The sequence below is a fragment of the Massilia aquatica genome, from assembly GCF_011682045.1.
GTDB classification, from domain to species: domain Bacteria; phylum Pseudomonadota; class Gammaproteobacteria; order Burkholderiales; family Burkholderiaceae_D; genus Telluria_A; species Telluria_A aquatica.
Window position 1 is genome coordinate 1 of record NZ_VVIW01000033.1, and the last position, 55,935, is coordinate 55,935.

Below are 55,935 nucleotides of genomic sequence, written 5' to 3' on the forward strand. Positions count from 1 at the left end.
TAGGAGGATGGACCGGCTATGCCAGCGAAGCAAAACCGGGACCGATCACCATGCTGCATGGGCTACAGCGCTTCGACAGCATGGTGCACGGCTGGAAACTTGCAAAAATGTGGGCATAGCATAGCGCGAAGGCGGGGACGACGGCTAAAAGGACGTAGGGTCAAGGATGCACTACCTGGCCGCAGCTTACAAACCGAGGCTTTTCTTCTGCAAGGCGATAATGTCCGCAATCCCGGCCTGCGCCAGATCGAGCAAACGGTTCATCCCCGCGCGATCAAACGCGGCGCCTTCGGCCGTGCCCTGCACTTCGATAAAGTGCCCGGCTTCGGTCATCACCACGTTCATATCCGTGTCGCAGCCCGAATCTTCGACATAGTCAAGGTCCAGCACCGGCATGCCCTTGTACACGCCGACCGAAATCGCCGCCACGAAGCTCTTCACCGGCACCTTAGGAATCGCCCCGCTGGCCGCCAGTTTACTGAACGCGTCATACGCGGCCACCATGGCGCCGGTGATCGACGCCGTGCGCGTGCCGCCATCGGCCTGGATCACATCGCAATCGAGGTTCAGGGTACGTTCCCCGAACGCTTCCAGGTCGAACGCGGCGCGCAGCGAGCGGCCGATCAGGCGCTGGATCTCTTGCGTGCGGCCACTCTGCTTGCCGCGTGCCGCTTCCCGGTCCATGCGCGTGTGGGTCGAACGCGGCAGCATGCCGTATTCGGCCGTCAGCCAGCCCTGCCCTTTGCCCTTCAAAAAGCCCGGCACCTTCTCTTCGATGCTGGCCGTGCAAATGACCTTGGTGTCGCCGCACTCGATCAGGACCGATCCTTCGGCATGCTTGGTGTACTGGCGCGTCAGGACGATGTCGCGCAGCTGGTCGACGGCGCGGCCGCTCGGACGTGATTCAAATGTCATGTATTACCTTACTTGAGTACTTGGGATGATTTTTCAATGGCGTCGCGGATCTCGGCAATCGCCTTTTCGATTTCGTCGTCGTTGAAGGCGTCGATTTCGAGCGGCTGTTCCGGCTCCGGGGCGCTCAGGATGGTGGTGCTGACCAGGTTCTCGGGCAGCATCATGGTCGAAATGACCGCCGCGCTGCCGTCGGTGTTCACGCCCGCCGTTTCCACTTCGGGCGAGCCTTGCCACATGATCGCCAGCGCGGTCGTGTTGTCGCAGGTGTCGCCGCCAATGGTGATCGCGGTGCTGATCATGTCGGGAATGGCGCGCACGATGGTCTGGGTCGAGAGGCGATGGACAATCTCTTCGTCCGGCAGCATCGACCACAAACCGTCGGAGCACAGCATGACCACGTCGCCCGTCAACAGGCTGACCTGGCGCGAGACTTCGATCTTCGGCAGCGAACTGGCGCCGATGCAGTTATACAGCTTGTTGCGGTCCGGATGGGTTGCGCGTTCGGCCGGATCGGCCAGGCCCTGGGCGATCAGGTGCTCGATGTGCGAGTGGTCGCGCGTGCGGCCCAGAATCTGCCCGCGGCGCAGCCAGTACAGGCGCGAGTCGCCGCAGTGGGCCCAGATCGCGGTGTTGTGCTGGATCAGGCAGGCCACCACCGTGGTACGCGGCGTGTCGGGCATGTTGTTGGCGATGCGGTAGCGATGGATTTCATCGTGCGCTTCGAGGAACGCCTCTTCAAGAAAACGCTCCGGCTTGCGTACATACGGCGTGGCGTGCTGCTGGAACATGCTCGACATGGTTTGCAAGGTGATGGCGGCGGCCATTTCGCCACGCAGGTGGCCACCCATGCCGTCCGCCAGGACCAGCAGCAGCGCGTCGCGCGTGAAGCTGTATCCCATCCGGTCCTGGTTGACCTTGCGGCCGCCGAGCTGGCTTTCCTGATAAACGGAAAATTGCATAATAGTCTTTCTGGATCAGGTTTTTTTATCGTTGATTTTTTTGCGGCCGAAACTACCCAGGCGGTCGACCAGGCCGCGTACCTGGCCGCCGATCTTCTCGAGCCCGCGCGGCGCTTCCGGCTTCTTGGGCGGCGGCAGCGCCAGTTCCTTTTGCAGCGCGAACAGGCTTTGCGGACGCGCCAGCGGGTCCATGTCGAGGCAGTTCTTGACCATGCTGATCAAGGCCGGCGAAAAGCTGCCTTCGAGCTTGGCGTAATAGCCCGGCATCTTGTCTTCGGTCTTGCGCTGGTCGGCCGGCTGCGGCGGCGCGCCGGCCATGCAGGCGAAGATGGTCGCGCCGATGCTGTAAATATCCGACCACGGTCCCAACGCCGCCGTCTTCGAGTACAGGTCCGGCGGGGCGAAGCCCGGGGTGTACATCGGCGTGAGCTTGGGAATGTCGGCGTTGATGGTCTGGCGCGCGGCGCCGAAGTCGAGCAGGATCGGCGAGCCGTCGGTGCGCAGGTAGATGTTGGCCGGTTTCAGGTCCAGGTGCAGCAGCTTGTTGGCGTGCACTTCGCGCAGGCCGCCGCACACGCCCAGGAAAATCTGGCGGATGAAGGCTTCCGACAGGCGGCTGCCCTTGCTGCCGAGGCGGGCGATGTGTTCCTGCAGCGAGTGACCCGATTCGTACCCCATCACCATGTACACGGTGTCGTTGGCGCGGAAAAAGTTCAGCACCCGCACCACGTTCGGGTGGGAAATCAGCGCAAGCGCCCTGCCCTCCTCGAAAAAGCACTTCAGGCCGATGCGGAACACGGGCAGGTTGGGCGGCGAAATCACCGGCACCAGCTCGCCAGGTTGCCGCAAAGCGAGGGAGCTCGGCAGGTACTCTTTGATGGCGACCGCGTTCCCCTCGGCGTCATAAGCGAGATATACAATACTGAACCCACCGGACGCAATTTTCTTTACAATGCGATATCCGGCAATTTCAAGTCCATCGGGCAGGGGGGCGTTATTTTGTGCAGCCATCAGAGTGTGTTCCTTGCTTAACACGGCGATTGTGTGGATAAATCACGGCTTTGTAAAGAAAAGATAAAAATACCGGGGACTCCATTGAGCATTTCTAGCATGACAGGTTACGCGGTGGCCACCAGCGAAGGCGCGGCGGGCACCCTTACAATTGAAATCAAGAGCGTTAATTCGCGCTTTCTGGACCTGCAGTTCCGCATCAACGACGAGTTGCGCGCGCTTGAACCGGACCTGCGCGCCGCGATCATGGCCGCCATCACGCGTGGCAAGGTCGAGGCTCGCCTCTCTTTCGGGCGCAAGGTCGCCGGTGGCTCGCAGGCGCTCAACGCGGCCATGCTGGCCGATCTGGCGCGTCTGCAGAACGAAGTGACCAAGCATTTTGTGTCGGCGCCGTTGATGACGGTGGCCGAGCTGCTGCGTTGGCCCGGCGTGGTCGAGGAAGCCCAGGTTGGCCAGGAATCGCTGCAGGCCGACGTGGCCGCGCTGACCGCCACCACCGTGGCGGCCTTCGTCGACAGCCGCCGGCGCGAAGGCGCGGCGCTCGAAGCGATGCTGGTCTCGCGCATCGATGCGATGGATGTCATCGTCAAGCGCATCACGCCGCTCATTCCGCAGGTGATCTCGCAGTTCCAGCAAAAGGCGGTCGAGCGCATGCAGGATGCATTGGGCCTGGCCGGGCACGGCACGCCATCCACGCTCACGCGCCAGGAAGCGTTCGAACGGATCCGCCAGGAAGTGACCCTGTACGGGATCCGGATCGATGTATCGGAAGAATTGTCGCGCTTGTCGGCGCACCTGACCGAGACGCGCCATATCCTCAAAAAGGGCGGGCAGGTCGGCAAACGGCTCGACTTCATGATGCAGGAACTGAACCGCGAAGCCAATACCCTGGGCGCCAAGGCATCGGTCAAGGAACTGGCCGATGCGTCGATGGAATTGAAGCTCCTGATCGAGCAGATGCGCGAGCAGGTGCAGAACCTGGAGTAGCCCGGCGCGCCGCTTCTCTTAGCTTTGTTCCAGCTTGCGCAAGGTCAGGGAAGCGAGCGCGGCAAGCGCACTCAGCGCCGCCGTGGCGAGAAAGGCGGCGTGATAGCCCTGCAGTTGCGCCAGAGCAAGAACATCCGCCGAGTTTCTGGCCACCGTATGCGCCAGCGTCGACAGGCCGGCGATGCCGAGCGCGGCGCCAAGCTGGCGTGCGGTATTGAACAGTCCTGACGCCAGGCCGGCTTCCTTCGGCGGCACAGCGGCCAGCGCCGTATGGGTTGCCGTCATCAGCATCAGCCCCAGTCCCAGGCCGATCAGCAGTGTAGGCCCGAGCACATCGGCGACGTAATTGGCGTCGAGCGGCAGCCTGGCCAGCCAGGTCAGGCCGGCGGCGCTGATCATGCCCCCGAAAAAGGGCAAACCCCGCACGCCGCAATCCATCAAGGGCCGCGACACGATCGCCGCGATCGCCAGCGTGATCCCCATCGGCAGCAGCGCCAGGCCCGTGTCGAGCGCGTTATAGCCAGCAATCTGCTGCAGCACGATCGACAGGAAAAAGGTCGACGCGGTCAGGGAAGCGCCCAGGCCAAGCACCACGATATTCCCCATGCGCACGCTCGGCAATCTGAAGATATCGAGGCGGATCAGCGGGTGCGCCGTCCTGGCCTGGATGACTACAAAAGCGGCCAGCAACAGCGCCGCCGTAAGCAGTATGCCCTGCACGGTACGGGAATCCCAGCCCAGATTGACCGCTTGCGAGATCCCCAGGATCAGGGCGCCCATTCCCAGCGTAATGCTGATGGCGCCCCACACGTCGAGCTTGGGCCGCTGCGTGCCGGCCCTGGCCGGCTGCATGCACAAGGCCACGCCGGCGATCAGGGCGAGACCGATCGGAACGTTTACGAACATCACCCAGCGCCACCCCATCCCCGCCGTCAATACGCCGCCGATCACGACACCGATGGCCGACGCAATCGCGCTCGACGCCGCCCACAGCGAGATCGCCTTGGCCTTCGCCGGGCCGGTTGGATAGACCGCGACGATCACGGCCAGGGTGGAGGTCGCCAGAGCCGAGGCGCCAAAGCCCTGTACCGCGCGCGCCACCAGCAAGGTGGTGCCACTGGTCGCCAGGCCGCCCACCAGGCTGGCCAGGGTAAAGATGGCCAGACCCGATTGCAGGACGCGCTTGCGGCCGTACAGGTCGCTGGCACGCGCCGCCAGCAGCATGAAGCCGCCGAGGCTGAGCAGATAGGCGTCGACCACCCATTGCAATTGCAGCCTGGAGAGATGCAAATCGGCCTGCATCGACGGCAAAGCCACGTTCACGATGGCGCCGTCCATGACCACCATGAAGGAGGCAACGCACGCAATGAAGACGGCGACCCACAGCGGAATGTGGGGATGAATCAGGGAAGGTGCTGCGACAGCAGACACCGGAGCGGACGCACTCATGAACAACTCCTGTTGGGCTTGGTTGAGAAATAGGGAGGACACCATGTCCTGTCACAGGCAACAGTATTGGACAGCAGCCGCAGACACTGATAACGTTGTTTGGACAAAATATAATGAGATCCGGCCATGTCAGTTTCAGATGAACAAACCACCGCTCCTGCCAATATCAGCGAGCGCTGCGACGGACCCGCGCTGGTCGCGATCCGGGGCGAGGACAAGGCCGGCAATGAATTCCGTCTCGGCACGCGCGAATACGATTGGCATACCCATGTGCGAGGACAGGTGTTTTGCGTGGAAAGCGGCCTGGTACACATGCGCACCGTCCATGGTTCCTGGTTGTCGCCGCCGAATCGGGCCGGCTGGATACCGCCCGGTGAGGCGCACAAGGTCAGCGTCAACGGCGCGATGAGCGGATGGAGTTTGTTGATCACACCCGAAGCGGCCCGCGAACTGCCCAGGCATCCCTGCGTGATCGGCATCAGCGAACTGATGCGTGCGCTGGTGCGGCGTGCGGTCTCCTGGTCCGCCCAACACACGCTGGAAGCGGAACAGGAGCGCGTGATCGCGGTATTGCTCGACGAGATGCGGCATGCCCCGCATGAAGCGCTGCATTTGCCGATGCCGCAAGACCGGCGCCTGCTGCGCATCACCAGCGCCATTTTTGACCAGCCGAAGGATGACCGCACGCTCGACGCATGGGCGAGCTGGGCCGGACTGTCGGCCCGTACGCTGAGCCGCCTGTTCCGCTCCGAGACCGGCATCAGTTTCGCCCAGTGGCGCCAGCAAGCCCGCTTGACGCATGCGCTGGAACGCCTGGCGCAGGGCGAAGCGGTGGCCGTGGTGGCCGATGCACTGGGCTATGCCACGCCCAGCAATTTCATCGCGATGTTCCGCCGCAGCTTTGGCGATTCGCCGGCGCGCTATTTTGCCAATCGCGCAGGCGCCACGTTTGGCTGAAGCTGCGGGGCGGGAAAAGCGCTTGCCGCAGGACCGGTCCCGTCAGGCGCTTGACGTATATCTTCAACGCCTGAAGGCCGGCCTGTTTGGTAAAATGAACTCTTTGCGTGCGTTTCAGTCGGTCGCATCGCGACTCGCGGCAGCCCATGCGCTGCCCATACTACGCATCGTCACACGAAAGCACACTATGCCAATCACCATTGCCGGCTTTTCCGGCAGCCTGTTCGTCGTCGCCGCCCCCTCCGGCGCCGGCAAATCGACCCTGGTCAACGCGCTGCTGGCGCAGGAACCGGGCATCAAGCTGTCGATCTCGACCACCACGCGCCCTCCCCGCCCAGGCGAGCAGGATGGCCGCGAGTACCATTTCACCACCGCCGAGGACTTTGTCGAACGCGCCGGCCGCGAGGAATTCCTCGAATGGGCCGAAGTGCACGGTAATTACTACGGCACCTCGCGCCTGATGGTCGAAAAGGAAATGAAACTGGGCACCGATATCCTTCTGGAAATCGACTGGCAGGGCGCGCGCCAGGTGCGCAAGCAGTTTCCGGACGCCGCCGGCATCTTCATTTTGCCGCCCTCGATCGCCGCACTTGAAGAGCGCCTCTACAAGCGCGGCCAGGACGAAGAGAACGTCATCACGCGCCGCCTGCTGGCCGCCGGCGGCGAGATCGCTCACGCTCCCGAGTTCGAGTATGTTATTATCAATGAAGAGTTCAACGTCGCCTTGTCAGAGATGAGCGCGATTGTCAGAGCGACACGCAGCCGTTTTGCACAACAAGCTGCGCGTAACGCCTCGCTATTTGCCCAACTGGGTATCCATGCGCAACAATCGTGACACGGCACACACCGTCATATTGAGGAAAATACATGGCCCGCATTACCATTGAAGATTGCTTGAAGCACATCCCTAACCGCTTTCAACTGACCCTGGCCGCAACTTATCGCGCCCGTCAGTTGTTGCAAGGCCACACTCCGAAGGTGGAAGCCAAGGACAAGCCAACCGTTGTCGCCCTGCGTGAAATCGCTGCCGGCAAGGTCGGTATCGAGATGCTGAAAAAGGTTCCGATGTAATTAGTTATTTCGTGCCCGAACGGTGTCAACAAGCCATCCTGATTTACTTTTTTCACATTTCGGCTGATTGACTTTGCGTATGAATCTGACTCCTCCGGATACGACACTCTCAGGCACACCCAAGACCCGGTCTGCGCGCGCCGCCACCAAGGCGCAAGAGGCCGAGGTCCCTGTCGCTCCCGTTCCGGGCGTGGCATCGGTCTCGCACTTATCGGCCAAGCTCTCCGAGTACCTCACCCCCTCCGAACTCAAAAAGGTCAAGGAAGCGTATCGTTTTTCCGACGAGATGCACCTTGGACAAGTCCGCAAGTCGGGCGAACCGTATATTTCCCATCCCATCGCCGTGGCTGAAATCTGCGCCGACTGGAAGCTCGACGCCCAGGCCATCATGGCCGCGCTGCTGCACGATGTGATGGAAGACCAGGACGTCAAGAAGGATGAGCTGATCGAGCGCTTCGGCGCCCCCGTCGCCAGCCTCGTCGATGGCCTGTCCAAGCTCGAAAAAATCGAATTCCAGACCCTGATCGAAGCGCAGGCGGAAAACTTCCGCAAGATGCTGCTGGCCATGGCGTCCGACGTGCGCGTGATTCTCATCAAGCTGGCCGACCGCCTGCACAATATGCGCACGCTCGAGCACATGACGCCGGCCAAGAAGCGCCGCATTGCGTCGGAGACCATGGAAGTGTACGTGCCGATCGCGCACCGCCTGGGCCTGAACAATATTTACCGCGAATTGCAGGACCTGGCGTTTTCGCACCTGTACCCGGTGCGTTACCGCACCCTGTCCAAGGCGGTCAAGGCGGCGCGCGGCAACCGCCGCGAAGTGGTCAAGAAGATCCTCGAATCGGTCAAGAGCACCCTGGCCACGGCCGAGCTGCCGGCCGAGGTGTACGGGCGCGAAAAGACCCTGTACGGCATCTATAAGAAGATGCGCAGCAAGCATCTGTCGTTCTCGCAGGTGCTCGATGTGTACGGTTTCCGGGTGGTGGTCGACAGCTTCGCCAATTGTTACGTGGCGCTGGGCACCCTGCACGGCCTGTACAAGCCGATGCCGGGCAAGTTCAAGGATTACATCGCGATCCGCAAGCTCAACGGCTACCAGTCGCTGCACACCACCCTGATCGGCCCGTACGGTACCCCGGTCGAGTTCCAGATCCGCACCCAGGAAATGCATCGCACCGCCGAGTCCGGCGTGGCGGCGCACTGGCTGTACAAGAATGGCGAAGCGAACCTGTCGGACTTGCAGCAGAAAACGCACGCCTGGTTGCAGTCGCTGCTCGACATCCAGCAGCAGACCGGCGACTCGGCCGAGTTCCTGGAGCACGTCAAGGTCGACCTGTTCCCGGACTCGGTGTACGTGTTCACGCCGAAGTCGAAGATCATCGCCCTGCCGCGCGGCGCCACGGCGCTCGACTTCGCCTACACGATTCACACCGGCATCGGCGACCATACGGTGTCGGTCAAGATCAACAACGAGCCGGCCTCGCTGCGCACCGAGTTGCGCAATGGCGACATTGTCGAGATCGTGACCAATCCGGATTCGAAGCCGAGCCCGACGTGGCTGGCGTTCGTGCGCACCGGCAAGGCGCGGTCGGCGATCCGCCATCATCTGCGCACAATCAACCTGAACGAGTCGGTCGAACTGGGGCGCGAGTTGCTGGCGCAGGCGTTGACCGCCCTGAATATCCAGCCCGATCTGCCGGAACCGGCGGTCGAGAAGCTGCTCAACGAATCGTCGGCCAAGTCGATGGATGAGCTGTATGCCGACATCGGGATCGGCAAGCGCATGGCGGCACTGGTGGCGCGGCATATTTTCGGCCTGGTCGATGACGACCTGGTGAGTTTGCCGGCCAATCCGAACGCCACCCCGGGCGAGCTCGATCCGGTTACCATTTATGGCAGCGAAGGCGTGTCGGTGCAGTTGGCGCCGTGCTGCCTGCCGATTCCGGGCGACCAGATTATCGGCCAGCTGCGGCGCGACCAGGGCTTGATCGTGCATACCAGCGATTGCGCCAGCGCCAAGCGCCTGCGCGGCAAGGAGCCGGACCGCTGGATCGCCGTGCAGTGGGGCGGGGAGTTGAACCGCCGCTTCGACTGCCGGATCAGGCTGCTGATCAATAATGAAAAAGGCATCCTGGCGCGCGTGGCGGCCGAGATCGGCGAGTCCGATGCGAACATTTCGTATGTGGGCATGGACGAGGATGAAGAACACGTCATGACGCAGCTGCGGTTTACGATCCAGATCAAGGACCGCGTGCATCTGGCGCATTTGATCAGGAATCTGCGGCGCGTGGTCGGGGTGACCAGGGTGGAGCGGGAGCGCAATTAAAGTCGCTTGGCCGTACGTCAGCCGTACTTCAGCTGCGCCGAATGTGTCGCTGGCCTTCTGCGCTGACTTTGAAACCGTCATTCCCGGCCTGGGCGGCCCCCTTGGCGGGAATGACGGTTTGGCGTGTAGCGAAAGGTCTTAAAGCTACCGCATCGCCAGAATCCGGTCAAACGCATCACACGCCCCCCGGCACGCGTCCGCAATCTCCCCTTCGCTTTTCACGTTTTCCCTCAGCGCCAGCATAAAGTTGCGCCAGCGCGGGCCCGGGCCTTCCGCGCCACTGCGCAGATAGCGCAGCGGATGCGGCGCCAGCGGTCCCGCCAGGCGCTGATACAGCACCGCCCCGCCCAGTTGCGACCCTTCGATCACGTAGGTCACGCCCCAGCGGTAGGCCACGCTGGCCCCATCCGGCCACACGGTATGGTCCGCCGGCCGCGCATCGGCACGCACCGCGGCCAGCGCCGGATCGGCCAGGTCGGCATCGATCAGCGCCACCCGCGCCACCGCCGGCAAACCCGGCTCGCCCTGCGGACCATCGGCGTAATGCCCCAGCCACGCCTCCAGGGGCGCCAGCCAGCGCCGCAGCATGGACAAATGGTCGCTGTAATGCTGCAAGCCGGCGTCCGGCCGGGCCAGCGGCATGCCGCTGTCGAGCACGGCGTGACGGTCGGCCGTGGCAATGCGCAGGGCGCTCAGGGCGTCGCCAAGCGCGCGGTTGGGATGTTGGTTAATGGACTATTCCTGTTCTGTAGGGCATTTTCCTCCAGTCTATCAGCCTTGCCGCGCGCACGCCTTAAAACGCCGAACTGAGGGTCAGCCGGAACGAGCGCGACTCGGTCGGATGGAAATGGATGTCCTCCACCGCCTCGTCTTCCCCTTGCAGGCGCGATTCATAGAAATAATCGATCGCCGAACTGCGCCGGTTGGCCAGGTTAAAGCCTTCCAGTTCGAGCTTGAGGCGCTTGCCCAGCTTGTAGCCGATGCGCCCGTTCAAGGTGGTCGTCGAGCGCGAGCGCACGCCGTTGTCTTCGATCAACGGACGCGGACCGAAATAGCGCAGCTGCAAGGCACCGAACCACGGCCCCAGGTTGTCGAGCGCCAGCGCCAGCGAGGCGACGCCCTCCACCGCGCCGGGAATGCGCCGTCCGGCCGCATCGGCATTCCTGAAACGCGCACGCGCGAACGCCACGTCGGCGTCCACGCTCATGTACGCGTTCGGCTTGTAGTAATTGGAAAACTCGAACCCGCTGCGGCGGCTCGGCCGGCCGGCCTCGGTGGTGCCGGCGTCGCCCACGAACACCAGTTCCGAATCGACATCGAGCTGGTACACCGACAGCGAACTCTGCAACCCTGCAAGTGCTTCGGTGCGCACGCCCACTTCAACGCCCTTGGCCTTGACCAGCGGCGTCACGCGCTCGCTGGCCTCGCCGCTTTTCGGATCGGTGCGGATGGTGGTGCCGCGCGCATCGTTGCTGTGGAAACCGGTACCGGCGTTCAGATACAACTCGGTCTTGCTCCACGGGCCGAAGATCAGGCTCAGGGTCGGGCTGGCGCGGCTGGCGCTGGCGCGGCCGCTGTTCTCGGGCAGGATGCTGTCGACATCGAAACGATAGTGGTCGACGCGCACCCCGGCCACGCTGCGGAACATTGGCGTCCAGCGCGTGCTGTTGTCGTAGAACACGGCGGCGCTGGTTTCCACGATATGATCCTCGCGCGTGGTAGCGCGGCGCCGGCGCGCGACGGTGTCGTACAGGCCGTTGTGGATATTGTCGTTCTGGAACTGAAAGCCGACCCGGTGGCTGCCCCAGCGGTGCTCGGCGTTGACGGCGCTGGTAACGCGCCGGTCGGGCTGGCTGAACTGATCGCCGTTGACCGGATCGTCCAGGAAATACGTGAAGTTCGAATACAGTTCGAGCCGGTTGGCCACCACCGACGCATTGACCCTGGTCACGCCCGCCTCTGACGCGGCGTGCCAGCCGCCGGACAGGCTGTAGCGGCGAGCCACACCGCCGTCGCTGGCGTCGACCGTGTCGAAGCGCCCGAGGCGGCCGTCATCGACCGCGCGGCGCGGAATCTGGTCGCTGGCACGCCAAGCAGCGCGGTAAGCCATGGCGGTGACATTGACGCCCTTGGCGGCGTCGCCCTGGCTGTAGCGCAGCACGCCGTTGAGCTTGTTGAAATCGTCGCCGCGCGTAAACGGCCCGTCGTTATGGAACGATTCGAGCGCATACAGCAGCTTGCCATTGCCGACATTGGGCGAATCGGCCAGCAGCGCGCGCCGGTAGCCGTTCTGGCCCAGGCCGACGCTGGCGAGGCCTTCCGGCAAGGTGTCGGCGTAGCGCACCGCCAGCGCGCCGGCGGCGGCGAAGTCGCCCTCGTCGGCGTAGTACGGGCCCTTGCGGTATTCCAGCCGGTTGGCCAGTTCGGGAATCAGGAAGTTCAGGTCGGTCCAGCCCTGCCCGTGGGCGTGACTGCGCTGGTTGACCAGCATGCCGTCGACGGTGGTGCGCAGGTCGGTGCCATGGTCGAGGTTAAACCCGCGCAGGTAGAACTGGTTGGCCTTGCCTTCACCGCTGTGCTGGCTGACGATCAGGCCGGGCGTCGCTTCCAGCAATTCGCCAGGGCGGTACACCGAGCGCGCCGCCAGTTGCTGCTGGGTGACCACGCCCGCATTGGCCGAGTCGGCCACGCCGAGCTGGCTCACGCGCGAGGCTGCCACCACCACCTGGGGCACGGGTTCGGCGGCTTCCCCGGCGTGGACCAGGGCGGAGGCGCCCAGCAGCAAGGCGCCCAAGGGGCGGCGGACGAGTCGAAAATCATGCATGGATGGGCCTGTGATCGAAAAAGGGGCCGATGAGACAACATCGGAACTGATCTCTTATTCGTTCGCAAGCTGGTTTCGGATTCAACTGTCGGCCACGAACCCGCCATCGACATCATGATGAATGACGTCAGCGGCTCACATGGTGATGCATGCGCCGCAGCCCCAGCCACACCACGGCCAGCATCACCGGCATGGCCGCGCCGGTCAGCAGGTCGGGATTGAGCGGCACGCCGGCCGCCTTCATGGCCTTGCCGGCATACGCGATCAGTCCAATCGAGTAATACGAAATAGCCACCACCGACAAGCCCTCGACCGCCTGCTGCAAGCGCAACTACTGCGCCGCGCGGGCGTTGAGCGACTCGAGGATGCGGCGGTTCTGCTGCTCCTGCACGATGCCCACGCGCGTGCGCAGCAGGTCGTTGCTGCGCCCGATGCGCTCGGCCAGCGCCTGCTGGCGCCGCTCGGTCGACTCGCAGGTGTTCATGGCCGGGGCCAGGCGCCGGTCCATGAATTCGCGGATGGTCGGCACGCCCGGAATGCGCGTTTCGCGCAATTCGTCGATGCGCGCCTGCACCAGCCGGTAATACGCCTTCGAGGCGGCAAAGCGGTAGCTGTTTTCCAGCGCCAGCTTTTCCATGCGCGCCGCCAGCACCGTGATCTTGTGCAGCAATTCGCGCTCGTCATCGGGTGCGCCGGGCGTACCGGCCAGCGCACCCGGCAGCGCATCGCCACCATCGCTCATGCCGGCCGACAAGCGCGCCAGCTCGGCCTCAATGCCGTTGAGCACAGGCGCCGCCAGCTGCGCCTGCGGCAAACCAAGCAGCGCCATCATGCGGTAGGTTTCGATTTCCAGCACCCGCTGCACCAGCCGTCCGGCCTGCTGGTACTGCATGCCCAGGTCCTGGATCACCACCCTGCCGAAGCCGTCCGGCGCAATCGCGAAATCGGTCCACACCTTGGCGAAATTCTGGCTGTCGCTGCCAACCAGCAGGTTGCCGGCAAACACCTGGCGCATTTCGGTCAGCGAGGCGCTCACCTGCTGCAAGGTAACGTGGGTGGCGGCCATGACCTTGCCTTCCAGCGCCAGCAGCCATTCATCGGGAACATGGCGCAGCGGCACCTGCTCGAACGCGTGCTCGGGCGCGACCGGATGGGCGCGCCGTTCGGCGAAGGTGTAGGTCGAAAACTCGGTGTGCGACTCCCATTGCAGGCGAAAGCTGCCGAAATCATGGAAGAAGTAGCGCGCTTCCGGATGTGGCGGAGCCACCCCGAAATGCTGGCACAGGCCGGCCAGCAACTGGTTTTGCGAGGCCAGCTGGTGCGCCTCGGCGTCGTCCTCGTGGCGCGCGTACACGGCCAGGTGGGTCAGGGTTTCGGGGCCGTTCAGGCGCAGCGAGGGGCGCGAATGGACTTCGGCGGCCAGCGGTATTCGGAGTGCGTGGTTGAAAGTGGCATGGGAAATCGACATCGGCAACTCGCTAAAATGAAAAATCAGTCCGCGGCGGGGGCCGGATAGTGCACGCTGAGCACTTCGAGCTCGTCGGGACCGAGCGGCGTCTGCAGGGTGATCAGATCGCCTTCCCTGGCCTTGGTCAGCGCGCGCGCCACCGGCGAGACCCAGCTGATCTTGCCGTTCAGCGGATCGAGCTCGTCGATGCCGACGATGGTCACGGCGTGCTCCTCGCCCGCGCTGTTGCAGTAGGTGACAGTGGCGCCGAAAAAGATCTGGTCGTTGCCATGTTGAACGCTCGGATCGACCACGGCGGCCGAATCCATGCGCTTGGTCAGGAAGCGGATGCGCCCGTCGATCTGGCGCAGGCGCCGCTTGCCGTAAATGTAGTCGCCATTTTCGGAACGGTCGCCGTTGGACGCCGCCCAGTGCACCACCTTGACCACCTCGGGCCGCTCGACGTCGATCAGTTGCAGCAGCTCATCCTTGATGCGCTGGTAGCCGGCCGGGGTGATGTAATTCTTGGCGCCCGCAGGAATTGCTTGCGCGAGCGCAATGGCTTCCTCGTCGTCGTTATCCGATTCTTTGACAAATGCTTTATTCATGCGGTCCATTGTAATGGCGCGCGCGCATCCTGTCCGGGCGATACCCGTTTTTGGCGCAGGCAATCTTTTCACGTATCATGAAATCAAAGGGAGGACCATGACTCGACCCAAGCGCACCCGCTCGCGCCTGCTCGCCCCGCTGCTGTACGTGGCGGCGCTGATCTTGCTGCTGGAAGAATGGCTGTGGGATAGCGGCAAACGCCTCGGCGCCGTCATCGCCGGCTGGCCGCTGGTGCGCGGGCTCGATGCGCGCATCCGGGCGCTGCCGCCGTACGCGGCCCTGTGCGCCTTCGTGCTGCCGGCCATCTTGCTGTTTCCGGTGAAATTGCTGGCCCTGCTCGCGATTGCCGACGGCCACGTGGTCACCGGCGTGCTGGCGATGGTGCTGGCCAAGATCGGCGGGGCGGCGGCGGTCACGCGGTTGTACGCGCTGACCCTGCCCAGCCTGTTGACCCTGGCGTGGTTTGCGCGCTGGCATGGCGTGTTCATGGCCTTCAAGGACAAATGGGTGGGCGCGCTCAAGGCCACCCTGGCGTACCGGCGCACCAGCCGCAGCGTGCTGGGCCTGCGGGCGCGCTGGCGCCGGGCGATTGCGGCCTGGCGCCGGCGGGCCAAGGGCGGGCGCCACAGCCTGCGCCCGACCCGCATCCTGCGCCGCTTCGCCGCCAGGTGGCGCGCGCGGCGACGCTGAGCTGCGCCAAGGGGCACGGCGTTCATATCTTTTAGTTCAAATCACCATTTGCGGGACCACGGGGGGTTGCCAATCCGCCCCCCTGCGGCCGGGGATACTCCCAACACTTCTTCCAAGGAAAGCCGCAGTCCGGTGCGCGCCCTTCCCCGACCCGGCTAGAAGCGGCTGAAGAAATCGCGTGCCGCCAGTTCGCACGCCACCCTGGCCGAGAAACCATGGTAGTTGTCGACCGTGTCCGGATCCTCGCCGTTGGTGATCAGCGCCTGTCTGATATGCGCAAAGATCGTCTTCGGGCGCGCATACGGATCGTTCGCGCCAGCCGGCGAGTCCACGTCGAGCAGCTGCGCCGTGCCGCCGTGGGCTTGAAAGTAGGCGTGCGTCAGGCGCGCGTGCGCGAAACTGACTTCCGGATCGCCGTTGCCGCCGCACAGCAGCATCGGCGCGCTTGGCGTCCAGGTGCGCAAGTCGTTCCTGAGCCAGGCGGCGCGCATCGGATTGGCCGGCGCGCATGCCAGCGGCGCCAGCGCCGACGTCACCGGACAGGGATTGGCGCCGATGTCGGCCAGCACGCGGCCCAGGTAGGCGGCGTTCATCAGGCTGTGCGCCGGGGTGCCGAAGTAGGCCTTTTGCGCGGCGTCGAGGCCGGCGTAATGGGCCATCTCGTTGCTCAGGAAATACGCCGGGAATTTGCCATCGGCCACCAGCGTATTCAACGAGCCGGTCGACGGCAGCAGGGTTTCCATCGCCCCGGCGTAGACGGGGGAATACACCTCCGTCGGCGCCGCATACAGATTGCCGTAGGCTTTTTGCCAGGCCGTGATCTGCATGACCAGCTGAAGCTGGGTGGACAGCGAAAACCCACCGAGCTCGTCCAGTGCGCCGCGCGTTCCGAGCGCCTCGTAGTCCAGGCTCTCGGCGTAGCTGCCGCTTTGCGGCGCCGACGCCGTCACCGCGATGCCGGCCGCCTGCATGGCGCGGTGGGTGGCCATGGCCGCGTAGCCGCCTTCGGAATAGCCGGTGATAAACAGCTTGCCGTTTCCGGCGACCGGTCGTGGCAGTTGCGCCAGCGCCGTGCGCGCGGCGGCGAGGGCGTCGATCATGTCCTTCGCTTGTTGCTCGGCGATATGGTGCGGATGGTAGTTCAACGCCGAACTGTCGTAGCCCGCATAGTTGGGCGCGACCACGATGTAGCCCTGCGCCGCGTACAGGGCGGCCGGCGTGCTGGCCCTGCCCGCGCCTTCGTTGCCCAGGTCCGTGAGATCGGCCATGTTCAGCTTGCGCTGGAACGAGCTGCCATGGCCGTACAGCACCAGCGGACGGGCGCCGCTACAGGCGGGATCGGCGCCGCTCGGCACCATCAGCGCGGCCGACGCCGTGGTCGGCTCGCCCGCCGCCCCGACCGTGTTGTACGCAATATGCAGAACATCGATGCCGCACCTGGGGACGCCGGCCACCTCCAGCAATTTTGAGCCGAATGGAGCCAGTTGCGCGAGCACGCCGGCCACGTCCAGCGTCAGCAGGCGCGTGGGCGAATTGCGCAGCAGCGCGCCGCGCCCGGCGACGCTGTTGTCCGTGGCGGGCTGGGAAGGCTGGGCTGGCTGGGAAGAAGAACCGCCGCAGCCTGCCAGCAGGAGGGCCAGCGCGGCGCCGGGTAGCAGGCTGGGCAGTGAAAAGCGGGTCAAGGGGATTGCGTATGGCATCGTGCCTCCGGTAAGTGAGCGAACATGGCGGGTAAGGTCGACTGTGCGCCTGGCAAGGCAGGCGGCAAGTGCATTATGCAAACGCCAACCTTTACGATTCCCAAAGACCGGCGCCGGCGCGGCCTTTGGCTGGCATTAAGGTAGCGCTCGGTATAATCGGCGCATGCACCTACTCCTCATTGAAGACGATCTCGATTTCGGGCGTGCCCTGCAAGGCGCACTGCGGGCCGAGGGCATCAGCAGCGAATGGCTGCGCCGCGCCGCCGATGCGCCCCCGGGTTTTCATGGCGCCGCGGTCGACTGCGTGCTGCTCGACCTGACCCTGCCCGATGGCTGCGGTTTCGAGCTGCTGGCGCGCTGGCGCCGCGCTGCCAGCGCGGTGCCGGTGATCGTGATGACGGCGCGTTCCAGCCTGGCGGACCGGCTCGCCGGCCTGGACGGCGGGGCCGACGATGTGATCGTCAAACCGTTTGCCACCGAAGAATTGATTTCGCGCGTGCGCGCAGTGCTGCGGCGCTATGCGCGCCAGGCCAGCGAACAATGGACCATCGGGTCCCTGACGATCGAGCCCCGCCGCCGTCTGGCGCAGCTCGATGGACAGGCGCTCAAGCTGTCGCCGCGCGAATTCCAGCTGTTGCTGGAGCTGGCGCGCGAACCGGGCACGGTGGTGGCCAAGGGCGCCCTGGCGCAACGGCTCGAACCGCTCGGCGAGCCGGTCGATTTCGCCGCCATCGAAGTACACATGTCCAACCTGCGGCGCAAGATCGGCGCCGAACGCATCCACACCGCGCGCGGCATCGGCTACGTGCTGCTGCCATGAGGCTGTGGCCGCGTCCGACCCTGGCGCGGCGCGTGCTCGGCGCGCTGGGCATGGCCTTCGTGCTGGTGTGGTGCATGCTGCTGGCCTACGAATACGTCTTGCTCGGACAAGAAACCGGCCAGGAAACGGGCGTGCACAAGATCGGCGCGGCGCTGTCGGTGGCCCTGCTCGAACTCGATTCGCCGGAGCAGGTCAGGGCGGCGGTAGTCACAACCGCAACCTGGCTCAACCGGGTGCGGCGCGATGCCGGGCAGTTGCCGGGCGAGCTGGTGTTCGAACTGCGCGACCGCCAGGGCCGGGTGCTGTACGCGTCGGCGCCGGGACCGGATGCGGGCGGCGCCGGCGAGGCCTTCTGGATCTACCAGCATGACGCGCCCGGCTGGTCGCTGCGCATCGCCGAACCCAAGGCGGCGCGGGGGGCCACGCTGGGCGCTCTGGGCGCCGGCCTGCTTCCCTACCTGCTCATTGCCCTGCCCTGTGTCGTCTTGCCTTTATGGATAGCCGTGCACCAGGGCTTGCGGCCCTTGCGCATGCTGGCCGGGCGCGTCGCCGCGCGCCCGCGCGACGACCTCTCGCCGATCGGGATCGACCCCGGCTACCGCGAATTGCGCCCGCTGGTGGCGGCTTTGGACGAACTGCTGGCCAGGTTGCGCAGCAAGGCGCAGCGCGAACGCGCCTTCATCGAGGATGCGGCGCACGAACTGCGCACGCCGATGGCGGTGATCTCGACCCAGGCGCATGTCATGGCGCGCGCGGCCGACCCGGCCGAACGCCAGCAGGCGCAAGCGCATCTGAAGCTGGCCATCGCGCGCGCCTCGCACCTGAGCGGCCAACTGCTGGAACTGGCCACGCTCGACGAGATGGCGCCCGCCACGCGCGAACTGGTCGACGTGGCCGGCTGCGTGCGCCAGTTGCTGGCGCAGCAAATGAAGCGGGCCCTGGCGCGCCGCATGGAACTCTCGCTCGAGGCGCCCGACAGGCTGGAGTGGCCGGTGGACGTGGCCGCCTTTCACTCGATCGTCATCAACCTGCTCGAAAACAGCCTGCGCTATGTGCCGCCCGGCGGCTGCGTGCAGGTCGGCCTGCGGCGCGACGGCGCGCACCTGCTGTTGTGGATCGCCGACGACGGGCCCGGCATTGCGCCAGACCAGCGCCAGCACATTTTCGAGCGCTTTTACCGGGGGCGCGGACACGATACCCCGGGCTCGGGCCTGGGCCTGGCGATCGTCCGGCAAGCTTGCGCGCGCCTGGGGGGCGAGGTCCGGCTGGTCGACGGCCTGGCCGGCAAGGGCTGCGGCTTCGAAGTGCGCCTGTTGGCCGTCACGGCATGACATGCATGCATGCATGCATGCATGCGGTGTTACATAAAAAGCATGCGAAACCGCTGCGCCATCATGTATTCTAGTCAACATTCTGCCGGCTGTCGGCAGATTCACCAGCTCCCAAAGGCAAGCATGCATCAATATATTAACAAACGCACCCTGTGCGCCCTGGCCGCGCTGGCCGCCGCCTGGGCGCCGGCCCAGGCCAACACCAGCACCTCGTCCGCCAGCATCGAGCAATTCCAGTACCGGCTTGTCGACCTCGACCTGAACGATGGCATCGATGCCTCGATCACCTTCGGCACCGACGTCCGCTCGCTCTACACCGCAGCCGGCGGACAAAGCCAGCAACTGAACGCATCGGGAAGCACCTCGTTCGTGAGTCCGTTGGGCTCGGCCGGCGGCACGCTCTCCGATAGCGCCCTGCTCGCGCATGCGAGCATGACCCATACGGTGCCGTACGATGACACTCAACTGAGATTCAGTAGCCGGGGCACCCGCGTCACCGAGTTCATCCTGAGCCCGAATACCGAGTTGATTCTCACCGCCGTCGGTAAGGTCGAGCAGCAACTCGATGGCCGCTTCTACCTGAGCGGAAGCCAGGTCCACATGCGAGGTTCCCTGTCTGGCGACGAGGGCACGTGGCGGCCGAAACAATTCAGCAAAAACTACGAGCTCGGCTACGGCTCGGGCTCGGCCACCGTGAATCTGTACGGCTCGCTGATATCGGATTCAAAGGCACGCAAAGGCGAATTCACGCTCCTGGCCGACTCTTACCTGATGGGACCGGTCACCCCCGTGCCGGAACCGTCCACCTACGCCATGCTGCTCGCGGGCACTTTCGTGCTGGGCGCCGCCGCGCGCCGCCGCCGCAAGGCCGCTGCGGACCCGGCTGCATGAAGCGGCCCCGCCCCCACCCTTCCGACCCGGCCGCCATGGCCGGGCAGCGCCATCCTCAACGAAAGAATGCCATGCTTGCCCATCCACTCAAGATCGTCGCCAGCCTGGTTGCAGCCGGCCTGCTGGCCTGCGCACCCGCCCAGGCCGCCTATGGCAACGCTACCGCCAGCCTGAACAATATCAGGTTCGAGCTGATCGACCTGGACCTGACCGACAACATCAGCCCGAGCATTACGTTCACCAGCACCAGCGCCAGCGGCCGCCTCACCTCCTACCCCTATCCCAGCGACAAGTACGATTTCGTTACGTCGTCCGGGTTCGAGAGCGTCGACAAGGTGTTCACCTACGGCGGCGGCAGCTTGAACAACGGTCCGGCCAGCATGCGCGCCGAGGTGCATCTCGGCCCGGCGCCACGCGCAGGGAGCTTGAACATGAGCGGTTCAACGACCCAGAACCTCAACTTCATCTTGTCGCCGTCGACCAGGCTGCTGTTCACGGCCGAGGCCAATGTGAATGTCCAGCAAGAAGGGATAACGCGACCGTACACCAGCGCCACCCTGAACGGCTATATGTCGAGCACGATCAATGGGGTAGCTGGCTACGAACATTTCACGTCCGCGCTGGAGGGCAGCGCGGGGGCGGGCAGCGAATTCCTGCGAGGCATGCTCGATAGCGGAACGGGCGTCGGGACCGGACAGCTGTCGGCCAGCACCTATACCGACTTTAGCTATTACCCCTCCGCCGTGCCTGAACCGGAGACCTATGGCATGCTGCTGGCCGGCCTGCTGGTGGTGGGCGGCGTTGCACGCCGGAATCGGCGCGACAAGATTCGCAAGGCCTGATTTTCCGGCCCGCCGGGCGCCTTACTCGACCACGCCGAGTATCGGCCCCAGCGGTGCTGCGGCGTCGGCGCGCCCCAGTGCGCTCGAGAACAGGCTCGAGATCGAGCCGTCCAGATACAGTGCATTCTTGCAATGCAAGGTGTCGCGGAAGTAAGTGGCGAATTCGTGGAAGGTGACCGGTACGTTGCTGATCACAAAAATCGCCTTGCCATCGGCCACGCCGACGCCGTTGCGCACGTAGCGCGACGGCGAGTCGGGATCGAAGCGCGGATGCAGCTGGCCGTCGATCACCAGCATCGGACCGGACTGGGTGGCCAGGCGCACCTCCACGGCCCTGGCCGCGTACGCCGGATAGTCGGACGAGGCGACCACCGCCGCTCCGCCCTTGCCCAGCACGAACACGCCGTTCGGCTTCATGAAAAAATTGCCCCTGCCATCATCCAGGTTGAGCGGCGCCAGCTCCTTGCCGTTTTCCACATGCAGGCCCACCGGCGCAAAGCCCGGATGGTACATGCCGGCGTTGACGGCAAACACCAGGCGCTGCTTGCGCCCCTGCAGCCACGCCTGCAGGCGGGCGAAGCCCTTGAAGGGCTGGCCGGCCTCGTCGTTGAGGAACAGGCGCAGGTCCTGGCGCGCCGGGTCGACCGTCACCACGGTGTAACGCGGATCGGCCGCCTGGCACAGCGGGATGGACAGGCACAGCAGCACGGCGGACAGGATCTTTTTCATGGGCCTATTGTACCGAAGCCCGATGCGCACGCGCACGCGCATGCTGCCGGACTGGGCCGTTTTCCCGTATGATTCCAGGCATTGTTTCCCCTGCCGAGTCCAGATGAGTCCCGTTCCACCCACCATCGCCCACGCCATGAAAGCGTTCGTCAGCAACACCCCGGCACTGGTGTACCAGTTCGAACTGCATGCGGACGGCCGCGTGGCCTTTCCCTATGTCAGCGACGGCTGCGCCGCCCTGCTCGGCCTGTCCGCCGCCGAACTGCAGGCCGAGCCGCAGCGCTTCATCGACCTGATCGTGCCGGAAGACCGCAAGAGCTACCTCGACGCCATGCATGCCTCGGCCGCCAGCCTGTCGGGCTGGAACTGGGAGGGACGGGTCTGGATCCACGAATACAAGGACCAGAAATGGATCAATCTGCGCTCGTCCCCGCGCCCCATGCCCGAGCAGGCGGGCGGCGTGCACTGGGAAGGGGTGATGACCAACATCACCGCCAGCAAGCTCGAACAGCTGGAAGTGACCCGTTCGCGCGCGCGCCTGGCCGAACTGGCGGCGCACATGGAGCACGTCAAGGAGCAGGAACGCACCCGCATCGCGCGCGAAATCCACGATGACCTGGGCGGCAACCTGACCGCCATCAAGATGGCCCTGATGATGCTGACCCAGCGCCTGCCACCCGACCAGCCGCAGCTGGCCGAACGGGCCGCCTATGTCGATTCGCTGGTCGACCGCACCATCGACGCGGTGCACCGCATCTCGCTCGACCTGCGCCCGTCGATGCTCGACTTCGGCATCAATGCCGCGCTCGAATGGCAGATCAAGGAATTCGAAAAGCAGAACGGCATCGCCTGCAGCTTTAGCTGCACCGAGAAGGAAATCGACCTGCACCTGGACCACGCGACCGCGCTGTTCCGCATCTTCCAGGAAGCGCTGACGAATATCGCCAAGCACGCCCACGCCAGCCGGGTCGCGGTGCGCCTGCAATTGCTGCGCCAGCACATCGTCTTGACGATTGCCGACAACGGCGCCGGCATCGCCCAGGCCGACCGCCAGAAACCGCAATCGTTCGGCCTGCGCGGCATGAGCGAACGGGCCCAGGCGCTGGGCGGCACCATGACCCTGGCGCACGCGCCGGGCGGCGGCACGGTGGTGACCATCAAAATCCGGCTCAGTTCGGCCAAAGCGACGATAATGGCGAGTGAGAGCCCCGCCGCGCCGGCGGGCGATAACGACCCCGACCACGTAAGCGAAGCAGAAGCACCATGACCGACAAAGCCACCATCCGGGTGTTCATCGCCGACGATCATGCGATCGTGCGCGAAGGATTGAAGCAAATCCTGGCCGAGTCGCCCGACATCATCGTCGCCGGCGAGGCCGAGGATGGCGTCGACGCAATCAAGCACATCCGCAAAGCCAGGTGCCACGTGATGCTGCTCGACATCTCCCTGCCCGACCGCAGCGGCATCGAGGTGCTCAAACTGGTCAAGAAGGAGCATCCCGAGCTGGCCGTGCTGATGCTGTCGATGCACCGCGAAGACCAGTACGCGATCCGCTCGCTGAAAGCCGGTGCGGCCGGCTACCTGACCAAGCAGAGCGCCCCGCGCGAGCTGGTCACGGCGATCCGCCAGGTGGCCGCCGGGCAAAAGTACGTGAGCGCGGCGCTGGCCCAGGAACTGGCCAGCGCGGTCGGCGAAAACCACGACACGCCGCTGCACGACACCTTGTCGGACCGCGAATACCAGACCCTGACCATGATCGCCTCGGGCAAGACGGTCGGCGCGATCGCCAAGGAATTGTCGCTGTCGGTAAAGACCATCAGCGAATACCGCTCGCGCCTGCTTGTCAAGATGAAACTGAAAAACAGTGCCGAATTGACGCACTATGCGATCAAAAACCAGTTGATCGAATAAGTTTTTGCCAGGCTGTCCGCCAAGTTAATGCTCTGGAGTAAGATGCCTTATCCGCCTCTTTTCCTGAGATGGCAGGAAACAAACTCGCTTATCATTGGCATATCAACGCCAAACCAGACTGAGGCACCGCTCCACCATGGCTACAACTCCGCCCACCGCCGCCCAGAATCCGGCGGCTCAGAATCCCGCCGACATCGCGCGCGAAGCCTTCCGCCGCCTGGCCACGCGCCGCATCGCGCCGACCCCGGAAGCCTACCGCGAAATCTATAACGAAATCGCCGGCATCGCCGCCACGCCCGCTCCCGCGCCCGAGGCCGCCGCAGCCGAGGCCGCGCCCGACGCTGGCGCCGAAAACGTGCTGGGCGACTTCGCCGGCAAACTGAGCGAAACGCCGGGCGAACTGGCCGACTTCGGGCGCCGCTTCGCGCGCGCCGTCAAGACGCGCGACTGGGATGGCTATGCGCGCAACCTGAACCAGCTGGTCGAGAAACACTTCCGCAAGGGCGGCGGCATCGAGCTCGCTTCGCTCTCGGCCATGTCGGACGCGCCCGACGCCAAGGTCTTGCGCGACCTGCTCAGCCGCACCCTGAGCGTGGCGGTCGCTTCCCTGCTGGCCGACGCCCCGGCCCTGATGGTCGAAGCCGAAGCGCTGGGCGCGGCGGTCAAGGTCGCCACCAGCGAGGACGCCCTGAACGACGTGAGCGTGCGCCTCAAGCAGTTGTGTTACCAGATTGACATTAAGAGCGGCGACGTCGGCGAACAGCAGGAACTGCTGCTGCGCCTGTTCAAGCTGCTGCTGGAAAACGTCAGCGAGCTGCTCGATGACGACAGCTGGCTGCGCGGCCAGATCGATTCGGTGCAGGAACTCATCGCCGGCCCGATCGACCAGCGCGCGCTGGAAGACGCCACCCGCAGCCTGAAGGAAGTCATCTACAAGCAGAGCCAGCTCAAGCACAGCCTGTCGGACGTCAAGCTGACCGTCAAGAACATGATGCTGACCTTCATCGACCGCTTGAGTTCGGTGGCCACCACGACCGGCGACTTCCACGAAAAGATCGGCAGCTTTTCCGAAAAGATCAGCCACACCGACAATATCGCCGAACTCAACATCATCCTCGAAGAAGTCCTGCGCGAAACGCGCCTGGTGCAGAGCGAAGCGCTCAAGTCGCGCGACCGCATGGTGCTGGCGCGCCAGGAAGTGCAGGAAGCCGAGCAGCGCATCCACACCCTGGAAGCCAAGCTCCAGCACATGAGCGAACTGGTGCGCGAAGACCAGTTGACGGGCAGCCTGAACCGGCGCGGCCTGGACGATATTTTTGAACGCGAAACGGCCCGTTCCGACCGGCGCGGCACGCCGCTGTGCATTGCCATGCTCGACCTGGACGACTTCAAGCGCCTCAACGACACCTACGGCCACCTGGCCGGCGACGCCGCCCTCAAGCACCTGGTCAAGATCGTCAAGGAAACCATCCGCTCGATGGATGTGATCGCCCGCTTCGGCGGCGAGGAATTCCTGATCCTGCTGCCCGAAACCTCGGTCGAAGCGGCCTCGCTCACCATGACGCGCCTGCAGCGCGACCTGACCAAGCACTTCTTCCTGCACGATAACGAGAAAGTGCTGATCACCTTTTCCGCCGGCGTGGCCCTGCGCACCCCCAACGAAGACCAGGCCAGCCTGGTGCGGCGCGCCGACAAAGCCATGTACCAGGCCAAGCAAACCGGCAAAAACCGCGTCGTGGTGGCCGACTGACCGCCCCTGCCTTATCCAGGAACTGACCGCGCCCCATGAAAAAATCCGCTTTCACCGCCCCGCCCTCCCCCCTCGAGATCGCCATGCAGCATCACCGGGCGGGACGGCTGGCGCAGGCGGAAGCGCTGTACCGCAAACTGGACGGCAAGGCCGAGGCCCTGCACCTGCTCGGCCTGCTCTGCCAGCAAAGCGGACGCCACGCCGAGGCCATCGACGCCTTAGGGCGCGCGATCGACAAGGAGCCTGGCCGCCCGGCCTATTATTTTGCGCTCGACCCCAGCTGCCGCGCCCTGGATCTGCTGCCCGAGCTGCAAGCGAGCTACGAGCGCCTCTTGAAACTGCTGCCGGACAACATCGAGGCCCACCTCCGGCTCGGCCACGCCCTGCGCGACGGCGGCCAGTTGCCCAACGCCCTCGGCAGCTACCTGGCGGTGCTGGCCCTGCAACCGGAACACGCCGAGGCCTACAGCAACCTGGGCGACACCCTGAAACTGATGGGCAACCTGGACGAAGCGCAGGTCTGCTACGTCAAGGCGCTGGAAATCGACCCGCGCTTTGCCGAAGTGCACAACAACCTCGGCTCGCTATACCAGCAGCAGGAACAATGGGCGCTATCGGCCGAGCATTTCGAAGCGGCCGTGGCCTTGCAGCCCGACCTGGCGGCGGCCCACTACAACCTCGGCGTCACGCGCCAGCAGCAAGGCGCCCTGAGCGAGGCCCTGGTGTGCTACCAGCGCGCGCTCGGGCGCGATCCGCACCTGGCGCAGGCCTGCAACAACATGGGCATCGTACTCAAGGAACTGGACCGGCTGGACGAGGCGATTGCCGCCTACCATGCGGCGCTGGCGCTGGCGCCCGACTTTGCCGAAGCGCTCAACAACCTCGGCGGCGCCCTGCTCGAGCAGGAAAACATCGGTGGCGCTATCGACTGCTTCCAGCACGCAGTGACCGTCTCGCCCGGCTACGTCGAAGCGTATTGCAACCTCGGCATTGCCTACAAGGCCGGCTACCGGCTGGAAGAGGCGCTGGTCTGCTTTGAGAACGCCGTGCATTTGCAACCCGGCTACGCCGAGCCTTACTCCATGCTGGCGCTCACCAACGCCGACCTCCAGCGTCACGTGCAAGCCTTGGCCTGGTGCGAAAAAACCCTGGCCCTGTGGCCCGACAGCCCCTCCGCCCACTTCAACCTGGGCGTGGCTTACGCCAACATGGACCGCCTGCCCGAGGCGGTGACCTGCTTCGAACAGGCGATCGTGCGCAATCCCGGGTTTGCGCACGCCTACAACAACCTCGGCGTGGCCAAGAACGACCTCGGCCGCTACGATGAGGCCGCCATCTGCTTCGAGACCGCGATCGGCTTGCGTCCGCGCTTTGCCGAAGCATTCAATAACCTCGGCACCACCTTGAAAAGCCAGGGCAAGCCGGACGCGTCGCGTCAGATGTTCGAGCAAGCCATTGCGCTCGCACCGGACTACGCGCAGGCCCACAACAACCTGCTGCTGTCGATGCAGTACGCGGCCGGCATCACCCAGGAACAATTGTTTCAGCTCCACCTGCGCTTCGCCGCCCAGTTCGAGCCAGCCCTGGCGCCGCAGCGCTTCACCCATGCGCCCGGCCGCGAGCCGGCCAAACGCCTGAAAATCGGCTACGTCTCGCCCGACTTCCGCCGCCACGCGGTGGCATTTTTCATCGAACCGATCCTGGCGCGCCACGACAAGGCGCAGGTCGAGGTCTTCTGCTACTACAGCCACGTCGTCAACGATGAGTTCACGGCGCGCATCCGCGCAGACAGCGACCACTGGATCCCGTGCCGCGGCATGTCCGCCCAGCAGCTCGCCGAGCGCATCCACGCCGACGGCATCGACATTCTGGTCGACCTGGCCGGCCATACCTCCGGCAACCGCCTGCTGGCCTTCGCCCGCAAGCCGGCGCCGGTGCAGCTGACCTACATCGGTTACCCGTCCACCACGGGTCTCTCCACCATCGATTACCGCCTGACCGACCCGTGGGCCGAGCCGCCCGGCCAGAGCGAGCACGTCAACGTGGAAACCCTGTGGCGCCTGCCGGAAGTATTCTGCTGCTACGCCGCCCACGCCAACAGCCCGGCCGTGATCGACCATCCGCCGCTTGACGACAATGGTTACATCACCTTCGGCTGCTTCAACAATTACGCCAAGGTGAGCGATGCGGCCATCGTGCTGTGGGCCGCGATTCTCGCGCAGGTGCCCGAGTCGCGCCTGATGCTGGAAATCCTGGGCCTGGACAACCCCGGCATGCGTGAGGGCGTCGAGCAGCGCTTTGCGCGCCTCGGCATCAACCCGGCGCGCCTGGTCCTGATCGCCAACGACCGCAAGAACCAGTTCGTGCTGTACAACCGCATCGACATCGCGCTCGACCCGTTCCCGTGCAACGGCGGCACCACCAGCTTCGATACCCTGTGGATGGGCGTGCCTTTTGTGACCCTGGCCGGGACTAACTTCATCTCGCGCCTGGGCGTGACCATCCTGCACAACGGCGGGCTGGACGAGCTGATCGGCGAGGACGAGGCGGCCTACGTACGCATCGCTACCGACCTGGCGCGCGATCCGGCGCGCCTGCGCCAGCTGCGCAGCGGCCTGCGCGAACGCACCCGCGCCAGTCCGCTGATGGACATGGCGCGCTTCACCCACCACCTGGAACAGGCCTACCGCGGCATGTGGCAGCGCTGGTGCGACAGCGGCGACGGAGCCCCGGCATGAAAGCGGTCATCCTGGCCGGCGGTCTGGGCACGCGGATTCTGGAAGAAAGCCACCTGAAACCGAAACCGATGATCGAAATCGGCGGTAAACCCATGCTCTGGCACATCATGAAAGTGTTCTCGCACCACGGCGTGAACGAATTCATCATCTGCGTCGGCTACAAGGGTTACCTGATCAAGGAATTCTTTTCCAACTACTTCCTGCACATGTCGGACGTCACCTTCGACATGCAGAACAACCGCATGGAAGTGCACGAACGGCACGCCGAACCATGGCGCGTGACCCTGGTCGACACCGGCGCCGACACCCTCACCGGCGGACGCCTGAAACGCGTGCGCGAATACCTGGAACCGGGCCAGCCCTTCTGCTTCACCTACGGCGACGGCGTGGCCGACATCGACATCGCGGCCGAAATCGCCTTTCACCGCGCGCACGGGCGCCTGGCCACGGTGGCCGCCGTGCAGCCGCCCGGCCGCTACGGCGCGCTGGTGCGCCAGGGCGACGCCGTCACCGCCTTCATGGAAAAACCGCAGGGCGACGGCGGCTGGATCAATGGCGGCTTTTTCGTGCTGCAACCGGACGTGGTCGACCTGATCGACGGCGACGATTGCAGCTGGGAAGTCGAACCCATGCAGGCGCTGGCCGCGCAAAACCAGTTGATGGCCTACGAACACGCCGGCTTCTGGCAACCGATGGACACCCTGCGCGAAAAGAACCTGCTGGAAGACATGTGGCAGTCCGGCACGGCGCCATGGAAGCTGTGGGCGTGAACGAGATGGACGCACTCGCGCACGCTTTTCACGGGCGGCGCGTGTTCGTCACCGGCCACACCGGCTTCAAGGGCGCCTGGCTGTGCCTGTTCCTGGCGCGCCTGGGCGCGCGCGTGACCGGCTACGCGCTGGCGCCGTCCGGCACGCCGACCATGTTCGGCTTAGCCCGCGTGGGCGAGACCCTGGAGCGCCACCACATCGGCGACGTGCGCGACCAGGCCAGCCTGAGCGCCGCCATGACCCAGGCCGCGCCCGAACTGGTGCTGCACCTGGCGGCCCAGGCGCTGGTACGGCACAGCTACGCCGATCCGGTGGCGACCTGGTCGACCAATGTGATGGGCACCGTGCACGTGCTCGAAGCGCTGCGCGCCTGCCCGAGCGCACGCGCCGCCTTGGTGGTGACCACCGACAAATGCTACGACAACCAGCACTGGCCCTGGGGCTACCGCGAAAACGACCGCCTCGGCGGGCATGACCCGTACAGCGCCAGCAAGGCCGGCGCCGAACTGGTGGCGCACAGCTACCGCAGCAGCTTTTTTGCCGATGGCGGCCCGCTGATCGCCACCGCGCGCGCCGGCAACGTGATCGGCGGCGGCGACTGGAGCGCGGACCGCCTGATTCCCGACGCCGTGCGCGCCATGCAGCAAGGCAGCGCCTTGCCGGTGAGAAGTCCCAACGCCACCCGCCCCTGGCAGCACGTGCTCGAACCGCTGCACGGCTACCTGCTGCTGGCCGCGCGCCTGCTCGCTGGCGACGCCGCCTGCGCCGGCCCCTGGAACTTCGGCCCCGACGCCGCCGACAACCTGTCGGTCGCGACCTTGTTAAATGGTTTGCAAAGCCACTGGCCGCAGCTGCAATGGCGCCTCGACGGCGAACAGCATGCCGCCAGGGAAGCCGCCCTGCTCTACCTCGATTCGAGCAAGGCGCGCCACGAGCTCGGCTGGCAGGTGCGCTGGCCGCTGGCGACCGGCATTGAACAGACGGCCGCCTGGTATGCGGCGGCGCACGACTGCGCCGACATGCGCGCCTTTACCGAACAGCAACTGGAGCATTTCTGCGCATGAGCACGCCCGCCCGAGAATGCCGCGCCTGCGGCGCAGCGCTGCACCACAGTTTTGCCAACCTGGGCATCTCGCCCGTGTCGAACGCCTTTGTCGAACCTGAAAAGGCGGCCGAGGGCGAAATGTTCTATCCGCTGCACGCCATGGTGTGCGCCGAATGCTGGCTGGTGCAACTGGCCGACGCCACCCGCGCCGAGCTGCATTTCCACGCCAACTACGTGTATTTTTCCTCGTTTTCCAGCAGCTGGCTGGCGCACGCGCGCGCCTACGTGGAACAGATGACGGCGCGCCTGCATCTGGACTCCTCCAGCCGCGTGATGGAAATCGCCAGCAACGACGGCTATCTGCTGCAATACTTTCAGCAAGCCGGGATTCCCTGCATCGGCATCGAGCCGAGCGGCAACACGGCGGCGGCGGCGCGCGCGCGCGGCGTCGACACGCGCGAACTGTTCTTCAACCGCGCCAGCGCCAGCGCGCTGGCGGCGCAGGGCGAACAGGTCGACCTTTTACTGGGCAACAACGTGCTGGCCCACGTGCCCGACCTGCACGATTTCGTCGGCGCCATGCCGGCCGTGATGAAACCGCATGCCGTGCTCACGCTGGAATTCCCCCACCTGCTGCGCCTGGTCGCCGACCAGCAGTTCGACACGATTTACCACGAACACTATTCCTACCTGTCCCTGACCGCCCTGATGCCCGTCTTCGCGCGCGCCGGCCTGCGCGTGTTCGACATTGAGCATTTGCCCACCCACGGCGGCAGCCTGCGCGTGCATGCGTGCCTGCAAGCGGCGGCGCACGCCACCACGGCGCAGGTCGCCGCCTGCCTGGAACAGGAACAGGCAGCCGGTCTTATGCGCCTGGACACTTACACCGGCTTTGGCGAGCGCATGCGCGCCACCAAGCGCGCGCTGCAACGTTTTTTGATCGACGCCAAAGACCAGGGCAAATCCATCGCCGCCTACGGCGCCGCCGCCAAGGGCAACACCCTGCTCAACTATTGCGGCATCGGCGCCGACATCATCGACTACGTGGTCGACAGCAACCCCGCCAAACAAGGCCGGCTCTTGCCCGGCAGCCGCATTCCGGTGCGCGCGCCGGACGCCGTCTTCGACACGCGTCCCGACTACCTCTTGATCCTGCCATGGAACATCAAGGATGAACTGATGGCGCAAATGGCCGGCATCCGCGACTGGGGCGGACAATTCCTGCTGGCCAATCCGCGCATCCACGTGGTGGCCTGATGCGATTCACCCCGACAGCGCTGGCCGGCGCTTTTCTCATCGACATCGCCCCGGTCGAAGACGAACGCGGCCTGTTTGCGCGCACCGTGTGCGACGACGAATTCGCGCGGCACGGTCTGGTGGGGCGCTTCGTGCAGCAAAGCGTGTCGTGGAACCCGTACGCCGGCACCTTGCGCGGCTTGCACTTCCAGATGACGCCGCATCAGGAAATCAAGCTGGTGCGGGTCACGCGCGGCGCTGTGTTTGATGCCATCGTCGACCTGCGGACGGATTCGCCCACCTACGGCAAGACGTTCCACACCGAGCTGTCGGCCGCGAACCGGCGCCAGCTGTACATTCCCGCCGGCATGGCGCACGGTTTCCAGAGCCTGCAAGCCGATACCGAAGTCCTCTACCAGATGAGCACGCCGTTCAATCCCGCCTCGGCGCGCGGCCTGCGCTGGGACGATGCGGCGCTGGCGATTCCCTGGCCGGCGTGCCGCGAACGGATCATGTCCGGGCGCGACCGCAGCCTGCCGCTGCTGCACCAACTGCCCGCCCCTGACTCCCTAGCCTGATTGGACGCTGACATGGACCCGACAAAACTGCTTGCTTCCCTTGGCATGATCGCCGCCCGGCCCGCATGGCGCGACGCCTTCCTCGAGCACCTGCTGCAATTCGAGCGCACGATTGCGACCGCCGGCATCGACGTGCGCGAAGAGGTGATCGGCCCCCTGGTCGACGCGCTCTACGACGACGACCAGATCGTCAGGAAAGAGCTGGCCGACGGCACCCGCCTCGATTTCCTGTACCGCTCCAAAATCGCGCGCGACTTCCTGCTCTCGGCGCCGGCGAAGCCGGATCATGCCTGGGAGCCGCAAACCTCGCGCCTGCTGGTCGAGCTGGCCGCCAACGCGCGCCAGATCGTGGTCGGCGGGGCCTATTTCGGCGACCAGGCGATCCTGCTGGCGCAACAGGCCGCGCGCCACCAGGGCACGGTGCACGCCTTCGAGCCGAATGACGAGCAGCGCCGCATGCTGATCCACAACGCCGCCCTGAACGGCCTGGACAACATCGCAGCCCGTCCCGAAGGCCTGTGGGACGACAGCGCGACCACCCTGAAACTGGTCGGCTACGACTCGTTTGCCCATCCCGAAGTGAGCGACGACGCCAGCGGTTTTCGCACCACCACGGTGAAGGACTATCTGGACGGCGCCGGCATCGACCGGCTGGACCTGATCATGCTCGACATCGAAGGCGCGGAATTGCGCGCCCTGCGCGGCGCGGCCAGCTATCTGGCGCTGCCGGCGGGACACGCGCCGGACATCGTGTTCGAAGTGCACCGCGACTACGTGGACTGGAGCGCGGGCCTGGAAAACACCGACATCGTGCGTTTTTTGCAGGAGCACGGCTACCAGGTGTTCGCCGTGCGCGACTTCAATTCCAACGTCGACATGGAAGGCAAGCCGATCGAACTGATTCCGGCCGCGGCGGTGTACCTGGAAGGGCCGCCGCACGGCTTCAACATGGTGGCGGTCAAGGACGCGGCGCGCTTTGCCGAGCTGCCCTACAAGATCTGCCAGCATGTCAGCCCCAAGCTGCTGCGCCACAAGGATCCGGCGCTGCACCACCCGACCGATGGCCTGTAGCCCGATGACGGCGCAGCCTGCCATCACCTACACCGTACTCGGCGCGGACGGTTTCGTCGGCCGGCGCCTGGCCGAGCACCTGCGCGCCGCCGGCCATGCCGTGTATGCGCCGGCGCGTGGCGATCCGGCCCTGTTCCAGCGCGCGCTGGGGCGCGTGATCTATTGCGCCGGCCTGACCGCCGACTACGCCCTGCGCCCCTTCGACACGGTCCAGGCCCATGTCGGCCTGCTGGCCAAGGTGCTGCAGGAAGCGCGCTTCGAGCACCTGGTGTACCTGTCCTCCACCCGCCTGTACGACAGCCTGGGCGCACACGCGGGCGTGCCGGTGGACGAGCACGCGGCGCTGCTGCTCAATCCGCACGAGGCGCGCCATCTGTACGACCTGTCCAAAGCCCTGGGCGAAAACCTGTGCCTGCACGCGGCAGATGGACGCGCCGCCGTTGCGCGCCTGGCCTGCGTATACGACTGGTCGCCAGGGGCGCCGGGCTTTTTGTCGGACTGGCTGCAACGCGCCATGCGCGCCAAAACCCTGCACCTCGACTCATCGGGCGGCGTGGTACGCGACTACATCCACCTCGACGACGTGGTCGCCGCGCTCGCCGCCATGGCGGCCCGGTGCAGCAGCGGCGTGGTCAACGTGGCCAGCGGCGAGCAGGTGTCGAACGCCGAACTGGCGCAGGTATTCCGGCGCCACGGCTGGTCGGTGAACCTGGCGCGCGACAGTGCGCGCGAACATCCGGCGCCCTGCACCGTGGAACGGCTGGCGCAACTCGGGGTCACGCCACGCCCGGTGCGCGCGGTCGTCGAATACTGTCTCGGCACGGAGGCGTGGCGTGCGGCTGATTGACCATACGCAGGCCAGCCTGCTCGACTATACCTGCGCCCAGCTGGGCTGTTTTTTCCCCAGCGGCGATGGCGCCGCCCTGCGCCACCGGCTCGAACGCCACCTGCCGCAGGCCCTCGAACGGCTGGCGCACTGCATCGACCGGGTGCGCATGTGGCAGAGCGGACAATTCAACTATCTGAATTCGAGCCAGTACTGCCTGTATCTGTATTTCCTGGCCAATACCGTCTGGCGCGAAGAAGGCAGCGAGGAAGCGGTGGGCGCGGCGACGCGCCTGTTCCTCCTCAATAAAGCCTTGAACGGGATCGACCTGTTTTACGAGATCGCCATGCCGGAAGTATTTTTCATCGGGCACTCGGTCGGCATCGTGCTGGCCAAGGCAACGTACGGCAACTATCTGGTGCTGTACCAAAATTCCACGGTCGGCAAGAACCACGGCGTGGCGCCGGTGCTGGGTGAAGGCGTGATTTTGTATCCCAACAGCGCCATCATCGGCCGCTGCCGGATTGGCGCCAACACCACGGTATCGCAAGGCACCGGCGTGATCAACCGCGACACGCCGGGCGACTGCCTGGTGTTCGCCGGCACGGCGGGCGAACTGACCATCAAAGCGGCCAAGCGGCCCCTGATCGACGACTTCTTCCGCTTCTGAAACATTTCTCGTTTGCTATTGGCGTACAATCGCTGGCCCGGCGCGAAGCGCGCCAACGACGAGCTGAAAAACAATGAAGACGATTAACGGAGACCTGCTCCAGCTTGCGCTCGATGGCAACTTCGACGTCATCGTGCACGGCTGCAACTGCCAGTGCCAGATGGGCAAGGGCATTGCGCTGTCGATCAGACGGCTGTTTCCGGAAGCGTTCGCGGCCGACCAGTCGACCGCCAAAGGCGATGCCGGAAAACTTGGGACGATTTCTGTGGCGCACATCCAGCGGGATGGAAGAACATTCACCATTGTCAACGGTTACACCCAATGTCACTGGCGCGGCGACGGCAACAAAGCCGATTACGCGGCCATCGCCGGTGTGATGAGAGAAGTCAAAAAACAATTCAAGGGCAAGCGAATCGGCTACCCCAAGATCGGCGCCGGTCTGGCGGGCGGCGATTGGGCGCGCATCGTTCCCATCATTGAAGAGGAACTGGCGGGCGAGGATCATACGTTCGTGGAGTTTGTTGCTGCCGCAAAAAGCTGATCATTTCCTACCACCGGGGTCAGAGCTTTAATTAGCAACATTTCACAGTTTGTAGCGTTGACACGACAGCGATGTCCATTTTTCACCGCAGATGGCAGCGACAAGCAGGTGCGCCTGAGAGCAGCGGTTCCCGATGTCACAATGTTTCACTTTAAAGCTCTGACCCCGGTGTAGGGTGCCTGGGCAGCCATGCCATCAGTCGGACTTGAGCGCCTTGCCGGCAAACATCAACAGCCCCCATGGATCTCGGTCTTGCCCAATTGCGATTCGCAGAAGTCGAGCATCGCGCGCATGTGCTGATGACGTCTTTCTGCGCCCCGGACAGTTCTGCATTCATGCCGAGCGTCTGCTGGCCGATCTTCACGCTCGTTGCCAGGGCGGGAGTACGGTATTTTTCCGGTATGTCGGCATTGCGCAGATACGTCTGCCCCTCGCGGAGCGCGGCGTCGATCGCCGCGTACGATGTCAGGCCGGCCGGGATAAGCGCCGCGCTCATGTCGAGCTTGTCGAACGGCTGACTGACTAACTCGCTCTGCCCCCTGGCGCGCTGAAAGGCCGCGCGACGGCCCGAAAAAAGGCCGATATTTCGCCTTTTTTACCCTCAAGTTCTGGCGCAGGCTGCCGTCAAGCGCCGCGATCCCGCTCCGCTTGAGGGCTGAAATAAAAAATATACCTGCCTGATTTCATTAAACTTTCCGGCTGGTAACCCGTTACAAAAAAGGACTGCGGTGTGATTGTCCCGGACCGAAGGGGCAGACCAAAGCGAAGGCAAGTTGCCAACATGTATAAGTAGTATCTGCAAGGAGTAATACCATGAGCGTAATCAACACCAACGTCGCATCGCTGAATGCACAACGCAACCTGAGCACCTCGGCTTCCGCACTGTCGACCTCGCTGCAGCGCCTCTCTTCCGGCCTGCGTATTAACAGCGCCAAAGACGATGCCGCCGGCCTGGCCATTTCGGAACGCTTCACGTCCCAGATCCGCGGCCTGGATCAGGCTAAGCGCAATGCCAACGATGGCGTGTCGATGTTGCAAACGGCTGAGGGTTCCCTGCAATCGACGGGCAACATTCTGCAGCGTGTACGTGAACTGGCTGTGCAGTCCTCGAATGCAACCAACTCCGCCGGCGACCGCAAAGCGATCCAGGCTGAGGTTGGCCAACTGTTGTCGGAAGCCGACCGTATCGCCCAGACCTCGGAATTCAACGGCCTGAAACTGCTCGACGGCAGCTTCGGTACCGCCACCTTCCAGGTTGGCGCGAATGCCGGCCAGACCATCCAGGCAACGACTGCGAACTTCCGTACCAACAACTACGGTAACAACGAAGCGACCACCACGGCACCAGCGGCCGGCACCGCCTACACCGCCGGCAGTTTCGCCCTGCAAGGCCTGGCCACCACCAACATCGCCGTCAGCGCCACCGACACGGCTCAATCGCTGGCCTCGACCATTAATGGCGCCACCGCGACCACCGGTGTCACGGCCCAGGCCAAGAACGACGAATCGGCAACGTTCACCGCCGGCGGCGTGTACTCGCTGGCTGTCACCTCCGACAACAGCACCGCTGCCAACGTGACCTTCACCGTGGGCGCCGCACTGAACGCCTCCGGCCTGGCGTCGGCTGTCAGCGCCTTCAATGACGTGTCCTCGAAGACCGGCGTTACCGCCAAACTGAACGATACCAATAATGGCCTGGTGCTGACCAACGCTGCCGGTAACAACATTACCGTCGCCAATAACAGCGCGTCAGCTGCGGTGAGCCTGACCGCCCTCGATGCCAACGGCGCCGCCTCCGGCGCTGCGGCGAACGTGGCCACCGGTGCGACCTCGACCTCGGTGGGTTATGTGTCGATGAACTCGGACAAGGGTTTCTCGGTCGGCACCAGCGGTTCCAACGCGATCGCCGCCAGCACCGCCGCCACCCTCAATACCGTTTCCGGTATCGATGTGTCGACCGCCAAGGGCTCATCGCAAGCACTGAAAGTGCTGGACTCGGCCCTGGCCAACGTCAACAGCCAGCGCGCTTCGTTCGGCGCACTGCAGTCGCGCTTCGAAACCGCGGTCAGCAACCTGCAGTCGACTTCCGAAAACCTGTCTGCTTCGCGCAGCCGGATCCAGGATACCGACTTCGCTTCGGAAACAGCCAAACTGACGCGCGGCCAGATCCTCCAGCAGGCAGGTACCGCGATGTTGGCCCAGGCTAACTCGCTGCCGAACGGCGTGTTGTCCCTGCTGCGCGGTTAAGCGCCAGCGTAACAAGCTCCTTGCATCCCCGGCCGGCCTTAGGCTGGCTGGGGAATATCTTCCGAAGCGCAGGTCCTCGCAACAGCTTCTTGTTTCACATGCAACAAAATCGCGGCGCAATGCCCGGTTTCCGACTTCCTGGCCTCGTTCATGAGCGCCAAAAGAATTTTATTTTGCCCTCAAGTTCGGGAAAACGCTGTCGTCTAGCGCCTGGCTCCATCACGCCTTGAGGCCCAAAACAAAAAATATACACCCAAAATCCCCCTAAACTTTCCAGACCGCAATCCGTTACATATAAGGACTACGGTGTGATTGTCTCGGAACGAAAGGGGCACACCAAGGCGAACGGCACAGAGCCAACATGAATACAATGTAATTGCAAGGAGTACTACCATGAGCGTCATCAACACCAACATCGCCTCCCTCAACGCACAACGCAACCTGAGCACGTCCGGCTCCGGCCTGGCCACTTCGCTGCAGCGCCTGTCGTCCGGTTTGCGTATTAACAGTGCCAAGGATGACGCGGCTGGTCTGGCCATTTCGGAACGTTTCACGTCGCAGATCCGCGGCCTGGACCAGGCCCGGCGCAATGCCAACGATGGTGTGTCGATGCTGCAAACCGCTGAGGGCTCCCTGCAATCGACCGGTAACATCCTGCAACGTGTGCGTGAACTGGCTGTGCAGTCGTCCAACGCCACCAACTCGGCGGGCGACCGCAAGGCGATCCAGGCCGAAGTCGGCCAGCTGCTGTCGGAAGCCGACCGCATTGCCCAGACCTCGGAATTCAATGGACTGAAACTGCTCGACGGCAGCTTCGGCACCGCCACCTTCCAGGTGGGCGCGAACGCCGGCCAGACCATCCAGGCAACGACTGCAAATTTCCGTACCAATAACTACGGCAACAACGAAGCGATCACTACCGCCCCGGCCACCGGCACCGCCTACACCGCCGGCAGTTTCGCCCTGCAAGGCCTGGCCACCACCACCATCGCCGTCAGCGCCACCGACACCGCCCAATCGCTGGCCTCGACCATCAATGGCGCCACCGCGACCACCGGCGTCACGGCCCAGGCCAAGAACGACGAATCGGCAGCGTTCGTCGCCGGCGGCGTGTACTCGCTGGCTGTCACCTCCGACAACAGCACCGCTGCCAACGTGAGCTTCACCGTGGGCGCCGCACTCAACGCCTCCGGCCTGGCATCGGCCGTCAGCGCCTTCAATGACGTGTCCTCGAAGACCGGCGTCACCGCCCGCCTGAACGATACCAATAGTGGCCTGGTGCTGACCAACTCTGCCGGTAACAACATTACCATCGCCAATAACAGCGCGTCCGCCGCGGTGACCCTGGGCGCTCTCGACGCCAACGGCGCCGCCTCCGGCGCTGCGGCATCGGTTGCCTCCGGTGCGACCTCGACCTCGGTGGGCTATGTGTCGATGAATTCGGACAAGGGCTTCTCGGTCGGCAGCAGCGGTTCGAACGCCATCAGCGCCGGCGCCGCCGCCACCCTCAACACCGTGGCCGTGATCGACGTCTCGACCGCCAAAGGCTCGGCCGACGCACTCAAGATCCTCGACTCGGCCCTGGCCAACGTCAACAGCCAGCGCGCCTCGTTCGGCGCCCTGCAATCGCGTTTTGAAACGGCCGTCACCAACCTGCAATCGACGTCGGAAAACCTGTCTGCCTCGCGCAGCCGGATCCAGGATACCGACTTCGCTTCGGAAACCGCGAAACTGACCCGCGGCCAGATTCTGCAACAGGCGGGTACTGCGATGTTAGCCCAGGCTAACTCCCTGCCAAACGGCGTGTTGTCCCTGCTGCGCGGCTGATCCGCCTCGCTCCGCTGCACTCCCCGGCCGCTGTTTGCGCGCCGGGGAATTTTCGTTAAAGGAATACGGTCATGGAACTTCGCCCACTAGAGAACGCGCCGGCCGCTCTCCTGCCGCGCCCGGCAGCCCCCACCGAAGGCGCGGCCGCCAGCGCCAGGACGGCGCCGGCCGCCGCCCTCGGCAAGACCGAGCCCGCCAAAGAGGGGGCCGAGCCCGACCCGGCCGAAGTGACCAAGGTGGTCGACCGCATCAACGTGGCGATGCAGGCGCTGTCGCGCAATATCGAATTTTCGATCGACACCGACAGCAAGCGCACGGTGGTCAAGATCATCGACCAGACCACCAAGGAAGTGATCCGCCAGATGCCCAGCGCCGAGGCGCTCGAAATCGGCAAGGCGCTGGAAAAAGTCCAGGGTTTGCTGATCAGCCAAGTTGCCTGAGGGAATTGGCAAAAAGACGCGCAATCCGGGCATAAACCGAACAAGCACCGGATTACCCCTCTAAAGTATGGATAGAAGATGCCGTTAACTTAGTATATTCATGCTTTTACCAGGAGGCGTTTGTGGCCATTTCATCCGTCAGTTCAGGCGGCTCTATCGACGTCAACGACATCGTCAATAAATTGATGGTGGCGGAGAGCCGGCCTTTCGTCGCCATGCAGGACAAGGAAAAGGCGTACACCGCCAAGCTGGCCGCGTTCGGCACCCTGAGCGGTGCCCTGGCTGGCTTCCAGACCGCCGTCACCGGCCTGGCCGATCCGACCAAGTTCAAGACCATCGGCGCCTCCTCGTCCGAAACGGGCGTGCTCACCGCCACCGCCGGCAAGGACACCGTCAAGGGCAGCTACAGCGTTAACGTGACCCAGCTGTCGCAGGCGCAAACCCTCACTTCCGCCGGCCAGGCCAGCACCACCGCCCTGATCGGCAGCGGCGCGGCCACCACGCTCACCTTTGAATTCGGCAGCATCACGGGCGGCACCCTGGCCAACGGCGCCTATACCGGCGCCACCTTCGCCCAGGACGCCACGCGCTCGGCGCGCACCGTCACCCTGGACGCGAGCAACAATTCGCTGCAAGGCATCCGCGACGCCATCAACAAGGCCAACGTAGGCGTGACCGCCTCGATCATTTCGGACGGCAGCGCCAGCCCCAACCGCCTGGTGCTGACCTCGGCCCAGACCGGCGAAACCTCGAGCATGCGCATCGGCGTCTCGGGCGATGCGGCCATTGGCAGCCTGCTCGGCTACGCCGCCGACGGCACCCAGAACATGACGCAAAACAGCGCGGCCCAGAACACCAAGCTGACCATCAACGGCGTGGCCATCAGCAGCCAGAGCAACAACGTCTCGGAAGCGATCCAGGGCGTGACCATCAGCGCCCTCAAGGTCGGCACCAGCACCGTCAACATCACCAGCGACAGCAGCGGCGCCAAGACGGCGATCAACAATTTCATCAAGTCGTACAACGAACTGAACACGACGATCGCCGGCCTGACCACGGCGCCCAAGGCGACCGAGGGCAAGGGCGCCGGCGTGCTGCTGGGCGACGCCACCGTGCGCAACCTGCAAACCAGCCTGCGCAAGATGTTCTTTACGCCGGTGCCGGGCATGGACGGCGATATCAGCAGCATGAGCCAGCTGGGCGTGTCGTTCCAGGCCGACGGTTCCCTCAAGCTCGACAGCACCAAGCTGCAGAAAGCGCTCGATTCAAACCTGGAAGACGTGTCCAAGCTGCTCAGTACGGTCGGCTCGACCACGGACAGCCTGGTCAGCTTCGTCGGCTCCACCACCAACAGCACGGTCGGCACCAAGAGCGTGGTGATCAGCCAGCTGGCCACGCAAGGCAGCGCCAAGGGCAGCACCGCTGCCGACACCAGCATCACCAAGGGTGTCAACGATCAATTGTCGCTCACCATCAACGGCGTGACCTCGACCGCTACCCTGCTCGCTGGTAACTACAGCGCGGCCAGCCTGGCCAGCCACGTGCAGTCGATCATCAACGGCGCGGTCGGCGCCACGGGCGCCAGCGCCACCAGCGGCACCGGCGTCACGGTCAAGCAGGAAAACGGGATCTTCACGATCACCTCGAACAAGTTCGGCTCGACCTCGAAAGTGAGCATCAGCGGCAACGCCGCGGCGGGACTCTTGGGCACCCCGACCATTGCCGACGGCCTCGACGTGGCCGGCACCATCGGCGGCGCGGCCGCCACCGGCAGCGGCCAGAACCTGACCGGCAACGTCGGCTCGACCGCCTCCGGCATCCAGATCCAGGTCACCGGCGGCGCCATCGGCGAGCGCGGCACGGTGAATATCTCGAAAGGCGCGGGTGCCCAGTTCACCGAACTGATCGACAGTTATCTCAGCACCAAGGGCACGATCTCCGGCAAGAACGCCGGCATCAACGCCAGCCTGGCCGATATCGCCAAGCAGCGCGTGGCCCTGAATGTGCGCCTGACCCAGACCGAAAAAGATTTACGCAAGCAGTATTCTTCGCTCGACGTGACGCTCTCGGGCATGAGTTCGACGAGTACCTTCCTGGCGCAGCAGCTCGCCTCCCTCAGCACCATCCGATAGCGACAGAAAGAGGACATTAATTATGTTTGGATCTCCCAACAGGGGCGCAAGCAGCTACGCCAAGGTCGGCCTGGAAACGAGTGTGGTGGCAGCCTCCCCGCACAAGCTGATCGTCATGCTGTTCGACGGCGCGCTGGTGGCGGTGCTGACCGGCCTGATGCACATGAAGTCGGGCAACATTCCGGAAAAAGGCAAGGCGATCTCGAAAGCCATCCAGATCATCGACAATGGCTTGCGCGCCAGCCTCGACAAAAAAGCTGGCGGCCAGATCGCCGAGAACCTCGACGCCCTGTACGAATACATGAGCGCGCGCCTGCTGGCGGCGAACCTGAAAAACGATACCGAGATCATGGTCGAAATCCAGGGCTTGCTGACCGAGCTGCGCGAAACCTGGAACGCCATCGGCGCCGCACCGGTCGTCAATCCCGCGTCCGAAATGGCGCCCAACCGCATGTCCAACCTGATGAGCGCCTGAATGATGACCATGACCAAAGCGATGACCAACGACGACGTGCTCTCCACCTACGAAGCCATGCTGGCCCTGTCGGAACAGATGGTGGCCGCGGCCGAATGCGGCGAGTGGGATGAACTGAGCCTGCTCGAAAAGCGGGTCGGCGCGCACGCCAGCGCCTTGCAGGCCAACGACCAGCAGATCTTGCTGGACGGCGCCAGCCGGGTCAAGAAAGTGGCGATCATCAAGCAGTTGCTGGCGTACGACCGCACCATCCGCGACCTGACCACGCCCTGGATGGCGCAGCTGTCGCAACTGATCAACAGCAGCGGCACCTCGCGCCGCCTGAATAACGCCTACGGCGGCGTCTAGTCGTCCTCGCGATGCTGGCGCGTACCGACGGACCGGGGCAAGTCGGAAGAATCGACCCGGCACGCCCCGCGCCCGGGGTTGGCGATGCGCGCCAGGAAGCGCTCACCCGCGTCCTGTCGACCGAAGTCGGCAAGTCGATGCAGGTGGCGGTGCTGTCCAGGTTCAACGACGGCACGTTTCTGGTCAGGGTGGCGGGCGAACAGGCCCGCATGAGCCTGCCCCAGGGGGCGCAAGCCGGCACCGAAGTGCCGATGACCCTGATTTCCATCACGCCGCGTCCGCAGTTCCGCCTGGACCCCGGCCAGCCCGGCCAGTTGCCGGGCCAGCCTGCCGCCACACCCCAGCCCCCCTTGCCGGGCGCCACCGCCCAGCCTGCCCTGCCGGCGGCCGCCACGCCGGAACGCGCGCCGCTGCCGCCGCCCGGGTTGCCACAAACCGCGCCGCAGGAAAGCAAGGGCGCCGGCGCCGCCAACATGGCCGGGCGCACCACCAGCCTGGCCGCGGCCCTGCTCGGCAAGTCGCCCATGACCGCCAGCGCCGACCTGCCCAAGCTCGACGCCAATACCCTCCCGGCCAGAATCAGCAATACCGGACAATTGCTCGCGCGCATACTCGACATCGGCCATCCCGTCTCCGGCAAGCCGCCCGCGATCGCCGGCGCGGCGCCCCTGATCGACCCGAAAAACGGCGTGCCGCCAGCGGCCGAACTGGCGCGCAAGCTGGAACAGAGCATCAGCGGCAGCGGCGTGTTTTATGAGTCGCACGTGGCCGAATGGGCCGACGGCAAGCGCCCCTTGAGCGAACTGCAGCGCGAGCCGCAGATGCAGCAAGCCACGAGCACGTCCGGCGCCAAACCGGGCTCGGCGGCGGAACTGGCCAGCGCCCAGCTCATCAACCTGCAACTGACGACCCAGGAACAGGCGCGCGTAACCTGGCAGGGCCAGCTGGCGCCGGGCCAGGACTTGCAGTGGGAAATCCATAAGGATGCGCCCGAACAGCGCGGTCGCGGCGCCGGGGAAGACAGCGCCCCGGTGTGGCGCAGCGGCATGCGCCTGCGCTTTCCCCTGCTGGGCGAGATCGAGGCGACCATCGTCACCACCGGCGACAAGGTCCACATCGAACTGCGCACCGCCAGCGCCGGCACGGGCGAGGCCCTGCGCGCGCGCGCCGGCGAACTGACCTCGGCGCTGGATGTGTCCGGCACGGCGCTGGCCTCGCTGGTGATCCGCACCCCGGAGCCCGGCAATGACTAAAGCGCCGCCGAAGCGCGCCCAGTCGGCCGTTGCGCTGGCCTACAACAATGGCGATCCGGCGCCCAAGGTGGTGGCCAAAGGCAAGGGCCTGATTGCCGCCCAGATCATCGAGCGCGCCAGGGATGCCGGCGTCTTCGTGCACGAATCGAAAGAACTGGTGGCCCTGCTGATGGGCGTCGACCTGGACAGCCAGATCCCGCCCGGCCTGTACCGGGCGATTGCGGAACTGCTGGCCTGGCTATATCATATTGAAGCCGCCCAGGCCAGCGGCGGTCCCCTGCCCGCCCCACCGGACGCAGCCCTTTTCATCGACCGACCACAAGAAGCGGCAGACAAAGATGCAATCAACCAATGATTCCGATATAGAAAGCTGGCACGACTTCGAAGTCGCCTCGCGCAAGGAAATCATCGCACTGCTGCGCAGCATCGGCGAGAAGCGCCAGCTGGTGCGCATGGTCATCCGGCGCGGCACCGAAGTGTGCGTCTCGGCCATTCTCGATGTCGATCCCGACAACAACACGGTGACCCTGGACGGCTCGGCCGACCCCGAGCAGCACCGCCGCTTCGCCCATGTGGGCCGGATCATGTTCGAGACTTCGCTCGACAAGATCCGCATCCTGTTCTCGTCCGAAGAAGTGCAGGCCAGCACCTTCGAGGAGACTCCGGCCTTCGTGATGCCGATTCCGGAAACCATGATCCGCCTGCAACGGCGCGAGTTCTACCGCATGATCACGCCGGTCAGCAACCCGGTCTCGGTGGTGATCCGCCTGCCGCACGACCTGGGCGGCGGCACCCACGTGTTTCCGCTGGCCGATATCAGCTGCGGCGGCATCGCCATCCTCGACAACAAGCTAGTGCTGGGCAACACCATCGGCCACAGCTACGCCGCTTGCCGCATCGACTTGCCGGATGTGGGCGCGGTCCAGACCACCCTGATGATCCGCAACTCGGTCGACCTGACCCTGCTCAACGACAAGACCAACCGCCGCCTCGGCTGCGCCTTTGTCGACATCTCGCGCGGCGCTCTTGCCAGCGTGCAAAAGTACATCACCAAGCTCGAACGCGAACGCAACGCGCGCATGGCCGGCCTGGGCTGAGAAAATATCCTCCCGGCAGCAGTCTGATTGACGGGCGGCCAACAGCGTGCCGATAGCCGGGCACGCCTCGGCCTGAGGGCGTATGTTTCAAGTTCACCGCGGACTTTTTCGGAGAATGATGATGAAACGTACACTCGTGCTGTCAGCCACCCTGGCTTGCCTGGTCGCCTGTACCAGCCCCTACCGCACACCCGTGCTCGACGCTACGCCGACGACCCTGCCGACCTTTGCTGGCGTGACCAGCCTGCTCAAGCCGGATCGCCCGCTCGACGTGCTGCTGGTGCACGGCATGTGCACCCAGGATGAAAGCTGGGCCAGGGAATCGGTGGCGCAGCTGGTCGAAGGCCTGGGCGGCGACGCGGCGCAGGTGGCGCTCTCGCGCAGCGATGTGGGCGATACCGGCATCGTGCTGTACCGCCAGAGCCTGGCGCTGGCGGGTGGATCGGTCAACGTCAACGCGATTTTGTGGTCGCCCCTGACGCGTCCGCTCAAGAGCGAGCTGTGCTACGACCAGAGTAACAAGTCCGGCGCCTGTTCGGCGGACCCGGCCGCCGTCCCCTATCCGTACCAGCGCGCCTCGCTCAACCGCGCGCTGAAAGACAAGTTGCTCGACGATTGCCTGGCCGACGCCGTGATTTACCAGGGCAAGGCGCGCGAGACCATCAACCAGCGCATGCAGACGGCCATTTTGCAGGCGGTGGGCAACGCCAACGGCGCGACGTTGGTGCCGGGCGGCGGCGAGGTGCCGCCCGAACCGGTGCCGCTGGTGCTCATCACCGACAGCCTGGGCAGCAAAGTGACCTTCGATGCCCTGTTCCGGCTGGCCTCGTCACCGCAGCAGGCGGCAGCGGCGCTGCAAGTGTTCGAGCGCACCCCGCTCATTTTCATGCGCGCCAACCAGTTGCCGCTATTGAGGCTGGCCGAGATGGATCTCGATGGCGGCATGGCGCCGCCGGGGCCGAACGACTTCCCGGCCGATCCGATCCAGGCCCTGATCGAACGCAGCCGCATGCAGGGCTTCGGCAAGCCGACCGGGGTGCCGACCGTGGTGGCGTTTACCGATCCCAACGATGTGCTGTCGTACACCCTGGTGAAAAGCCCGTTCGCCGCGCCCGCCACGTATCCGATCATCGATGTGGTGGTGTCGAATGCGCCGACCTATCTGGGACTGCTGGAACTGCCTGACCGCGCCCATACGGGTTACGCCGGCAATCCGACGGTGCGGCGCATGATTGCCTGCGGTGAACCGGCGGCGGAGGGTTGCGGCAACTGAGCGACGCGCCACGGAGGGTTGGCGGCGGCGCTGGCGCCACCCTCCTTACTTTGGTTTGATCAACAAATCCTTGCACATCCCCTCGATTGCTTCCGGCTTTTCCTTGATCTGGGCGGCTATATCGGGGCGCTTGGCATACTCCTCGGTTGCACGCAAACGCTCGAGGTAGCCGGGCGAACCTTCCCCGCCGACCACCTTTTCCAACAGCTCCTTTTTTTGAGTCTCACTCCAGGACGCAAACTGCGGGCAGTATGTCAGTTGCGTTTCCGATAAAAGAAGGATCATCACGGCCCACTCGTCCAGGCAGCCATCAGGATCCCGGCAGGGGCTGGTCGCGCTGGCATTGGCGCTGGCAAGCGTCAGCAGCGCCCCGCACAGCAGGTGTTGAATAGAGGTCGACATCGGTTTCCTTTTCAAATGGGTGAAGCAAGCTTGCCGGCGATGTGGGCGATGCGCTGTTTGAGCGTCACCACATCGGTGAATTTGGCGCTCTCGAGCGGCTGTTCCCAGTCCTGGTTTTTCACCAGCATGAGGAGAAAATGGCCGTGCTTGCGGAACGAGGGATACCAGCCGACATCGAGCAGCACATCGTCGCCAAACCGGATCTGCAGCATGTCTTCCCTGAGGCAGTCGATATGCCGGGCCGCCTCGAACGCATCGGGAAGATGCGAGATATCGTCGAAAACGACCACGCCCTCCCCGATATCCAGATTCCAGAAAATAACTGGCTTTGGATGATCCATCATGCGCCCCGCTCACAGCCACCGGTTGCACGGAGAGCCGTGCAACAGCTCCCGGAATTGATCGAGCGTGATCATGTTCTTGTCCACCAGCTCATCGGTTATGTCGACGAAAACAGCATAATCCTCGGCGCATCCGGTACTTTGTGAAAGCACCGCGAGTGCTTCATGGAATACCTCATCATCTTGCTTGTCGTAGGCAGCGATGATCACTTCCCGCATCCTTGCTTTCAGCGCCAGGTTTTTCCTCGTATTGTCGTCATCATCGGCATACTCCGACGCATAATATGCCGCAAGATCGCTCTTGATTTGATCAAGCGTGTTTCTCAATTCCATCTGGGTCTCCTGCTTGAACGGTGCACAAAGTCGGTATCATAGCGGCAATATTTATGGAACATCGTCGCAGAGTGAGATATGAACTACAAGAAAACGGTGATCGACGTGTGCATCAGGGAAGACGCTGTCGCCCCTGTCTTCGAGAACCTGCCGGCCTTCGATCTCGGCAATCACACCTATGAACTGCTGGCCTCGCCGGGATTGGCCTTGAATCTGGCCAAGGGCGATATCATCGACATTACCGAGCCGGGAAAACCGGCGGTCGTGGTGCGGCGCGGCGGGAATTTTTGCATCCAGATTTATGCCGATGATATTTCCTACGACGATATCGACGCACTTGATCGCGCACTGTCGACCCAGCTTCATGGCAGCGTCGATGGCAGGTTTGGCGGCAGTATCGCCATCTCGATCCCGGCCTCGGCCGGCATGGACAAGGTGGCGGAGTTGCTCGATCCATTCACGGCCAGGACTGGCCACCCTTGGTACTTCTGCAATATCTACAAGAACGTCGAGAACCTCGAGGATGAAACCCTGCTCGACTGGTGGCGGTGATAATTTATCGGCCGCGCCGCCCTGCCGGTTCATGCAAAACGCGGTACAAGATCGTCATCCCGGCAGCGCCCAGCAGCATCGCCAGCAGCCAGGTGGACGCCGCGAACGCCGGAAAGGCGTCCTGCGCGGCGCCGGCATCGCCCTGGTCGACCATGATGCATGCGGTATTGTAGGCGGCATGCAGCGCGATGCAGGGCAGCAGCGACCTGGTACGCTCGTACAGCCAGCCAAGAAACACGCCGATGATCACCGCGCCGACATATTGATAGATATTCATGTGGGCAAAGCCGAACAGGCCGGCCGATGCCAGGATGGCGGCCCATTTCGGATACTGGCCCAGGAAGCTGCGCAGGATAATCCCGCGAAACAGCATTTCTTCCAGCACCGGCGCCAGCACGCAGATCACCACGACCATGGTCACGCTGCCGGCATTGAGGCTGCCCAGCAGCGCGCGTTCCTGCGGGGTCATGGGAAACAGCGCCATCAGCGCTGCGTCCAGGGTCACCATGAACATGAAGATCAGGGGCAGCGTCAGGCCAAGCGCCGGAAACAGCACCAGCATGGTGGCCGGTCTGGAGGCGGAAGACGCATGAAACAACGCGCGGTAGCTCAGGTTTTTATAGCCCATCAGCGCGGTGAAGACAATGCCATAGCCAAGCACCATGATCATGCCGCCCAAGTCGCGCGGTTCCATCGACAAGGCGCCGCGCACGTCGTACAGCGCCGCGCCCACCAGGTACTCGGCCATGTACAAGGCGATGACCAGCATCAGCGCTTCCAGGGCGTTCGGGAAGGTCTCGTGTTTCTCATCCATGAATCGGCAATCCTGCTTTCCCGGCAGTGAGGCCGCGCAAAAGCACCAGTAAACGCGATTTGATGAAATATTGCAAGAAAGAAAATTTCAGGCTATGCCGGTTGAGCAGCAAGCCCGCGCGATCCGGATCGACGTGAGATCACCATGATGATTGCTGGGCGTCGCCGGACGACGCCTCTTCCGCCCGTGCATAGTGGACCGTGATGCTGCATGCAGTGGAACGCTGATCTGCCCTGAGCATGACCACGCCCCAGGGAAATTGAAAATAGTCGGCCCCGAGAACCATCGATGAAGCGCAGGCGCCAGCCAGCCCGCCCGCCCGGCACTACACCTGCATATTCATGATCTCGTGATACGCCGACACCAGCTTGTTACGCACCTGCACAGTTGCCTGGAAACCAATACTGGCCTTCTGCATCGACACCATCACATCCGACAGGCTGACCTTGTCGTCGCCCATGGTGAACGCCTTGCCCTGCTCGCCCGCCTTGAGCTGGGCCTCGCTGACCTGGGCGATGGAATTCTTGAGCGCATCGGCAAAATCGACCTTGGCGACGGCCGGCTCGGGCGTGACCTTGACCGCCGGCCCGATGCCGCCCGCCGGGCGCGTCGACGCCGCCTTGAGCTGGGCCATCATGGCTTCGATCCGGTCCGATCCGATTCCGTTCACGTTCATGTCGTTTCCTCTGTTCAGACCGCCGGGCGTACAATACGCAATATGTATACCAGCGAAGTCAGGGTGCCAGAATAGCACCCGGGTGGCGCGCCGGGCCGTCGAGCAGGGCGGGAAAGCGCGCTCTGTTCGGGGCTTTAAGCAAGCCCCCTGCCCCACATAATGGAGTCTGAGCCCCAGCCTTTGCGCAGGTTTGGGAAATTCTTACCCAGTTTCGGGCCTGGCCCGTCGGACACCCACCACCATGGCAGCTGCAACCGCAGAAGATCTCGTCGATATCCCCCCACAGGACACGCCGCCCCCGACGTTCCTGCAGACGCCGCTCGGCAAGAATTTCCTGCGCGGCCTCGGCATCGCGGCGGTGCTGGCCTTGATGCTGGGCGTCTGGATGTGGAGCCAGCGCGTCGAATACGGCGTGCTGTTTACCAATGTCAGCGACAAGGATGGCGGCGCCATCATGGCCTCGCTCGACCAGATGGCGGTGCCGTACAAATTCTCGGACGGCGGCGCCTCGATCATGGTGCCCAACGAGCAAGTCCACGGCGTGCGTCTCAAGCTGGCCGCGCAAGGCTTGCCCAAGGGCGGCACGGTCGGCTTCGAGCTGATGGAAAACCAGAAACTGGGCGTGTCCCAGTTCCACGAACAAGTCAATTACCAGCGCTCGCTCGAAGGCGAACTGGCGCGCTCGATCGAGTCGATTGCCGCCGTCAGCTCGGCGCGCGTGCACCTGGCGCTGCCGAAACCGTCGGTGTTCGTGCGCGAACAGCAAAAACCGACCGCTTCGGTCTTGTTGAACCTGCAAACCGGGAGGGTGATCGACCAGGCCCAGGTCAACGCCATCGTGCACCTGCTGGCCTCGAGCGTGTCCGAACTGCCGGTCTCGAACGTCACCGTGGTCGACCAGGCCGGCAACCTGCTGTCGGATCCCGACAAGAGCAACAACGCGCGCAAGCTCGACCCCAACCAGCTCAAATACGTCGAAGCGATCCAGAAAAACATCATCAAGCAGGTCGAGTCGCTGATCACGCCGCTGGTCGGCCAGGGCAATGTGCGCGCCGAAGCGACTGCCGACATCGATTTCGCCCAGGTCGACACCGCCGCCGAAGTCTACAAGCCCAATTCGCCGCCGGAGCCGCAGTCGATCCGCAGCCAGCAGACGTCCGAAGCGAACGGCCCCGGCAGCGTCAACCCGGCCGGCGTGCCGGGCGCGCTCTCGAACCAGCCGCCGGGCCTGGCCACCGCGCCGCTGACCGCCGCCGGTGCGCCCGGCGCGGCCCCGGCCGTGGTCAGCGGCCCGACCCGCAAGGACACCACCACCAATTTTGAAGTCGACAAGACCATCCGCTACGAGCAGCGCCCGATGGGCCTGGTCAAGCGCCTGACCGTCGGCGTGCTGGTCAACCACCGCCGTTCGGTCGACGCCAGGACCGGCAAGGTCACGGTGACGCCCCTGACGGCCGCCCAGGTCGCCCAGATCAACGACCTGGTCAAGGAAGCGATGGGCTACAACAAGGACCGTGGCGACACGCTCAACGTGACCAATGCCGCCTTCGACGGGGTCGACAAGCCGGACGTGCCGGCCCCCACGCTCGACTGGTGGCGCGACCCGGCCAACCTGCCGCTGGCCAAGGATATTGCCAAGTATCTGTTCGTGGCCGCTATCATTGCGTTCCTGTACTTCCGCCTGCTGCGTCCGATGCTGCGCCCGGTCATGACCAAGTTCGACAAGGCCCACGAAGTGCCGCCCGAGCCGACCGCGGCAGAGGAAGAAAAGGCCGACGAGGCGAGCCTGGCGGAAGCGGCCGCAGCCGCCGAAGTCGCCGAAGCCGAGGCCGAAACGGCGCAGGACCACAGCTACCGGGCCAACCTGGCGCTGGCCAAGAAACTGGCGCAGGAAGATCCGCGCATCGTCGCAAACGTCATCAAGGCATGGGTAGGTACAAATGAATGATAATGGAATCCAGAAGGCTGCCATCCTGATGCTCGCCATCGGCGAGTCCGAGGCGGCCGAAGTAATGCGCTTCCTCGGCCCGCGCGAGGTCTTGAAACTCGGCGCGGCCATGGCCACCATGAAAAACGTGCAGCACGAACAGGTGGTCACGGTGCTCGACTCGTTTCGCGAGCAGACCGAACTCATTTCCACGGTCGGCCTCGATTCGGACGAGTACATCCGCCAGGTGCTGACCAAGGCGCTGGGCGACGACAAGGCTTCGGTGCTGCTGTCGCGCATCCTGGGCGGCAAGGATGCGTCCGGCATCGAAAGCCTGAAGTGGATGGACGCCTCGTCGGTGTCGGAGCTGATCCGCAACGAGCACCCGCAAATCATCGCCACCATCCTGGTCCACCTCGAGCGCGACCAGGCGTGCGAAATCCTGGGCAACTTCACCGACCGCCTGCGCAACGACGTGGTGCTGCGCATCGCCACCCTGGACGGCGTGCAGCCGGCCGCCTTGCGCGAACTGAACGACGTGCTGACCAAGCTGCTGTCGGGCAACGAAAACATCAAGAAATCGTCGCTGGGCGGGGTGCGCGCGGCGGCCGAGATCCTCAACTTCATGAGCGGCGAGCAAGAAGGTTCGGTGATGGACAACATCAAGAACTACGACAACGACATGGCCCAGAAGATCATGGACGAGATGTTCGTGTTCGATAACATCATCGACATCGACGACCGCGGCATCCAGCTGCTGCTGCGCGAAGTGCAGTCGGAAATGCTGATCATGGCGCTCAAGGGCGCTTCGCAGGAACTGCGCGAAAAAATCTTCCGCAATATGTCGGCGCGCGCCGGCGAGATGATGCGCGAAGACCTCGAATCGAAAGGACCGGTGCGCCTGTCCGAAGTCGAAACCCAGCAAAAACAAATCCTGCAGATCGTGCGCCGCCTGTCCGACGAAGGCCAGATCGTGCTCGGCAAAGGTGAGGATTCCTTCGTCTGATGGCTACCCTTCCAAAAGAACTGCAAACCGCGTACCAGCGCTGGGAAATGAATTCCTTCGACCGTGTTCCGGAGCCGGAACCGGTGTTTCTCGACACCTCGCCCGAGCAAGAAGCGCTGCCGGAGGCGCCGCCCGCGCCCGACTGGCCCACCGACGAGGAAATTGCCGCCATCCGCGAGCAGGCCCGCCAGGAAGGCTATGAAGCGGGACACGCGGCGGGACACGAAGCCGGCTATGCCGATGCGCACGCACTCGGGCGCGAGGAATGCGCGGCGGAACTGGCCAGCCTGCAAGCGGTTGCCGCCACCTTCGGCCAGGCGCTCACGCAAGCCGACGAGAGCATCGCCGGCGACATGCTCGAACTGGCGCTGCAACTGGCAAAGAACATGCTGCGCATCGCGCTCGAGGTCAAGCCCGAGCTGATCATTCCGGTGGTGCGCGACGCCATCTCTTACCTGCCGGTGCTGCAACAGCCGGCCGTGCTCATGCTCAATCCCGACGATGCGCGCCTGGTGCGCGAGCAGATCGGCGAAGAACTCGACAAGGGCGGCTGGCGCGTGGTGGACGACGCCCAGATCGGCCGTGGCGGTTGCAAGATCGATACCGCCAGCAACCAGATCGACGCCCAGGCCGAAGTGCGCTGGCAGCGCCTGGCGCACGCGCTCGGCAAGGACGACGTGGAGTGGCTGGTCCGATGAGCCAATCCGATTCCGCCATCACGCCCGACAAACACACGGCGCGCTGGTCCGCCTACCTGCGCGACTGCAGCACCCTGGTCGGCTTCGTCGAGCCGCAGCAGGTTTCGGGCCGCATCACGCGCGTGGCCGGGCTGGTCATGGAATGCGTCGGCCTGAAGCTGGCGGTCGGCAGCGCCTGCACCATTCCTATGCCGGCCGGCAACCGGGTCGAGGCCGAAGTGGTCGGTTTCGACGGCGACCGCCTGTTCCTGATGCCGCAAAGCGATGTCGAAGGCATCGTCCCCGGCACCAAGGTGCTGCCGGTCGAAGCGACCCTGCCGCGTCCGGGTTCGGTGGCCCATCCCCGGCGCCGCCCGAGCGACCGCGCGCGCCACCTGCCGGTCGGCATGGGTTTGCTGGGCCGGGTGGTCGACGGCGCCGGCCGGCCGTTGGATGGCCTCGGTCCCCTGCTGACCGACGACAGCGGCCCGATCAACGTGCGCCCCGCCAATCCGCTCGACCGCGCCCCGATCGTGGAAACGCTGGACGTGGGCATTCGCGCCATCAACGCCATGCTCACCGTCGGCCGCGGCCAGCGCCTGGGCCTGTTCGCCGGTTCCGGCGTCGGCAAATCGGTGCTGCTGGGCATGATGGCGCGCTACACCAAGGCCGATGTGGTCGTCGTTGGCCTGATCGGCGAACGCGGCCGCGAGGTCAAGGAGTTCATCGAACACATCCTCGGGCCGGAAGGCCTGGCGCGCGCCGCCGTGGTGGCGGCCCCGGCCGACACGCCGCCGCTGATGCGCCTGCAAGGCGCGGCCTACACCACGGCGATTGCCGAACATTTCCGCGACCAGGGCAAGAACGTGCTCATGATCATGGATTCGCTGACCCGCTACGCCATGGCGCAGCGCGAAATCGCCCTGGCCATCGGCGAGCCGCCCGCCACCAAGGGCTATCCGCCGTCGGTGTTCGCCAAGCTGCCGGTGCTGGTGGAACGGGCCGGCAACGGCCTGCAGGGCGGCGGCTCGATCACCGCCTTCTACACTGTGCTGACCGAGGGCGACGACCAGCAGGACCCGATCGCCGACTCGGCGCGCGCGATTTTGGACGGCCACTTCGTGCTCAACCGGCGCCTGGCCGAGTCCGGGCACTATCCGGCCATCGACATCGAGCAATCGATCAGCCGCGCCATGCACACCATCACCACCACCGCCCACCAGCACGCGGCGCGGCGTCTGAAGCAGTTGTATTCGCGCTTCGAGCGCTCGCGCGACCTGATCACGGTCGGCGCCTACGCCCACGGCAGCGATCCGGTGCTCGACCAGGCCATCGCCCTCAACGACAAGATCGAAGCCTTCCTGTGCCAGGAGATCGGCGACAACATCGGCATGCCGCAGAGCTTGGCCGAATTGACCTCTCTGTTCTCGTGATGGACTAGCGGACGGGATGCCTATAATGATGCATTATGGCAAAACAAACCGTCCTCGATACCCTGCTCGAACTGGCCCAGCGCGACACCGACGATGCCGCCAAGCGGCTGGGGGTGGCGCTCAAGGCGGCCGAGGAAACCGAACAAAAGCTGCAAATGCTGCTGGGCTACCTGGAAGATTACGCGCAAAAGCTCGATGCGGCGCAGCGCAACGGCATCACGCCGATGGCGTACGCCAACTTCATCGCCTTCATCGGCAAGCTGGAGCACGCGATCATGGGCCAGCGCGAGATCGTCAAGCATGCGCACCACAGGAGCGCGGTGGAAAAGGGCCTGTGGCAGGCCAGCGAGCGCAAGCGGGTGTCGTACCGCACCTTGAACGAGCGCGCCGCCGCCGAAGCACTGCGCCTGGAAAACAAGCGCGACCAGAAACAGATGGACGAACACGCCGCCCGCCAGGCTTATTACAAACGTTGATGCATCCGACATAACTTACCGATCGCCCGCCATGTCCACTTCTCCCCTCCAGCAACTGGCCGCCCTGAACGCCACCCCGGCCCCGGCGCGCACCAATGCCGCCGCCGCGCAACCGGCGGTGCAGTTCGGACAGACGCTCTCGCGCGAGATCGCGCAGCGCCAGAGCATGCACCAGCAGCCGGCCGCGCCCGCCGCCAAGGCCGCCGCCCCGCGGCCGGCCGACAAGGCCCCGGCTCCGCGTATGGAACAGGGGGCCAAAGCCGAACAGGCCGCAGCGCCCGCGCCGGACAGCGCGCCGGCGCGCCCGGCAGCGCCAGCGAACAACAGCCGCGCCCAGGCCCCATCCGGCGACAAGGGCAGCGCCCCGGCCAGCGATGACAGCGCCGCCGCAGCAGCCGCCGCCGACAGCGCCGCAGCGGCAGCCGCGCGCGCCGAACAACTGCCCATGGCCGACATGCTGGCCCTGGTCGCCAGCCTGACCCAGCCGGCGCAAGCGGCCGCCACGCCGGTCGCCCTTGATCCAGCTTGGAGCACGCTGGCGTCGAGCCGCGCCGCCGCTACCACCGCCGCCGCCGATCCTGGCCTGGCGGCCGACGCCGCGCTGGCCGCCTTGAGCGCGCCGGCCATGGCCGCTGCCGCCGGGCGCTTCCCGACGGTCGACGGCGCCCCTACGCCGCCGGCTGTCGGCGCTCTGAGCCTGCCAGGCGATGCGGCGCTGACAACGGCGTCCGACGCCGCCCCGCAAGGCGAACTGCGCGCCCTGCTCGAAGGCGCCATGCCGCGCGCCGCCGGCGCCGCCAGCACCGACACCGCCCAGGGCCAGGCCACACCTGCGCAAACGACGGCGCTGCAAACGGCGCTCGTGCCAGGCGACGCCGCCAAATTTGCGCCAGCCGCGCGCGAACTGCCCGACGCCATTACCGCCATCGACACCACGGCCACCGAAGCTGCGCCGGTGGCCGCGCCGCTGCAACAGGCCGCGGTTAGCCTGGCGCAGGCGGCCAACGGCGGCGCCGACAAGCTCTCGGCGCGCGTGGGCACCCCGGCCTGGGACAACCAGGTCGGCCAGAAAATTGTCTGGATGGTGGCCGGCAAGGAACAAAGCGCCACCCTCACCCTCAATCCGCCCGATCTGGGCCCGGTCCAGGTGGTGCTGAACATCAGTGGCGACAACGCCAGCGTAACGTTCTCCTCGGGCGAGCTGGAAGTACGCCAGGCGCTGGAAAACGCCATGCCGAAGCTGCGCGAGATGATGGACGAGAGCGGCATCTCGCTGGGTAACGCCAGCGTCAACGCCGGCATGCCGGAGCAGCGCCAGGACCAGGGTGAACGCGCCATGGCCGGCAATGGCGGCAGCGGCGGCAACGCCGGCCCGGGCGGCTTGATCAACGGCAGCGCGGCCGACGCCAACGAACGCCTGGCCGCCCGCACCCCGGTGCAAGGCGGCGGGCTGGGCCTGGTCGACACCTTCGCCTGATAACGCCAGGCATGCTCACTTGTCAATTTGCC

General features: G+C 64.7%; 54 protein-coding genes and 1 pseudogene. 40 read left to right on the plus strand and 15 right to left on the minus strand.

The features are described 5' to 3' along the window. Positions 1-186: 186 nt before the first annotated feature. Genes rph through F1609_RS30690 form a run of 3 tightly spaced genes read right to left on the minus strand, consistent with a single transcriptional unit; the run spans position 187 to position 2,885 of the window. Positions 187-915, minus strand: coding sequence for a ribonuclease PH (gene rph, locus F1609_RS30680; RefSeq protein ID WP_167081147.1), 729 nt, complete (start codon positions 913-915; stop codon positions 187-189). A gap of 8 nt (positions 916-923) precedes the next feature. Next, the gene (locus F1609_RS30685) at positions 924-1,874 is read right to left on the minus strand and encodes a PP2C family protein-serine/threonine phosphatase (protein WP_166880623.1); all 951 of its coding nucleotides are present in this window, start codon (positions 1,872-1,874) and stop codon (positions 924-926) included. A gap of 15 nt (positions 1,875-1,889) precedes the next feature. Further along, a complete protein-coding gene (locus F1609_RS30690; protein ID WP_167081149.1) occupies positions 1,890-2,885 on the minus strand; it encodes a serine/threonine protein kinase in 996 nt (331 codons plus the stop codon). Positions 2,886-2,984: 99 nt separating this feature from the next. Between F1609_RS30690 and F1609_RS30695 the strand changes: the two genes are divergently transcribed. Further along, on the plus strand, positions 2,985-3,872 hold the full coding sequence (locus F1609_RS30695) for a YicC/YloC family endoribonuclease (RefSeq protein WP_166880619.1): 888 nt from the start codon (positions 2,985-2,987) through the stop codon (positions 3,870-3,872). An 18-nt stretch (positions 3,873-3,890) separates the two neighbouring features. Here the strand turns inward: F1609_RS30695 and F1609_RS30700 are convergent, their stop codons facing one another. Then, complete coding sequence (locus F1609_RS30700) at positions 3,891-5,321, minus strand: MFS transporter (protein WP_167081151.1); 1,431 nt, start codon at positions 5,319-5,321, stop codon at positions 3,891-3,893. A gap of 126 nt (positions 5,322-5,447) precedes the next feature. On the opposite strand from F1609_RS30700, the gene F1609_RS30705 reads away from it, so the two are divergent. The 4 genes from F1609_RS30705 (at position 5,448) to F1609_RS30720 (ending at position 9,678) form a co-directional block, all read left to right on the plus strand. After that, entirely contained in the window at positions 5,448-6,278 is an 831-nt protein-coding gene (locus F1609_RS30705; protein ID WP_167081153.1) for an AraC family transcriptional regulator, read from the plus strand. Positions 6,279-6,465: 187 nt separating this feature from the next. Further along, positions 6,466-7,113 (plus strand): guanylate kinase, encoded by a 648-nt coding sequence (gene gmk, locus F1609_RS30710; RefSeq protein ID WP_167081155.1) that lies wholly within the window; start codon positions 6,466-6,468, stop codon positions 7,111-7,113. A gap of 32 nt (positions 7,114-7,145) precedes the next feature. Beyond that, positions 7,146-7,349 (plus strand): DNA-directed RNA polymerase subunit omega, encoded by a 204-nt coding sequence (rpoZ, locus tag F1609_RS30715; RefSeq protein ID WP_054264095.1) that lies wholly within the window; start codon positions 7,146-7,148, stop codon positions 7,347-7,349. Positions 7,350-7,428: 79 nt separating this feature from the next. Next, on the plus strand, positions 7,429-9,678 hold the full coding sequence (locus F1609_RS30720) for a RelA/SpoT family protein (RefSeq protein ID WP_167081157.1): 2,250 nt from the start codon (positions 7,429-7,431) through the stop codon (positions 9,676-9,678). Positions 9,679-9,822: 144 nt separating this feature from the next. On the opposite strand, the gene F1609_RS30725 is transcribed toward F1609_RS30720, so the two are convergent. From F1609_RS30725 to greB, 4 genes and pseudogenes are all read right to left on the minus strand, one after another. Further along, the gene (locus F1609_RS30725) at positions 9,823-10,320 is read right to left on the minus strand and encodes a biliverdin-producing heme oxygenase (RefSeq protein ID WP_229422150.1); all 498 of its coding nucleotides are present in this window, start codon (positions 10,318-10,320) and stop codon (positions 9,823-9,825) included. A gap of 151 nt (positions 10,321-10,471) precedes the next feature. Next, positions 10,472-12,502, minus strand: coding sequence for a TonB-dependent receptor (locus tag F1609_RS30730; RefSeq protein WP_167081159.1), 2,031 nt, complete (start codon positions 12,500-12,502; stop codon positions 10,472-10,474). Between the two features lie 127 nt (positions 12,503-12,629). Next, positions 12,630-13,970, minus strand: a pseudogene (locus F1609_RS30735) (DUF3422 family protein). Between the two features lie 23 nt (positions 13,971-13,993). Beyond that, on the minus strand, positions 13,994-14,557 hold the full coding sequence (gene greB, locus F1609_RS30740; protein WP_167081161.1) for a transcription elongation factor GreB: 564 nt from the start codon (positions 14,555-14,557) through the stop codon (positions 13,994-13,996). A 97-nt stretch (positions 14,558-14,654) separates the two neighbouring features. Between greB and F1609_RS30745 the strand changes: the two genes are divergently transcribed. Beyond that, entirely contained in the window at positions 14,655-15,248 is a 594-nt protein-coding gene (locus F1609_RS30745; RefSeq protein ID WP_167081163.1) for a hypothetical protein, read from the plus strand. A 155-nt stretch (positions 15,249-15,403) separates the two neighbouring features. Here the strand turns inward: F1609_RS30745 and F1609_RS30750 are convergent, their stop codons facing one another. Next, complete coding sequence (locus F1609_RS30750) at positions 15,404-16,948, minus strand: alpha/beta hydrolase family protein (protein ID WP_167081165.1); 1,545 nt, start codon at positions 16,946-16,948, stop codon at positions 15,404-15,406. A 163-nt stretch (positions 16,949-17,111) separates the two neighbouring features. Between F1609_RS30750 and F1609_RS30755 the strand changes: the two genes are divergently transcribed. The 4 genes from F1609_RS30755 to F1609_RS34920 all read left to right on the plus strand — a co-directional run bounded on the left by F1609_RS30755 (position 17,112) and on the right by F1609_RS34920 (position 20,832). After that, positions 17,112-17,768: a response regulator transcription factor gene (locus F1609_RS30755; RefSeq protein ID WP_167081167.1), complete on the plus strand. Its 657-nt coding sequence runs from the start codon at positions 17,112-17,114 to the stop codon at positions 17,766-17,768. Then, complete coding sequence (locus F1609_RS30760; protein ID WP_167081169.1) at positions 17,765-19,099, plus strand: sensor histidine kinase; 1,335 nt, start codon at positions 17,765-17,767, stop codon at positions 19,097-19,099. The genes F1609_RS30755 and F1609_RS30760 overlap by 4 nt, the downstream gene beginning before the upstream one ends. Before the next feature lie 123 nt (positions 19,100-19,222). Next, positions 19,223-19,990 carry a PEP-CTERM sorting domain-containing protein gene (locus F1609_RS30765; protein WP_167081171.1) on the plus strand — a complete coding sequence of 256 codons (768 nt, stop codon included), beginning with the start codon at positions 19,223-19,225 and terminating at the stop codon, positions 19,988-19,990. Positions 19,991-20,061: 71 nt separating this feature from the next. Beyond that, on the plus strand, positions 20,062-20,832 hold the full coding sequence (locus tag F1609_RS34920; protein ID WP_229422151.1) for a PEP-CTERM sorting domain-containing protein: 771 nt from the start codon (positions 20,062-20,064) through the stop codon (positions 20,830-20,832). 21 nt (positions 20,833-20,853) lie between these two features. Here F1609_RS34920 and F1609_RS30775 read toward each other — a convergent pair whose 3' ends face one another. Beyond that, positions 20,854-21,561, minus strand: coding sequence for a phosphodiester glycosidase family protein (locus tag F1609_RS30775; RefSeq protein ID WP_167081173.1), 708 nt, complete (start codon positions 21,559-21,561; stop codon positions 20,854-20,856). A gap of 103 nt (positions 21,562-21,664) precedes the next feature. On the opposite strand from F1609_RS30775, the gene F1609_RS30780 reads away from it, so the two are divergent. The 23 genes from F1609_RS30780 (at position 21,665) to F1609_RS30890 (ending at position 45,789) form a co-directional block, all read left to right on the plus strand. After that, entirely contained in the window at positions 21,665-22,828 is a 1,164-nt protein-coding gene (locus tag F1609_RS30780; RefSeq protein WP_167081175.1) for a sensor histidine kinase, read from the plus strand. After that, positions 22,825-23,472, plus strand: coding sequence for a response regulator (locus F1609_RS30785; protein WP_167081178.1), 648 nt, complete (start codon positions 22,825-22,827; stop codon positions 23,470-23,472). The genes F1609_RS30780 and F1609_RS30785 overlap by 4 nt, the downstream gene beginning before the upstream one ends. 136 nt (positions 23,473-23,608) lie before the next feature. Further along, positions 23,609-25,222, plus strand: coding sequence for a GGDEF domain-containing protein (locus F1609_RS30790; protein WP_167081180.1), 1,614 nt, complete (start codon positions 23,609-23,611; stop codon positions 25,220-25,222). A 35-nt stretch (positions 25,223-25,257) separates the two neighbouring features. Further along, positions 25,258-27,960: a tetratricopeptide repeat protein gene (locus F1609_RS30795; protein WP_167081182.1), complete on the plus strand. Its 2,703-nt coding sequence runs from the start codon at positions 25,258-25,260 to the stop codon at positions 27,958-27,960. Continuing rightward, a complete protein-coding gene (rfbF, locus tag F1609_RS30800) occupies positions 27,957-28,730 on the plus strand; it encodes a glucose-1-phosphate cytidylyltransferase (protein WP_167081184.1) in 774 nt (257 codons plus the stop codon). The genes F1609_RS30795 and rfbF overlap by 4 nt, the downstream gene beginning before the upstream one ends. A gap of 5 nt (positions 28,731-28,735) precedes the next feature. Continuing rightward, positions 28,736-29,794, plus strand: a complete 1,059-nt coding sequence (rfbG, locus tag F1609_RS30805; protein WP_370661693.1) for a CDP-glucose 4,6-dehydratase — start codon at positions 28,736-28,738, stop codon at positions 29,792-29,794. Further along, a complete protein-coding gene (locus F1609_RS30810) occupies positions 29,791-31,032 on the plus strand; it encodes a class I SAM-dependent methyltransferase (protein ID WP_167081186.1) in 1,242 nt (413 codons plus the stop codon). The genes rfbG and F1609_RS30810 overlap by 4 nt, the downstream gene beginning before the upstream one ends. Then, positions 31,032-31,589 (plus strand): dTDP-4-dehydrorhamnose 3,5-epimerase, encoded by a 558-nt coding sequence (rfbC, locus tag F1609_RS30815; RefSeq protein WP_167081188.1) that lies wholly within the window; start codon positions 31,032-31,034, stop codon positions 31,587-31,589. Before F1609_RS30810 ends, rfbC begins: the two co-directional genes overlap by 1 nt. A 12-nt stretch (positions 31,590-31,601) precedes the next feature. Next, the gene (locus F1609_RS30820; RefSeq protein ID WP_167081190.1) at positions 31,602-32,660 is read left to right on the plus strand and encodes an FkbM family methyltransferase; all 1,059 of its coding nucleotides are present in this window, start codon (positions 31,602-31,604) and stop codon (positions 32,658-32,660) included. A gap of 4 nt (positions 32,661-32,664) precedes the next feature. Then, positions 32,665-33,507 carry an NAD-dependent epimerase/dehydratase family protein gene (locus F1609_RS30825; RefSeq protein ID WP_167081192.1) on the plus strand — a complete coding sequence of 281 codons (843 nt, stop codon included), beginning with the start codon at positions 32,665-32,667 and terminating at the stop codon, positions 33,505-33,507. After that, complete coding sequence (locus tag F1609_RS30830; RefSeq protein ID WP_370661692.1) at positions 33,494-34,156, plus strand: LbetaH domain-containing protein; 663 nt, start codon at positions 33,494-33,496, stop codon at positions 34,154-34,156. Before F1609_RS30825 ends, F1609_RS30830 begins: the two co-directional genes overlap by 14 nt. A 73-nt stretch (positions 34,157-34,229) precedes the next feature. Next, the gene (locus tag F1609_RS30835; protein WP_167081194.1) at positions 34,230-34,697 is read left to right on the plus strand and encodes a macro domain-containing protein; all 468 of its coding nucleotides are present in this window, start codon (positions 34,230-34,232) and stop codon (positions 34,695-34,697) included. Positions 34,698-34,936: 239 nt separating this feature from the next. Further along, a complete protein-coding gene (locus tag F1609_RS30840) occupies positions 34,937-35,215 on the plus strand; it encodes a hypothetical protein (RefSeq protein WP_167081196.1) in 279 nt (92 codons plus the stop codon). Positions 35,216-35,510: 295 nt separating this feature from the next. After that, on the plus strand, positions 35,511-36,944 hold the full coding sequence (locus F1609_RS30845) for a flagellin N-terminal helical domain-containing protein (protein WP_167081198.1): 1,434 nt from the start codon (positions 35,511-35,513) through the stop codon (positions 36,942-36,944). A 393-nt stretch (positions 36,945-37,337) separates the two neighbouring features. Then, positions 37,338-38,771 (plus strand): flagellin N-terminal helical domain-containing protein, encoded by a 1,434-nt coding sequence (locus F1609_RS30850; RefSeq protein WP_167081200.1) that lies wholly within the window; start codon positions 37,338-37,340, stop codon positions 38,769-38,771. A gap of 71 nt (positions 38,772-38,842) precedes the next feature. Beyond that, positions 38,843-39,211: a flagellar protein FlaG gene (locus tag F1609_RS30855; RefSeq protein WP_167081202.1), complete on the plus strand. Its 369-nt coding sequence runs from the start codon at positions 38,843-38,845 to the stop codon at positions 39,209-39,211. A gap of 122 nt (positions 39,212-39,333) precedes the next feature. After that, the gene (gene fliD / locus F1609_RS35470) at positions 39,334-41,343 is read left to right on the plus strand and encodes a flagellar filament capping protein FliD (protein WP_167081204.1); all 2,010 of its coding nucleotides are present in this window, start codon (positions 39,334-39,336) and stop codon (positions 41,341-41,343) included. A gap of 22 nt (positions 41,344-41,365) precedes the next feature. Next, positions 41,366-41,818: a flagellar export chaperone FliS gene (fliS, locus tag F1609_RS30865; protein ID WP_167081206.1), complete on the plus strand. Its 453-nt coding sequence runs from the start codon at positions 41,366-41,368 to the stop codon at positions 41,816-41,818. After that, positions 41,819-42,166 (plus strand): flagellar protein FliT, encoded by a 348-nt coding sequence (locus F1609_RS30870; protein WP_229422152.1) that lies wholly within the window; start codon positions 41,819-41,821, stop codon positions 42,164-42,166. Positions 42,167-42,177: 11 nt separating this feature from the next. Beyond that, on the plus strand, positions 42,178-43,419 hold the full coding sequence (gene fliK / locus F1609_RS30875) for a flagellar hook-length control protein FliK (RefSeq protein WP_167081208.1): 1,242 nt from the start codon (positions 42,178-42,180) through the stop codon (positions 43,417-43,419). Next, complete coding sequence (locus F1609_RS30880; protein ID WP_167081210.1) at positions 43,412-43,774, plus strand: EscU/YscU/HrcU family type III secretion system export apparatus switch protein; 363 nt, start codon at positions 43,412-43,414, stop codon at positions 43,772-43,774. Before fliK ends, F1609_RS30880 begins: the two co-directional genes overlap by 8 nt. Next, positions 43,758-44,516: a flagellar brake protein gene (locus tag F1609_RS30885; protein ID WP_167081212.1), complete on the plus strand. Its 759-nt coding sequence runs from the start codon at positions 43,758-43,760 to the stop codon at positions 44,514-44,516. The genes F1609_RS30880 and F1609_RS30885 overlap by 17 nt, the downstream gene beginning before the upstream one ends. Positions 44,517-44,637: 121 nt before the next feature. Further along, entirely contained in the window at positions 44,638-45,789 is a 1,152-nt protein-coding gene (locus F1609_RS30890; RefSeq protein ID WP_167081214.1) for a hypothetical protein, read from the plus strand. A 45-nt stretch (positions 45,790-45,834) separates the two neighbouring features. On the opposite strand, the gene F1609_RS30895 is transcribed toward F1609_RS30890, so the two are convergent. The 3 genes from F1609_RS30895 to F1609_RS30905 are packed head-to-tail and all read right to left on the minus strand — an operon-like array spanning position 45,835 to position 46,865. Next, on the minus strand, positions 45,835-46,191 hold the full coding sequence (locus F1609_RS30895) for a hypothetical protein (protein WP_167081216.1): 357 nt from the start codon (positions 46,189-46,191) through the stop codon (positions 45,835-45,837). Between the two features lie 11 nt (positions 46,192-46,202). Continuing rightward, on the minus strand, positions 46,203-46,535 hold the full coding sequence (locus tag F1609_RS30900) for a hypothetical protein (RefSeq protein WP_167081218.1): 333 nt from the start codon (positions 46,533-46,535) through the stop codon (positions 46,203-46,205). A gap of 9 nt (positions 46,536-46,544) precedes the next feature. Further along, positions 46,545-46,865 carry a hypothetical protein gene (locus F1609_RS30905; RefSeq protein WP_167081228.1) on the minus strand — a complete coding sequence of 107 codons (321 nt, stop codon included), beginning with the start codon at positions 46,863-46,865 and terminating at the stop codon, positions 46,545-46,547. 78 nt (positions 46,866-46,943) lie between these two features. On the opposite strand from F1609_RS30905, the gene F1609_RS30910 reads away from it, so the two are divergent. Next, entirely contained in the window at positions 46,944-47,417 is a 474-nt protein-coding gene (locus F1609_RS30910) for a DUF4265 domain-containing protein (RefSeq protein ID WP_167081231.1), read from the plus strand. A 4-nt stretch (positions 47,418-47,421) separates the two neighbouring features. Here the strand turns inward: F1609_RS30910 and F1609_RS30915 are convergent, their stop codons facing one another. After that, positions 47,422-48,231 carry a CPBP family intramembrane glutamic endopeptidase gene (locus F1609_RS30915; RefSeq protein ID WP_167081233.1) on the minus strand — a complete coding sequence of 270 codons (810 nt, stop codon included), beginning with the start codon at positions 48,229-48,231 and terminating at the stop codon, positions 47,422-47,424. Positions 48,232-48,556: 325 nt separating this feature from the next. Next, positions 48,557-48,907, minus strand: coding sequence for a flagellar hook-basal body complex protein FliE (gene fliE / locus F1609_RS30920; protein ID WP_167081235.1), 351 nt, complete (start codon positions 48,905-48,907; stop codon positions 48,557-48,559). A 241-nt stretch (positions 48,908-49,148) separates the two neighbouring features. Between fliE and fliF the strand changes: the two genes are divergently transcribed. From fliF to F1609_RS30950, 6 genes are read left to right on the plus strand one after another with little or no spacing between them, the layout of a single operon-like run. Beyond that, positions 49,149-50,855 (plus strand): flagellar basal-body MS-ring/collar protein FliF, encoded by a 1,707-nt coding sequence (gene fliF / locus F1609_RS30925; RefSeq protein WP_167081237.1) that lies wholly within the window; start codon positions 49,149-49,151, stop codon positions 50,853-50,855. Then, positions 50,848-51,840, plus strand: coding sequence for a flagellar motor switch protein FliG (gene fliG / locus F1609_RS30930; protein WP_166880546.1), 993 nt, complete (start codon positions 50,848-50,850; stop codon positions 51,838-51,840). Before fliF ends, fliG begins: the two co-directional genes overlap by 8 nt. Next, positions 51,840-52,538 carry a flagellar assembly protein FliH gene (locus F1609_RS30935; protein WP_167081239.1) on the plus strand — a complete coding sequence of 233 codons (699 nt, stop codon included), beginning with the start codon at positions 51,840-51,842 and terminating at the stop codon, positions 52,536-52,538. Before fliG ends, F1609_RS30935 begins: the two co-directional genes overlap by 1 nt. Continuing rightward, positions 52,535-53,950, plus strand: coding sequence for a flagellar protein export ATPase FliI (gene fliI / locus F1609_RS30940; RefSeq protein WP_167081241.1), 1,416 nt, complete (start codon positions 52,535-52,537; stop codon positions 53,948-53,950). Before F1609_RS30935 ends, fliI begins: the two co-directional genes overlap by 4 nt. A gap of 35 nt (positions 53,951-53,985) precedes the next feature. Then, complete coding sequence (gene fliJ, locus F1609_RS30945) at positions 53,986-54,426, plus strand: flagellar export protein FliJ (RefSeq protein WP_167081243.1); 441 nt, start codon at positions 53,986-53,988, stop codon at positions 54,424-54,426. Between the two features lie 31 nt (positions 54,427-54,457). Beyond that, on the plus strand, positions 54,458-55,903 hold the full coding sequence (locus F1609_RS30950; RefSeq protein WP_167081245.1) for a flagellar hook-length control protein FliK: 1,446 nt from the start codon (positions 54,458-54,460) through the stop codon (positions 55,901-55,903). Positions 55,904-55,935 lie beyond the last annotated feature (32 nt).

What these genes read in the sequence shown, in the direction of transcription:
- F1609_RS30835 (WP_167081194.1), top strand. Translation starts at nt 34,230, where the DNA reads ATGAAGACGATTAACGGAGACCTGCTCCAGCTTGCGCTCGATGGCAAC.
- rfbG (WP_370661693.1), top strand. Translation starts at nt 28,736, where the DNA reads ATGGACGCACTCGCGCACGCTTTTCACGGGCGGCGCGTGTTCGTCACC.
- F1609_RS30755 (WP_167081167.1), top strand. Translation starts at nt 17,112, where the DNA reads ATGCACCTACTCCTCATTGAAGACGATCTCGATTTCGGGCGTGCCCTG.
- fliE (WP_167081235.1), bottom strand. Translation starts at nt 48,907, where the DNA reads ATGAACGTGAACGGAATCGGATCGGACCGGATCGAAGCCATGATGGCC.
- F1609_RS30765 (WP_167081171.1), top strand. Translation starts at nt 19,223, where the DNA reads ATGCATCAATATATTAACAAACGCACCCTGTGCGCCCTGGCCGCGCTG.
- F1609_RS30700 (WP_167081151.1), bottom strand. Translation starts at nt 5,321, where the DNA reads ATGAGTGCGTCCGCTCCGGTGTCTGCTGTCGCAGCACCTTCCCTGATT.
- F1609_RS30760 (WP_167081169.1), top strand. Translation starts at nt 17,765, where the DNA reads ATGAGGCTGTGGCCGCGTCCGACCCTGGCGCGGCGCGTGCTCGGCGCG.
- F1609_RS34920 (WP_229422151.1), top strand. Translation starts at nt 20,062, where the DNA reads ATGCTTGCCCATCCACTCAAGATCGTCGCCAGCCTGGTTGCAGCCGGC.
- gmk (WP_167081155.1), top strand. Translation starts at nt 6,466, where the DNA reads ATGCCAATCACCATTGCCGGCTTTTCCGGCAGCCTGTTCGTCGTCGCC.
- F1609_RS30950 (WP_167081245.1), top strand. Translation starts at nt 54,458, where the DNA reads ATGTCCACTTCTCCCCTCCAGCAACTGGCCGCCCTGAACGCCACCCCG.
- F1609_RS30825 (WP_167081192.1), top strand. Translation starts at nt 32,665, where the DNA reads ATGACGGCGCAGCCTGCCATCACCTACACCGTACTCGGCGCGGACGGT.
- F1609_RS30785 (WP_167081178.1), top strand. Translation starts at nt 22,825, where the DNA reads ATGACCGACAAAGCCACCATCCGGGTGTTCATCGCCGACGATCATGCG.
- fliK (WP_167081208.1), top strand. Translation starts at nt 42,178, where the DNA reads ATGCTGGCGCGTACCGACGGACCGGGGCAAGTCGGAAGAATCGACCCG.
- rfbF (WP_167081184.1), top strand. Translation starts at nt 27,957, where the DNA reads ATGAAAGCGGTCATCCTGGCCGGCGGTCTGGGCACGCGGATTCTGGAA.
- F1609_RS30775 (WP_167081173.1), bottom strand. Translation starts at nt 21,561, where the DNA reads ATGAAAAAGATCCTGTCCGCCGTGCTGCTGTGCCTGTCCATCCCGCTG.
- F1609_RS30820 (WP_167081190.1), top strand. Translation starts at nt 31,602, where the DNA reads ATGGACCCGACAAAACTGCTTGCTTCCCTTGGCATGATCGCCGCCCGG.
- F1609_RS30895 (WP_167081216.1), bottom strand. Translation starts at nt 46,191, where the DNA reads ATGTCGACCTCTATTCAACACCTGCTGTGCGGGGCGCTGCTGACGCTT.
- F1609_RS30750 (WP_167081165.1), bottom strand. Translation starts at nt 16,948, where the DNA reads ATGCCATACGCAATCCCCTTGACCCGCTTTTCACTGCCCAGCCTGCTA.
- F1609_RS30845 (WP_167081198.1), top strand. Translation starts at nt 35,511, where the DNA reads ATGAGCGTAATCAACACCAACGTCGCATCGCTGAATGCACAACGCAAC.
- F1609_RS30840 (WP_167081196.1), top strand. Translation starts at nt 34,937, where the DNA reads ATGGATCTCGGTCTTGCCCAATTGCGATTCGCAGAAGTCGAGCATCGC.
- fliS (WP_167081206.1), top strand. Translation starts at nt 41,366, where the DNA reads ATGTTTGGATCTCCCAACAGGGGCGCAAGCAGCTACGCCAAGGTCGGC.
- F1609_RS30705 (WP_167081153.1), top strand. Translation starts at nt 5,448, where the DNA reads ATGTCAGTTTCAGATGAACAAACCACCGCTCCTGCCAATATCAGCGAG.
- F1609_RS30870 (WP_229422152.1), top strand. Translation starts at nt 41,819, where the DNA reads ATGATGACCATGACCAAAGCGATGACCAACGACGACGTGCTCTCCACC.
- F1609_RS30915 (WP_167081233.1), bottom strand. Translation starts at nt 48,231, where the DNA reads ATGGATGAGAAACACGAGACCTTCCCGAACGCCCTGGAAGCGCTGATG.
- fliI (WP_167081241.1), top strand. Translation starts at nt 52,535, where the DNA reads ATGAGCCAATCCGATTCCGCCATCACGCCCGACAAACACACGGCGCGC.
- F1609_RS30890 (WP_167081214.1), top strand. Translation starts at nt 44,638, where the DNA reads ATGAAACGTACACTCGTGCTGTCAGCCACCCTGGCTTGCCTGGTCGCC.
- F1609_RS30720 (WP_167081157.1), top strand. Translation starts at nt 7,429, where the DNA reads ATGAATCTGACTCCTCCGGATACGACACTCTCAGGCACACCCAAGACC.
- rfbC (WP_167081188.1), top strand. Translation starts at nt 31,032, where the DNA reads ATGCGATTCACCCCGACAGCGCTGGCCGGCGCTTTTCTCATCGACATC.
- fliG (WP_166880546.1), top strand. Translation starts at nt 50,848, where the DNA reads ATGAATGATAATGGAATCCAGAAGGCTGCCATCCTGATGCTCGCCATC.
- F1609_RS30910 (WP_167081231.1), top strand. Translation starts at nt 46,944, where the DNA reads ATGAACTACAAGAAAACGGTGATCGACGTGTGCATCAGGGAAGACGCT.
- fliJ (WP_167081243.1), top strand. Translation starts at nt 53,986, where the DNA reads ATGGCAAAACAAACCGTCCTCGATACCCTGCTCGAACTGGCCCAGCGC.
- F1609_RS30795 (WP_167081182.1), top strand. Translation starts at nt 25,258, where the DNA reads ATGAAAAAATCCGCTTTCACCGCCCCGCCCTCCCCCCTCGAGATCGCC.
- F1609_RS30745 (WP_167081163.1), top strand. Translation starts at nt 14,655, where the DNA reads ATGACTCGACCCAAGCGCACCCGCTCGCGCCTGCTCGCCCCGCTGCTG.
- F1609_RS30850 (WP_167081200.1), top strand. Translation starts at nt 37,338, where the DNA reads ATGAGCGTCATCAACACCAACATCGCCTCCCTCAACGCACAACGCAAC.
- F1609_RS30905 (WP_167081228.1), bottom strand. Translation starts at nt 46,865, where the DNA reads ATGGAATTGAGAAACACGCTTGATCAAATCAAGAGCGATCTTGCGGCA.
- F1609_RS30780 (WP_167081175.1), top strand. Translation starts at nt 21,665, where the DNA reads ATGAGTCCCGTTCCACCCACCATCGCCCACGCCATGAAAGCGTTCGTC.
- F1609_RS30690 (WP_167081149.1), bottom strand. Translation starts at nt 2,885, where the DNA reads ATGGCTGCACAAAATAACGCCCCCCTGCCCGATGGACTTGAAATTGCC.
- F1609_RS30790 (WP_167081180.1), top strand. Translation starts at nt 23,609, where the DNA reads ATGGCTACAACTCCGCCCACCGCCGCCCAGAATCCGGCGGCTCAGAAT.
- rph (WP_167081147.1), bottom strand. Translation starts at nt 915, where the DNA reads ATGACATTTGAATCACGTCCGAGCGGCCGCGCCGTCGACCAGCTGCGC.
- fliF (WP_167081237.1), top strand. Translation starts at nt 49,149, where the DNA reads ATGGCAGCTGCAACCGCAGAAGATCTCGTCGATATCCCCCCACAGGAC.
- F1609_RS30685 (WP_166880623.1), bottom strand. Translation starts at nt 1,874, where the DNA reads ATGCAATTTTCCGTTTATCAGGAAAGCCAGCTCGGCGGCCGCAAGGTC.
- F1609_RS30810 (WP_167081186.1), top strand. Translation starts at nt 29,791, where the DNA reads ATGAGCACGCCCGCCCGAGAATGCCGCGCCTGCGGCGCAGCGCTGCAC.
- F1609_RS30935 (WP_167081239.1), top strand. Translation starts at nt 51,840, where the DNA reads ATGGCTACCCTTCCAAAAGAACTGCAAACCGCGTACCAGCGCTGGGAA.
- rpoZ (WP_054264095.1), top strand. Translation starts at nt 7,146, where the DNA reads ATGGCCCGCATTACCATTGAAGATTGCTTGAAGCACATCCCTAACCGC.
- greB (WP_167081161.1), bottom strand. Translation starts at nt 14,557, where the DNA reads ATGAATAAAGCATTTGTCAAAGAATCGGATAACGACGACGAGGAAGCC.
- F1609_RS30885 (WP_167081212.1), top strand. Translation starts at nt 43,758, where the DNA reads ATGCAATCAACCAATGATTCCGATATAGAAAGCTGGCACGACTTCGAA.
- F1609_RS30725 (WP_229422150.1), bottom strand. Translation starts at nt 10,320, where the DNA reads ATGCCGCTGGCCCGGCCGGACGCCGGCTTGCAGCATTACAGCGACCAT.
- F1609_RS30695 (WP_166880619.1), top strand. Translation starts at nt 2,985, where the DNA reads ATGACAGGTTACGCGGTGGCCACCAGCGAAGGCGCGGCGGGCACCCTT.
- F1609_RS30855 (WP_167081202.1), top strand. Translation starts at nt 38,843, where the DNA reads ATGGAACTTCGCCCACTAGAGAACGCGCCGGCCGCTCTCCTGCCGCGC.
- F1609_RS30900 (WP_167081218.1), bottom strand. Translation starts at nt 46,535, where the DNA reads ATGATGGATCATCCAAAGCCAGTTATTTTCTGGAATCTGGATATCGGG.
- F1609_RS30880 (WP_167081210.1), top strand. Translation starts at nt 43,412, where the DNA reads ATGACTAAAGCGCCGCCGAAGCGCGCCCAGTCGGCCGTTGCGCTGGCC.
- F1609_RS30730 (WP_167081159.1), bottom strand. Translation starts at nt 12,502, where the DNA reads ATGCATGATTTTCGACTCGTCCGCCGCCCCTTGGGCGCCTTGCTGCTG.